44 protein-coding genes, 1 tRNA gene and 1 pseudogene (1 of these 46 cut by a window edge) are annotated in these 42,195 nt (G+C 64.0%); 23 read left to right on the top strand and 23 right to left on the bottom strand.

Going from position 1 to position 42,195, the window contains the following annotated elements; translation table 11 throughout:
- The first annotated feature begins 295 nt into the window (after positions 1 to 295).
- A complete protein-coding gene (locus tag OH705_RS11380; protein WP_267302223.1) occupies positions 296 to 1,039 on the top strand; it encodes an RHS repeat-associated core domain-containing protein in 744 nt (247 codons plus the stop codon).
- A gap of 106 nt (positions 1,040 to 1,145) precedes the next feature.
- Here the strand turns inward: OH705_RS11380 and nudC are convergent, their stop codons facing one another.
- Positions 1,146 to 1,976, bottom strand: coding sequence for an NAD(+) diphosphatase (gene nudC / locus OH705_RS11375; RefSeq protein WP_267302222.1), 831 nt, complete (start codon positions 1,974 to 1,976; stop codon positions 1,146 to 1,148).
- A gap of 35 nt (positions 1,977 to 2,011) precedes the next feature.
- A complete protein-coding gene (locus tag OH705_RS11370) occupies positions 2,012 to 2,824 on the bottom strand; it encodes a crotonase/enoyl-CoA hydratase family protein (RefSeq protein ID WP_023630716.1) in 813 nt (270 codons plus the stop codon).
- A 151-nt stretch (positions 2,825 to 2,975) separates the two neighbouring features.
- On the opposite strand from OH705_RS11370, the gene nhaB reads away from it, so the two are divergent.
- Entirely contained in the window at positions 2,976 to 4,478 is a 1,503-nt protein-coding gene (gene nhaB, locus OH705_RS11365) for a sodium/proton antiporter NhaB (RefSeq protein WP_023630717.1), read from the top strand.
- 52 nt (positions 4,479 to 4,530) lie between these two features.
- Here nhaB and OH705_RS11360 read toward each other — a convergent pair whose 3' ends face one another.
- Positions 4,531 to 4,905 carry a GFA family protein gene (locus OH705_RS11360; protein WP_094010433.1) on the bottom strand — a complete coding sequence of 125 codons (375 nt, stop codon included), beginning with the start codon at positions 4,903 to 4,905 and terminating at the stop codon, positions 4,531 to 4,533.
- Positions 4,906 to 5,023: 118 nt separating this feature from the next.
- On the opposite strand from OH705_RS11360, the gene OH705_RS11355 reads away from it, so the two are divergent.
- The 5 genes from OH705_RS11355 to OH705_RS11335 all read left to right on the top strand — a co-directional run bounded on the left by OH705_RS11355 (position 5,024) and on the right by OH705_RS11335 (position 8,094).
- Positions 5,024 to 5,638, top strand: a complete 615-nt coding sequence (locus OH705_RS11355; RefSeq protein ID WP_110604362.1) for a dihydrofolate reductase family protein — start codon at positions 5,024 to 5,026, stop codon at positions 5,636 to 5,638.
- 96 nt (positions 5,639 to 5,734) lie between these two features.
- Positions 5,735 to 6,208: a GNAT family N-acetyltransferase gene (locus OH705_RS11350; RefSeq protein ID WP_094010435.1), complete on the top strand. Its 474-nt coding sequence runs from the start codon at positions 5,735 to 5,737 to the stop codon at positions 6,206 to 6,208.
- A 34-nt stretch (positions 6,209 to 6,242) separates the two neighbouring features.
- On the top strand, positions 6,243 to 6,944 hold the full coding sequence (locus tag OH705_RS11345; protein WP_038705833.1) for a YoaK family protein: 702 nt from the start codon (positions 6,243 to 6,245) through the stop codon (positions 6,942 to 6,944).
- Between the two features lie 130 nt (positions 6,945 to 7,074).
- Complete coding sequence (locus OH705_RS11340; protein ID WP_094010436.1) at positions 7,075 to 7,317, top strand: hypothetical protein; 243 nt, start codon at positions 7,075 to 7,077, stop codon at positions 7,315 to 7,317.
- 156 nt (positions 7,318 to 7,473) lie between these two features.
- Positions 7,474 to 8,094, top strand: coding sequence for a TetR/AcrR family transcriptional regulator (locus OH705_RS11335; RefSeq protein ID WP_023631488.1), 621 nt, complete (start codon positions 7,474 to 7,476; stop codon positions 8,092 to 8,094).
- Positions 8,095 to 8,103: 9 nt separating this feature from the next.
- On the opposite strand, the gene OH705_RS11330 is transcribed toward OH705_RS11335, so the two are convergent.
- Positions 8,104 to 9,006: a LysR family transcriptional regulator gene (locus OH705_RS11330; protein ID WP_267302221.1), complete on the bottom strand. Its 903-nt coding sequence runs from the start codon at positions 9,004 to 9,006 to the stop codon at positions 8,104 to 8,106.
- 90 nt (positions 9,007 to 9,096) lie between these two features.
- On the opposite strand from OH705_RS11330, the gene OH705_RS11325 reads away from it, so the two are divergent.
- Together OH705_RS11325 and OH705_RS11320 are read left to right on the top strand one after the other, a co-directional pair.
- Positions 9,097 to 10,452 carry an MFS transporter gene (locus OH705_RS11325; protein ID WP_267302220.1) on the top strand — a complete coding sequence of 452 codons (1,356 nt, stop codon included), beginning with the start codon at positions 9,097 to 9,099 and terminating at the stop codon, positions 10,450 to 10,452.
- Positions 10,445 to 10,846: a DUF4440 domain-containing protein gene (locus OH705_RS11320; protein WP_023631690.1), complete on the top strand. Its 402-nt coding sequence runs from the start codon at positions 10,445 to 10,447 to the stop codon at positions 10,844 to 10,846. Before OH705_RS11325 ends, OH705_RS11320 begins: the two co-directional genes overlap by 8 nt.
- A 29-nt stretch (positions 10,847 to 10,875) precedes the next feature.
- Here the strand turns inward: OH705_RS11320 and surE are convergent, their stop codons facing one another.
- From surE to OH705_RS11275, 9 genes are all read right to left on the bottom strand, one after another.
- Positions 10,876 to 11,637: a 5'/3'-nucleotidase SurE gene (gene surE, locus OH705_RS11315; RefSeq protein WP_038705831.1), complete on the bottom strand. Its 762-nt coding sequence runs from the start codon at positions 11,635 to 11,637 to the stop codon at positions 10,876 to 10,878.
- 48 nt (positions 11,638 to 11,685) lie between these two features.
- The gene (locus OH705_RS11310; protein WP_023633001.1) at positions 11,686 to 13,203 is read right to left on the bottom strand and encodes an FAD/NAD(P)-binding protein; all 1,518 of its coding nucleotides are present in this window, start codon (positions 13,201 to 13,203) and stop codon (positions 11,686 to 11,688) included.
- 54 nt (positions 13,204 to 13,257) lie between these two features.
- Complete coding sequence (locus OH705_RS11305; RefSeq protein ID WP_267302219.1) at positions 13,258 to 14,445, bottom strand: pyridoxal phosphate-dependent aminotransferase; 1,188 nt, start codon at positions 14,443 to 14,445, stop codon at positions 13,258 to 13,260.
- 24 nt (positions 14,446 to 14,469) lie between these two features.
- The gene (locus tag OH705_RS11300) at positions 14,470 to 15,348 is read right to left on the bottom strand and encodes an acetaldehyde dehydrogenase (acetylating) (RefSeq protein ID WP_094010442.1); all 879 of its coding nucleotides are present in this window, start codon (positions 15,346 to 15,348) and stop codon (positions 14,470 to 14,472) included.
- Between the two features lie 15 nt (positions 15,349 to 15,363).
- A complete protein-coding gene (gene dmpG / locus OH705_RS11295) occupies positions 15,364 to 16,377 on the bottom strand; it encodes a 4-hydroxy-2-oxovalerate aldolase (protein ID WP_023630164.1) in 1,014 nt (337 codons plus the stop codon).
- Between the two features lie 27 nt (positions 16,378 to 16,404).
- On the bottom strand, positions 16,405 to 17,448 hold the full coding sequence (locus OH705_RS11290; RefSeq protein WP_023630163.1) for an AbrB family transcriptional regulator: 1,044 nt from the start codon (positions 17,446 to 17,448) through the stop codon (positions 16,405 to 16,407).
- A gap of 85 nt (positions 17,449 to 17,533) precedes the next feature.
- Positions 17,534 to 18,772, bottom strand: coding sequence for an ATP-grasp domain-containing protein (locus OH705_RS11285; RefSeq protein ID WP_267302218.1), 1,239 nt, complete (start codon positions 18,770 to 18,772; stop codon positions 17,534 to 17,536).
- A gap of 216 nt (positions 18,773 to 18,988) precedes the next feature.
- Positions 18,989 to 19,819, bottom strand: coding sequence for a hypothetical protein (locus OH705_RS11280; protein WP_371041626.1), 831 nt, complete (start codon positions 19,817 to 19,819; stop codon positions 18,989 to 18,991).
- 49 nt (positions 19,820 to 19,868) lie between these two features.
- On the bottom strand, positions 19,869 to 21,041 hold the full coding sequence (locus tag OH705_RS11275; RefSeq protein ID WP_267302217.1) for an MFS transporter: 1,173 nt from the start codon (positions 21,039 to 21,041) through the stop codon (positions 19,869 to 19,871).
- 94 nt (positions 21,042 to 21,135) lie between these two features.
- Between OH705_RS11275 and OH705_RS11270 the strand changes: the two genes are divergently transcribed.
- Positions 21,136 to 22,044: a LysR family transcriptional regulator gene (locus OH705_RS11270; protein WP_110604355.1), complete on the top strand. Its 909-nt coding sequence runs from the start codon at positions 21,136 to 21,138 to the stop codon at positions 22,042 to 22,044.
- Between the two features lie 48 nt (positions 22,045 to 22,092).
- On the opposite strand, the gene preA is transcribed toward OH705_RS11270, so the two are convergent.
- The 3 genes from preA to hydA form a co-directional block, all read right to left on the bottom strand.
- Positions 22,093 to 23,367, bottom strand: coding sequence for an NAD-dependent dihydropyrimidine dehydrogenase subunit PreA (gene preA / locus OH705_RS11265; protein WP_094010446.1), 1,275 nt, complete (start codon positions 23,365 to 23,367; stop codon positions 22,093 to 22,095).
- Positions 23,368 to 24,735 (bottom strand): NAD(P)-dependent oxidoreductase, encoded by a 1,368-nt coding sequence (locus OH705_RS11260; RefSeq protein WP_267302216.1) that lies wholly within the window; start codon positions 24,733 to 24,735, stop codon positions 23,368 to 23,370.
- Positions 24,736 to 24,898: 163 nt separating this feature from the next.
- Positions 24,899 to 26,338, bottom strand: a complete 1,440-nt coding sequence (gene hydA / locus OH705_RS11255) for a dihydropyrimidinase (protein ID WP_038705825.1) — start codon at positions 26,336 to 26,338, stop codon at positions 24,899 to 24,901.
- Between the two features lie 613 nt (positions 26,339 to 26,951).
- Between hydA and OH705_RS11250 the strand changes: the two genes are divergently transcribed.
- The 7 genes from OH705_RS11250 to csrA all read left to right on the top strand — a co-directional run bounded on the left by OH705_RS11250 (position 26,952) and on the right by csrA (position 34,041).
- Positions 26,952 to 28,442: an NCS1 family nucleobase:cation symporter-1 gene (locus OH705_RS11250; RefSeq protein WP_094010449.1), complete on the top strand. Its 1,491-nt coding sequence runs from the start codon at positions 26,952 to 26,954 to the stop codon at positions 28,440 to 28,442.
- Between the two features lie 67 nt (positions 28,443 to 28,509).
- Complete coding sequence (locus OH705_RS11245) at positions 28,510 to 29,796, top strand: Zn-dependent hydrolase (protein WP_267302215.1); 1,287 nt, start codon at positions 28,510 to 28,512, stop codon at positions 29,794 to 29,796.
- Positions 29,797 to 29,982: 186 nt separating this feature from the next.
- Entirely contained in the window at positions 29,983 to 30,741 is a 759-nt protein-coding gene (modA, locus tag OH705_RS11240; protein WP_023631638.1) for a molybdate ABC transporter substrate-binding protein, read from the top strand.
- Complete coding sequence (modB, locus tag OH705_RS11235; RefSeq protein ID WP_038705823.1) at positions 30,741 to 31,421, top strand: molybdate ABC transporter permease subunit; 681 nt, start codon at positions 30,741 to 30,743, stop codon at positions 31,419 to 31,421. The genes modA and modB overlap by 1 nt, the downstream gene beginning before the upstream one ends.
- A gap of 1 nt (position 31,422) precedes the next feature.
- Positions 31,423 to 32,514 (top strand): molybdenum ABC transporter ATP-binding protein, encoded by a 1,092-nt coding sequence (gene modC / locus OH705_RS11230; RefSeq protein WP_038705822.1) that lies wholly within the window; start codon positions 31,423 to 31,425, stop codon positions 32,512 to 32,514.
- Between the two features lie 58 nt (positions 32,515 to 32,572).
- Positions 32,573 to 33,595 (top strand): DNA topoisomerase IB, encoded by a 1,023-nt coding sequence (locus OH705_RS11225; RefSeq protein WP_038705821.1) that lies wholly within the window; start codon positions 32,573 to 32,575, stop codon positions 33,593 to 33,595.
- A 251-nt stretch (positions 33,596 to 33,846) separates the two neighbouring features.
- Positions 33,847 to 34,041: a carbon storage regulator CsrA gene (csrA, locus tag OH705_RS11220; RefSeq protein WP_023628788.1), complete on the top strand. Its 195-nt coding sequence runs from the start codon at positions 33,847 to 33,849 to the stop codon at positions 34,039 to 34,041.
- A 77-nt stretch (positions 34,042 to 34,118) separates the two neighbouring features.
- Here the strand turns inward: csrA and OH705_RS11215 are convergent, their stop codons facing one another.
- The 4 genes from OH705_RS11215 to OH705_RS11200 all read right to left on the bottom strand — a co-directional run bounded on the left by OH705_RS11215 (position 34,119) and on the right by OH705_RS11200 (position 37,460).
- On the bottom strand, positions 34,119 to 34,478 hold the full coding sequence (locus OH705_RS11215) for a response regulator (protein ID WP_267302214.1): 360 nt from the start codon (positions 34,476 to 34,478) through the stop codon (positions 34,119 to 34,121).
- Positions 34,479 to 34,482: 4 nt separating this feature from the next.
- A complete protein-coding gene (locus OH705_RS11210) occupies positions 34,483 to 35,928 on the bottom strand; it encodes an ATPase domain-containing protein (RefSeq protein ID WP_023628790.1) in 1,446 nt (481 codons plus the stop codon).
- A gap of 6 nt (positions 35,929 to 35,934) precedes the next feature.
- Positions 35,935 to 37,095: a two-component system sensor histidine kinase NtrB gene (locus tag OH705_RS11205; RefSeq protein WP_244891299.1), complete on the bottom strand. Its 1,161-nt coding sequence runs from the start codon at positions 37,093 to 37,095 to the stop codon at positions 35,935 to 35,937.
- An 80-nt stretch (positions 37,096 to 37,175) separates the two neighbouring features.
- Positions 37,176 to 37,460, bottom strand: a complete 285-nt coding sequence (locus tag OH705_RS11200) for a hypothetical protein (RefSeq protein WP_031314446.1) — start codon at positions 37,458 to 37,460, stop codon at positions 37,176 to 37,178.
- Between the two features lie 101 nt (positions 37,461 to 37,561).
- Here OH705_RS11200 and OH705_RS11195 point away from each other — a divergent pair, with 101 nt between their 5' ends.
- From OH705_RS11195 to OH705_RS11185, 3 genes are all read left to right on the top strand, one after another.
- Positions 37,562 to 37,774 carry a hypothetical protein gene (locus OH705_RS11195; protein ID WP_023628792.1) on the top strand — a complete coding sequence of 71 codons (213 nt, stop codon included), beginning with the start codon at positions 37,562 to 37,564 and terminating at the stop codon, positions 37,772 to 37,774.
- A 248-nt stretch (positions 37,775 to 38,022) separates the two neighbouring features.
- Positions 38,023 to 38,107 (top strand) — tRNA-Leu (locus OH705_RS11190).
- A gap of 105 nt (positions 38,108 to 38,212) precedes the next feature.
- The gene (locus tag OH705_RS11185; protein ID WP_023628793.1) at positions 38,213 to 38,626 is read left to right on the top strand and encodes a DoxX family protein; all 414 of its coding nucleotides are present in this window, start codon (positions 38,213 to 38,215) and stop codon (positions 38,624 to 38,626) included.
- A 15-nt stretch (positions 38,627 to 38,641) separates the two neighbouring features.
- On the opposite strand, the gene OH705_RS11180 is transcribed toward OH705_RS11185, so the two are convergent.
- The gene (locus OH705_RS11180; protein WP_267302234.1) at positions 38,642 to 38,830 is read right to left on the bottom strand and encodes a hypothetical protein; all 189 of its coding nucleotides are present in this window, start codon (positions 38,828 to 38,830) and stop codon (positions 38,642 to 38,644) included.
- Positions 38,831 to 39,072: 242 nt separating this feature from the next.
- On the opposite strand from OH705_RS11180, the gene OH705_RS11175 reads away from it, so the two are divergent.
- Positions 39,073 to 39,765, top strand: a complete 693-nt coding sequence (locus tag OH705_RS11175; protein WP_267302213.1) for a polysaccharide lyase family 7 protein — start codon at positions 39,073 to 39,075, stop codon at positions 39,763 to 39,765.
- Positions 39,766 to 39,863: 98 nt separating this feature from the next.
- Positions 39,864 to 40,295, top strand: coding sequence for a hypothetical protein (locus tag OH705_RS11170; protein ID WP_267302212.1), 432 nt, complete (start codon positions 39,864 to 39,866; stop codon positions 40,293 to 40,295).
- Positions 40,296 to 40,525: 230 nt separating this feature from the next.
- On the opposite strand, the pseudogene OH705_RS11165 reads toward OH705_RS11170, so the two are convergent.
- Positions 40,526 to 40,711 (bottom strand): annotated as a pseudogene (locus tag OH705_RS11165) (anti-virulence regulator CigR family protein); the annotation flags it as partial.
- Between the two features lie 244 nt (positions 40,712 to 40,955).
- Between OH705_RS11165 and OH705_RS11160 the strand changes: the two are divergent.
- The gene (locus OH705_RS11160) at positions 40,956 to 41,765 is read left to right on the top strand and encodes an META and DUF4377 domain-containing protein (RefSeq protein ID WP_023628799.1); all 810 of its coding nucleotides are present in this window, start codon (positions 40,956 to 40,958) and stop codon (positions 41,763 to 41,765) included.
- 66 nt (positions 41,766 to 41,831) lie between these two features.
- On the opposite strand, the gene OH705_RS11155 is transcribed toward OH705_RS11160, so the two are convergent.
- A protein-coding gene (locus tag OH705_RS11155; protein ID WP_023628800.1) for a nuclear transport factor 2 family protein crosses the window boundary here: on the bottom strand, positions 41,832 to 42,195 show its 3' portion. 29 nt of this gene lie beyond the right edge of the window; the window shows 364 of its 393 coding nt (coding positions 30-393); the start codon falls outside the window, past its right edge; the stop codon is at positions 41,832 to 41,834.

The following is a 42,195-nucleotide window of genomic DNA, read 5'->3' as shown; positions in this document are numbered from 1 at the left end:
AAAATCAAAAATCAAAAATCAAAAATCAAAAATCAAAAATCAAAAATCAAAAATCAAAAATCAAAAATCAAAAATCAGGCAGGTAAAACCGGTTAAGGCATCCCCAACTGCCGCGCCACATACAAATCAATCAGGTACCGAGCAATCGACCGCCCCGTCGGCAACGGCAGCACGGACTCGGACAAGCTCGAGTTCTCTGAGCCGACCATTAACCGTACCTGGTAAATTTGCTAGTAGCCCGTTTCCATAGAATGAGTGAATGTGCTGCTATTCACTCGCTACTCCGGAGAAGGCCATGCGTAGCAACAGGCAAAAGACCAAGATCGAAGCATGCCTCCTAGTTACCGATAACCATGGATCGGTTATTGGAACTCAGCCTCCCGTGACATCCTATCACTTGGTGTATACGATATACGGGTACAGCCCGGGAGGCCTTGGCCTCGACGTCATGCTTGGCTTCAACGGGCAAAGGAAGGCCCCAGTGACAGGGTGCTATCCCCTCGGCAATGGCTACCGCGACTATGACCCCTATCTGATGAGATTCCGCTCGCCGGACAACCTCAGTCCATTTACACAGGGTGGAATTAATGCTTATAGCTATTGCGCAGGCGAACCAGTCAATAGCACCGACCCTTCAGGACACATAAAGCTCTTTGACCACTTTAAGAATATAGACCCCGTCAAGAAATGGATCAGCCAATGGCGTGGTAAACTGGACACAAACGATACATCGATGCTCGTCGCCCCCCAAAAAACTTCAATCTCACAGGACCCATTGCTTATTGAGCGAAAAGAGACACTGGAGAGACTAAGGACTACAGAATTAAGAGCAAATAGTGATTCAGCGACCCGACTGACGACAACGCTGAATAAAATCAATCAAAAAATTGCAGATTCCGTTAGTGCTCAGCAACACAGTGCGAACACCGGAATTTTTCCTGCGCAGAATGTGTCTCCTCCAGCTTCACAAAGCCAAAAAACACTTTCCCTGGATCGCCCCTACCAAGTCAGGGAGACTGTCGACACTCAACCGAAATAAGGTACACTCCTGCATTAAACTTCGTCTATTCTTTAGCCCGAAGAGGCCCACATACAAAATAAAAATCGAACATCCATTTCCCCTGAGCCCTGCCCGAAGCGAATACCTACTTGGACAAAGCGGGCTCAGGCAGCCCTAGCCGTCGAGCGACATACAGGTCGATCAAATACCGCGCAATCGACCGCCCCGCCGGCAAAGGCGGCAACTCATGCACATTGAACCACTGCGCATCCTCGATCTCATCCGCCTGCATGACAATCTCCCCTCCCGCATACTCAGCATGAAACCCGAGCATCATCGAATGCGGAAACGGCCAGCACTGGCTGCCGACGTACTGGATGTTCTTCACCTCGACCGCCACCTCCTCACGCACCTCGCGCACCAGGCAATCCTCGGCCGACTCCCCCGGCTCGGCGAACCCGGCCAGGGTGCTGTAGACCCCGGTGACAAAGCGTGGCGAACGGGCCAAAAGCACCTCGTCGCCGCGAGTAATCAACACGATCATGCTCGGTGAAATCCGCGGATAGCTGCGCAAATCGCACGGCTGGCAGTACATCGCCCGCTCCCAGTGGATCTGCGTCATCGGCTGACCACAGCTGCCGCAGAACCGGTGCTCGCGAGCCCAGGTACCGATCTGCGCGGCGTAACCGAGCACCTTGTACGTATCGAAGTCGCCTTCAAGCATGAACCGCCGCAGCCCCTGCCAGCCGCAACCCGACACTTCGCTGGCACTGCGCAGCTCCAGCAGGAACACCGGCTCGCCGTCCAGGTGACCAATGCCATGCTCGCACAACACGTCCAGGTCCTGGCGCTTGAGCCAGTCACGGGGGAACAGCGCGCCGTTGGCGTCCATCAGGAACCCGTCCGGGCTGCGGGCGACGGCCAGCCCCCCGGTGGTCTGCGGGTCGAGTACTGCGGTTGTCCAGCGTGCTGACATGGTTCGGGTCCCTAAATGGCGCCCGCCACTGTCAGTCAGTCGGCGAACGTCGGTTGCTGTTTGCTCATGTGGGCGGCCATCGCCACGCGCAAGTCTTCGGACTGCAGCATGGCGGCGTTCCAGGTGGCGATGTACTCCAGGCCATCGTCGATGCGATGGTCGCGCATGTAGCTGATCATCTCTTTGGTGCCGGCCACGGCGATCGGTGATTTTGCGGCAATCTCGCGGGCAATGGCAAAGACCCCGTCGAGCAACGCCGCCTGGTCATCATAGACGCGGTTGACCAGGCCGATGCGCAGTGCTTCCTGGGCATCGACCATTCGGCCGGTGTAGGCCAGTTCGCGCATGATGCCGTCACCGATGATACGCGGCAAACGTTGCAGGGTGCCGACATCGGCGGCCATACCCATGTCGATCTCCTTGATCGAGAACTGCGCGTCGCTGGCGCAGTAGCGCATGTCGCAGGCCGAGACCAGGTCGATGGCGCCACCGATGCAGTAGCCCTGGATCGCCGCCAGCACCGGCTTGCGGCAGTTGTCCACGGCGTTAAACGAACCCTGCAGGCGCAAGATGGTGCGGCGCATCACCCGGGCGTTGCGGCCGACATCCTTGCCCAGCTGTTGAGCCAACGCGGCCAGCATCATCAGGTCGATGCCCGAGGAAAAATGCTTGCCGGCGCCGCTGAGTACCACCACCCGCACCGCGTCGGTGTCGTCGATCCACTGGAAGATCTGGACCAGCTCCTCCCAGAAGGCGGCGTTCATCGCGTTGATCTTTTCCGGGCGGTTGATCTGCACGTGGGCGATGTTGTCGGTCAGTTCGACCTTGAACGCGGTGTATTCGGTCACGGACGGCACTCCTGTGGGGAAAGGATTCACAACGGCGGATCTTAGCGCACCCGCAAGGCGGTGCATGTGCCAAAAGCCGGACTGGACAACTTGCACCCTGACGCACGATCCGGCACCGTGCGCCACTGCTGAATCAAAAGGATACAAATTCATGTCCCGTTCCCTGACCGGTGCCCTCGCCCACAGCTTCCTGGGCCAGTCGCCGCGTTGGTACAAGGCCGTCATCTGCCTGTTCCTGCTGCTCAATCCCTTGCTGCTGGCGACCCTCGGCCCGGTGGTCACCGGCTGGGTGCTGGTGATCCAGTTCATCTTCACCTTAGGGATGGCACTCAAGTGCTACCCGCTGATGCCCGGCGGCCTGCTGCTGGTCGAGGCGCTGCTGCTGCGCCTGACCACGCCCGAAGCCCTGTACGAGGAGTTGCAGCACAACTTCCCGGTGATCCTGCTGCTGATGTTCATGGTCGCCGGCATCCATTTCATGAAAGAGCTGCTGCTGTTCCTGTTTTCGCGGATCCTGCTCGGAGTGCGCTCCAAGGCGGTGCTAAGCCTGCTGTTCTGCGTGTTGTCGGCGTTTCTCTCGGCGTTCCTCGATGCCCTGACCGTGACCGCGGTGATCATCAGCGCCGCAGTCGGCTTCTATGCCGTCTACCACCGGGTCGCCTCGGGCGCCAATCCGCGCGAAGAGTCGGCGCTGGACAGCGACCATGAGGTCGAGCAGTTGCACCGCGAAGACCTCGAGCAGTTCCGCGCCTTCCTGCGCAGCCTGCTGATGCATGGCGCGGTGGGTACCGCGCTGGGTGGCGTCTGCACCTTGGTGGGCGAGCCGCAGAACCTGCTGATCGGCCATGAAATGGGTTGGCATTTCGCCGACTTCTTCCGCAAGGTCGCGCCGGTGTCGATGCCGGTTCTGGCGGCGGGCCTGGTGACCTGCGTACTGCTGGAGAAACTGCGGCTGTTCGGCTACGGCACGCTGATGCCCGAGCGCGTGCGCCAGGTGCTGGCCACCTACGCCGCCGAGGACGATGCCGCGCGCACCCAGGCACAACGGGTGGCACTGGTGGTCCAGGGTCTGGCCGCACTGATCCTGATTGTCTGCCTGGGGCTGCACATTGCCGAAGTGGGCCTGATCGGCCTGCTGGTCATCGTGTTGATCACCGCCTTCACCGGCATCACCGACGAACATCGCCTGGGCCGTGCGTTCCAGGACGCCATGCCGTTCACCTCGCTGCTGGTGGTGTTCTTCGCCGTGGTCGCGGTGATCCACCAGCAGCAACTGTTCAGCCCGCTGATCGCCTGGGTGCTGGCGCTGCCCAGCGAGCAGCAGCCGGGCATGCTGTACCTGGCCAATGGGCTGCTGTCGGCGATCAGCGACAACGTGTTCGTCGCCACCATCTACATCACCGAGGTCAAGCAGGCGTTCGTCAATGGCGCGATGAGCCGCGAGCACTTCGAGACCCTGGCGGTGGCGATCAACACCGGCACCAACCTGCCCAGCGTGGCCACGCCCAATGGCCAGGCGGCGTTCCTGTTCCTGCTGACCTCGGCGATTGCGCCGCTGATTCGCCTGTCGTACGGGCGCATGGTGTGGATGGCGCTGCCCTATACCGTGGTCATGGGCGGCCTGGGCTGGTGGGCGGTGACCTTCTGGCTGTGAAACACGTGGGAGCGGCGCTGCGCCGCTCCTCGCTGGCCGGGGCTGGGAACGGCTAACCCGCCCGGTCCCGATCGAACCGCTCGAGATCCGCAAAAGCCGGCAACCACGCTTCGCGCCTGATCACCCACAGTTCATAGGTCGGCGTGAAGCGATCCGGCGCGTCCAGTGCCCCAAGGTGCACCTCCACTTCATCACCGCTGCGCGCGAACACCGACGAGCCGCAATGCGGGCAGAAATACCTGTCGCCGTAGTTCGAGGCTTCCCCGCTGATACTCACGGTCTGCTCGGCGAACATCGCAGAAGCGCCGAACAACGCACCGTGATGCTTGCGGCAATCCAGGCAATGGCACAGCCCGACCCGTCGCGGCCGCCCCTGGGCTTCGATACGTAACTGGCCGCACAGGCAGCCGCCGGTAACCTTGTCCATCACTCACCTCCTCTGGTGGTCCCATGCAATGGTTGAACCTCCACTAACGTTCAAGGTTCCTGTCGATTCATGCCACCCCCGTTCGACTATCCAGCACACCCAAGAGGAGGTTCACCCCATGCGCAAGCTCATCGTCGCCGCCTTCGTCACCCTCGACGGCGTCATGCAGGCCCCCGGCGGGCCGGAGGAAGACACCAGCGGCGGCTTCACATTTGGTGGCTGGATCCCGCCCCTGGCCGACGAGGCCTTCGGCCAGGCCATGCAGACCTTGTTCAGCCAACCGTTCGAACTGCTGCTGGGAAGACGCACCTACGATATCTTCGCCGGGTTCTGGCCAAAGGTCGGGCCCGAGGCGCCGGACCGGCCCTTGGCCGACCTGTTCAATGGCGTGGCCAAGCATGTCGCCACGCACCATCCCGAATCCATCGACTGGCAAAACAGTTACCCGTTGGGCGCTGACGTGCCTGGAGCTGTCCGCGCTCTCAAACAACAGGACGGCCCGACGCTGCTGACCCAAGGCAGCGGCGAACTGGTACGCCAACTGCTAGCGGCGGGCCTGGTAGATGAGCTGCGGTTGCTGATCCACCCCTTGCTTCTTGGGCGTGGCAAGCGCCTGTTCGGTGACGATGCCCAGGCTGCGGCCTTCACATTGGTGGAGTCGAGCAGCACGCCCAAGGGTGTATTGCTCGCCCACTACGTGCGCAGCGGCGAGGTGCAAACGGGATCGTTCTGACCAGTCAGTCGAGCAGGCGGTTGATGGCGCTGGCGAGGCCTGCGTCCGTTTGCCCCGGCGCCTTGTTATCATCCAGGCTCAACCGGGAGGGAACCCATGCTCGACATACGCCGCGCCAGCCGTCACGACGCGCTGGACACGTACGCCATCCGCCGCCAGGCGATCCTGTGGCAGTGCACCGAAGCCTACGATGCCGCCCTGGCCCAGGCCTGGGCCGACGTACCTTTCACCGAAGGTTACGCGGCCCTGGTCGCCGAGCATTTCCACCTCGCCTGCATGGGCGACACGATCGTCGCCACCGGCATGCTCGACCTGGACAGCGGTGAACTGGGTGCCCTATTCGTGCTGCCGGCGTTCATGGGCCGTGGCATCGCCCGGGCGATGGTCGAACACCTCGAAGGCATCGCCAGGGCCGAAGGTCTGGAGGCGGTCAACCTGGACTCGACCCTGAACGCAGCGGCGTTCTATCGCCGCTGCGGCTACACCGGCGATGCGCTGTCGGTCTACCAATCCCCATTCGGCCTCGAACTGTCCTGCATCCCCATGCGCAAGGTGCTGGTCGGGGTATAAGATCAGGGCCCCCTGCGCCCCGGAGACTCGCCCCATGCTGCCCACCGCCACCTCCCAGCACAGTGCCCGTCGGGTCCGCTTGCAGGCCCTGCGCGGGCGGGTCGGCCTAGGGCTGGTGGCCGGATTGTCGGTGCTGGCCGGCATGACTGACGCCATCGGCCTGCTGGCGCTGGGCGACTTCGTGTCGTTCATGAGCGGCAACACCACGCGCCTGGCGGTGGCCATCAGCCAGGCGGACTTTTCGCTGATGCTGCGCCTGGCCCTGGCGATTCTCAGTTTCGTGCTGGGCAACACCCTGGGCGTATTGCTGGCCCGCCGCTTGCGCCGCCGCGCCGCGCCCTTGCTGCTGATCGTCGCCAGCCTGCTGGCGTTTGCCACGGCCTGGCCTGCCGCCACCACGTTCCCTGCACTAATCGCGGCCACCCTGGCCATGGGCATGCTCAATGCCGTGGTCGAACAGGTGAACGGCCTGCCAATCGGCCTGACCTACGTCACTGGCGCGCTGTCGCGTTTCGGCCGTGGCCTGGGGCGTTGGTTGCTGGGTGAGCGGCGCCACGGCTGGCGGGTACAGCTGGTGCCCTGGAGCGGCATGTTGCTAGGTGCCGCGCTCGGGGCTTGGCTGCAGCAACGGCTGGGCTTGCAGGCGCTGGCGGCCAGTTGCGCCCTGGCATGCGTGCTGGCGCTGGTGACGCTGTTCATTCCGCGAGCCTGGCAACTGGGCTACATGCCGCGCTGAGGGCCTAGAGCTTGCGCTGAACAGCAGGCGCGCAGCCGTCGATAGTCACTATCGAGCACAGCGATTTCCATCGTGCCACTGTGGCCAATAACCTGGGTTCATCGATCCGACAGCCCCCGGAACCATCCCGATGAACACCACCGCCCGCTTCCTCCTCGCCGCTCTGGCCATCGCTGTGCTGAGCGGTTGCGCCAGCCATCCTGAGCTACGCCCCTACAGCGCCGAGGAAGCCCGTCAACTGCAACTCGAAGCATTGCAACGCCAGGGCCTGAGCCAGGAAGAGTACGAACGCCGCAAACTTGCCGTGGTGCGCGCCGATCACCAGCAAGCCATGACCAACGCCGCCAGGGCCACGACCGCGATCAGCGGTTGACCTCGACGTGGTTCAGGAGCGTGAGCAGGTGCTCCTCGGCCGCCACCGGTTTTACTACGGGCACCTTGCTCCACGGCGTTTTACGGCAACCTTGACCTTATCGCGGCCCCGCCAAAGCTGTTAGCCTTGCCCTGTTCAGGTCACCACGGACAGCCCATGGCCAACCACAAGATCGAAATCCGCCGGCGCAATGTCGAAAAGATCCTGCAAGCCGCCGAGCAGGTGTTCGCCGACAAGGGCTACGCCGCCACCTCCATGGGCGATATCGCCGAACGGGCGCAACTGCCGCGCTCCAACCTGCACTACTACTTCAGCACCAAGGACGACCTCTACCGCGCCGTGCTGCAGGATCTGCTGGATGTCTGGAAGCAGGATGCCCTGTGCTTCGAGCACTTCGACGACCCGCGGGTGGTACTGACCAGCTACATCCGCGCCAAGATGGGCCACTCGCGCTCGCGGCCGCTGGGCTCGAAGATCTGGGCCGAGGAGATTCTCCACGGCGCCCCGCTGCTGAGCCCCAGCCTGGACGAGATCCTGGTGCCCTGGGCGCAGCTCAAGCAGGCGAAGATCCGCAGCTGGGTCGAGGACGGACGCATCCTGCCGGTGGAACCATCGGCGCTGCTGTACATGATCTGGGCGGCGACCCAGCACTACGCCGACTTCGGTTTCCAGGTGACCCTGCTCAATGACGGTGAGCCGCTGTCGGACATGGCGTTCGAGCAAGCTGTGCAGACGGTGACCGGCGTCATCCTGCGCGGCATCGGCCTGGAGCCCTGAGCGGCACCCTTAGCGCCCCAGGTGCTCGCACAGAAAATCGATGAACACCCGGGTCTTGCGCGGCACATGGTTGCTGTTCGGGTACACCACGCTGATCGGCTGCCTCGGCAGACTGTAGTCCGGCAGTACCCGCCGCAGGGTGCCGTCGGCCAGGTCCTGCTCGACCAGCCAGGCCGGCAGCACGGCCACGCCCAGGCCGGCGCAAGCCATCGCCCGGATGGCGTGGGACGCATTGGACTGGTAGGCCACCCGGCCGACAACGCTTGCACTCCCCGCCTGTGCGCTGTGCAAGGTCCAGGCGGTCGGGCTCTGCAGGTTGCTGTTGGCAATCCAGGGTGTATCCGCCAGTTCCTCGGACCGTTCGATGGCATGGCGGGCGAGAAAGGCCGGGGCAGCCACCAGCACAATGTCGTATTCGGCCAGCTGGCGACTGCGCAGGTTCGAATCCGGCAGCGCGCCAAGGCGCACCACCAGGTCGAGCCGTTCGGCAATCAGGTCGCTCAGCGACGAGTCGGTATCGTAGCTGAGTGACAACGCCGGATAGCGCGCGGCGAACAGCGGGATCAGCGGCAGGATGAAGCGCTCACCGTACTCCCCGGTGGTGCTGATGCGCAGCTTGCCCGATAGGCCGTTGTGCCGGTGCAGCACACTGGCGAAGGCGCCCTCGACATCGCTGACGATCACCTTGAAATCTTCATAGAAACTTTGGCCGGTTTCGGTCGGGGCGATAGCACGGGTGCTGCGCGCCAGCAGCGTCACCCCCAGAGCCTGCTCCAGCGCCTTGACGTGCTGGCTGGCCATGGCTTTGCTGATGCCGAGAAAGTCCGCCGCCTTGGTGAAGGAGCCGAAATCGACCACCGCCAGAAACGTCTGCACCCGGTTGAGCTGGGTGTGGAGGGCCGTGCGCGGCATTGTTCACTTCCATCAAACAGAGTTTCAAGGGTAGCGACATCGACAGGGACAGTCCACGACACCTACTCTGCGCGTCGAAAAGGAGTGGCAATGACGTACCGGTATCGCGTGGCAACGATCTTCCTGATGGGGTTCTTCATCGACTGCATCAACCTGTTCATGCCGACCGTGGCGTTGCCACGGATCGCCGCCGAGTTCGCCATTGGCAACGCCAGCAGCGCATGGGTTGGCAATGCCTACATGCTCGGGCTGACCCTGGCCGTGCCGGTGAGCACCTGGCTGGCCAATCGCTGGGGCGCGCGGCGGCTGTTGAGCGCCGCCATGCTGGCGTTCAGCGTGGCGGTGTGGGGCTGCGGCGAAGCGCAGAGCTTTGCTGCATTGATTGCCTGGCGCCTGGTCCAGGGCATGGCCGGTGGCTTGCTGATCCCCGTGGGACAGGCGCTGACCTTCGAGCTCTTCCAGGGCCCGGAGCGCGCCCGCGTGTCCACCCTGGTGATGGCCGTTGCGCTGCTGGCGCCGGCGCTGTCACCCACCCTTGGCGGATTGATCGTCGACCATGGCCGCTGGCCGTGGGTCTTCCACAGCAACATTCCGCTGGCCCTGCTGACGGCGGCGCTGGCCTGGGCCTGGCTTGACCAGGCGCCGGGACCGACAGCGCCACGCCCGGACTTCAAGGGATTGCTGCTGGTCAGCGCCGCCCTGGCCTGCCTGCTGCTGGGCCTATCGCTGTATGGTGCCGGCCATGGCGCCCTGCTGGCCACCGCCTGCCTGCTGGCGGGTGTATCCTGCGCCCTGCTGTATCGCACCCACTACCAACGCGCGGCGACAGGCATCGTCGAACTCAAACTGCTAGCCAGCCCGCGCCTGCGGGTCTCGATGCAGGTGTACCATGCGATCCCCGGGGTCTTCACCGGGGTCAACCTGTTGAACATCTTCTATCTGCAGGATGTGCTGCAGCTGAGCGCCCAGGCCACCGGCCTGTTCATGCTGCTCTACGCCGCCGGGGCGTTCGCCGCCATGTTGCTGGCCGGCCGCCTGTACAACCGCGTCGGTGCCGCCCGCCTGTTGCTGCTCGGCATGCTCATGCACAGCCTGGGTATCTGCCTGCTGGTCATGGTCGAGACGCCGGCGGACAACGCCCTACTGATGGCGGCCTACGGCCTCATGGGCATCGGCGGCGGCATCGGTGCCAACACCGCCCAGACCACCGCGCTGCTCGACTTCAGCGGCGAGCGGATGCAGCAGGCCAGCGTGCTGTGGAACCTCAATCGACAGATGGCCTTCAGCGTCGGCGCCGCCCTGCTGCTGATGATCTTCAACCTGTTGCTGGTGGGCCTGAGCACGCCGCACGCCTATCACCTGACCTTCACCCTGGCCGCGCTGCTGGGGCTGGCGCCACTGATGACACTGCACACACTACCCCCGGAGAACCCTCGCCATGCCTGACCACGCGATTGCCCGCGCCGAGCGCAGCATTCATCACGTCCATGAGCTGATCCACAGAATCTTCACTCGCCCAGCGGCCGAGACACAGGCCGTGCTCGGCGGACTGATGGCGGTATTCGCCGATGATTTCAGCATGGTCGGCACGGCGGGCACGGTGGTGACCCGCGCCCAGGTGGAGCAACTGTTCAAGGGCGCGGCCGGCGCACGACCGGGCCTGGAGATCGAGATCAGCGAGGTGCGGGTGGTCTGGCAAGCTGGGGTGAACGTGGCGGTGCGCTACAAGGAAATCCACCGATTGCAGGGGATGGTTCAGGCTCGCTACTCACTGGCACTGTTGGAGTGCAGCAATCGCGGCGTGGTGTGGCGCTGCTTGCATGAAACCGCGACTGCCTAGGCGTTTGCGCGCCTGCGCCCCCTCGTCAATCATCCAGACAAGGACTGCTCCACAGCGCCATGCGTGCGCTCGAACTGCAACGGCGTCACCGTGACATGGCCACGCGCCAGTTCCGCCATTTCGCTGCCGGATTCATCCTCGGTGCGGTGATTGTTGAGCTGCAGCCAGTGGTACTCGAAGTGCCGCGGGTCGACCTCGGTACGCACCGATATGCTGTTCAACGGTCCGCACCCCTGGCGCGTCACCCTCAACGGCCGGACGGCCTCCAGGGCACAGTCAGGGAAGTTGACGTTGAGACAGGCATCGGCCGGCCATGGCATGTCCAGCACACCGAGAATCACCTCGGGCGCCAGGTTCAGGCCGATGTTCCAAGGCACCGCTTCGCGGTCGCTGTAGGCCTGGCTCAGGGCGATCGAGCGCACGCCCAGCAGCAACCCGGTCATCGCCGCGCCGACCGTTCCGGAGAACACGGTTTCAGTGCCCAGGTTCGCCCCACGGTTGATTCCGGACAACACCAGGTCGGGCCTGGCGCCCTTGAGCAGGTGCCCCAGCGCCAGCGCCACGCAGTCGCCCGGCGTGCCGGTGACGGCGAAGCGCCGCTCGCCATGACTGCTCACTCGCAGCGGCGCGTGCAGGCTCAGCGAGTGGGAGGTGCCGCTCTGGTCGCGGTGGGGAGCCACCACCCACACCTCCCTGGCCAGCCGTGCCGCCACCTGTTCCAGCACGGCCAGGCCGGGCGCGTCGATGCCATCGTCGTTGGTCAGCAGAATGCGTTCGAATCGGTAGGTCATGGTTAATCCTGTGAAGTTGCCGGTCAAAGTTGCCCCGGCAACGATAGCTCAGACATGCTCCTCCACCCGTCCGACCGCGCGCACGCCCTGCTTCCACTCGAGCCCATCGGCACAGCTGGCGGCGTGGCGGCCATTGATCTCCAGCGCGGAGGTGAAGAAGAACTGGCCCACTGTCAGTTCGCCCACCGCATGGATCTGCCGGGAGCTGCCGGTACGGCCCTGCACGCGATAGCTCGTCGGGTCGATGCAGATCCCCCCCTGTGGATGGCGGGTGACCGTGCCATTTTCCAGCAAGGCAGCCAGCAACGGCGAGTCCAGCAGGTCGACGTCGCGCGGGGAACCGATTGCATGAATCAGCCGGTCATAGACATGGCGCCAGCCGCTGCCCTGCAGGACCAGCCCGTCGCCGCCCGGCTGCGGCGCGGCGAACGGACCGGTGACGAACTCCAGCTGGCCACTGCGCAGATAGCTGAGGATCTTGCGCGCATTCTGCGCCGGGATGGAAACCCGATAGGCCATGAAGAAGCTGAAGTACTCGCGCAGGAAGCGCGCCTGCGCGGCATCATCCAGTGCCTGCCAGATGTCCTCGACGAATTCGTTGGTGGCATAGAGGATTGCCTGCCAGATACGCGGTGAGCGGGCGTTTTCGAGTTCCCCTTCGATGAAAGAGGCGATGTCGGCCGGCGGCGCGGGCATGGGGATGACCGCGCTGGCCTTGCCCGGGTCCTGGAAAGCCAGCTCCTTGCGGAACAGGCCGACCAGGTCGCTGATCTGCAAACGGCCGTTCTGTGCCACCAGCGCATGGACGCCTTCACGGGTCAGGTAGCGCAGCGTGACCGGCTCCTGGGTGCCCCGCACCACGGGAAAGTAACCACTGCGCGAATGCATGCGGATGGGGCCTCTATGCCCCCGTTCGATCAACGCGATGACGGTGTCGATGGCGCTCAGTCGCGCGCCGACCACCGCCACCCGCTCGTGGGGCGCCACCACGCGCAGCAGACGGGAAACTGGATACGGCGTGTCCAGCACCCGTGGATCACCGGACAATTCTGGCTTTTTGCCCAGCGGGCCACAGCACAGCACGACCTTGCCGGTCGGCAAGCTGAGGCCGCAACGGGTGCGCAGGGTTTCCACGCCATCGATCAGGTCGATCGCGCAGACCTCTGCCTGCAACTGCACCAGCTGGCAGCCCAGGGTCGCGCCACGCAATACGATCTGCTTGAGCTGATGCTGCAGATAGATACCGAACAGCGCCCGAGGCGCGAACCCGTCCGCCTCGGGGCGGAAATCGGGGTACGCGCGGCGCCAGGCCTGCGGGCTCTGCTGCAACCACTGCAGGAAATGCCCTGGCAGATGCGGGTATGGCGTGATGAGACCGGTCCTGGTGTTGAGCAGGTTGCTCTCCAGGTCGGCCTCGTAAGCCGCGCCGCGCCCGAAGTCATCCCGTTTCTCGAACAGGTGGATGACGCCGGCCGGCGCGCTGCCGGCAGCAACTCGATCCAGATGGCGCTGCAGGAAGGCGATGGCCGTCGCACCGCAGCCGACGATTGCAAAGGCGTTTTTCATCAACTTGCGTCCCTCTCCAGTATTGCTTCCCTGTCCACGGATTGCGTTCCAGCCTCAGGCGAACTCGCCCAGGAAAGTCTTGATGCGCTCGGCACCGGCCAGGACTTTTCCGACGTCGCCGGAATACGACAGCCGGGCATGCCCCGCCGCGCCGAAGAAACTGCCAGGGATCAGGGCAACGCCGAACTCCTTGAGCAGCACGTCGCAGAACGACTCGTCATCACCGATCACCTGGCCGCGGAACGACCGGCCCAGCGCCTGGCCGATGTCGAGAAACAGGTAGAACGCTCCGGCAGGCTCGCAGAAGCGCAGCAACGGCGCACCGCGCAACACTTCGAGCAAGGCCTCACGCTGCCCGGCCAGACGCCGCCGGGCGGCAATGGAGAAAGCCTGGTCCCCCTCCAGTGCCGCTGTCGCCGCCGCAGCAGCGGGGGCCGGCAGGTTGGAGATCGAGTTGGAATTCAGCGTGGTGACCGCATCGGCGATGCGTCGATCCGCCGCCAGCAAGCCGACCCGCCACCCCGGCATGCCGTAGAGCTTGGAAACACTGTCGATCTTGATGATGCGCCCGGCAAGATCCGGCGCCACCGTCAGCAGGTCGGGACAGCTGTCCATGTCATAGACGAAGCGCTGGTAGACGTCATCGCAAATGATCCAGACGTCATGTTTGCGCAGGACTTGTGCCAGCCCCTGGAGCTCCTCGGCCGAATACACAGCGCCCGTAGGGTTCCCGGGGGAATTGAGCAGCACCACCCGCACCTGTTCGTCGAGGGCCTGTTCCAGCGCCTGGGGGGACATCTTGTAGCCGCTGTGCGCGGTGCAGCGCACATCGACGACATCCGCCCCGACCAGTTCGGCGATATCGAAATAGGTTGGCCAGCACGGGGTCGAGACCAGCAGTTTGTCCCCCGGTCGGATGATCGCCCGCAGCACGCTGAACAACAGGTGCTTGGCGCCGAGGCCCGCGACCAGGTTGCGCTCGTCGAAATGCGTATGGCCAAGGCGACGCAGGTAGCCAAGGTAAGCCTTGAGCAACGCCGGGTCGCCACGACTGGCGCCATAGCCACCGGTGTCCTCGTGGGCCGCCCGCACCGCCGCCTCGACGATATGGGGCGCCGGCAAAAAGCCAGGTACGCCGACCCCAAGGTCGATGACCGGTTGTGGCGCTTCACTGACCTTCTGCGCCACCCCGAGGATCGGACAGAATCGAGCGAATTCCAGATCTGGTGAAAGCGAAGGCATGCAGGATTCTCCAGAAATTCCGTTTCAAGCGGCGCGCACGGCAGAGCGACCACGCGCCATGAGCGCAGCCATGTGGGTGGCCGTCGCGGTGATGATGTCGAGATTGCCGGCACTCGGATCAAGGTAGTCCCCCGCCCCCTCGACCCGCACCATGGTGAACAGGCGGCCTTCGCTGTAGTGCAGGTCGACGATCACCTCGTAGCCCGGAACGGCCTCGCGCACCAGCGCCACGGCCCGCTCCACCTCGCGTCGGGTGGCGGCCAGGTCGACTTGGGCGATCAGTGCCGAGACCGCCGTCTGCATGTAGACATTGGGCTTGGCCGGGTTGATGTTAAGGATCGCCTTGACCTGAGTGCAGCCGGTGAAGCGACGCAGCGCCTGCTCGGTGGTGGTGATGTAGTTGCTCAGGTTGCGGCGGGTGGCGGGGCCTGCGCTTTCGGCGCTGATCGACGACACCACCTCGATGTAGCGCACCCCCGGGTTGGCCCGGGCGATGGCGGCTGCCAGCGGGATCGAGGCCTGGCCACCACAGGTGATCATGTTGACGTTGCTCGCTCCGGTCAGCTCCAGGCCGTTGAGCGAAGGCACGCACAGTTGACCCAGGGCTGCCGGGGTGAGGTTGATGATCACCTTGCCGGCCTCGATCAGGCGCGGCGCATGGCGCTCATGGTCGGCGGCCGAGGTGGCGTCGAACACCAGGTCGAACTCGCCGATTCGGGCGAACAGACCTTCGATACCGTCGGCGGTGATGGCGACCCCGCGCTCACGAGCGAAGGCAAGGCCCGCTGAGTGTGGGGAGCGTCCGGCGACCAGCGTGCAGTCCAGGTCCGGATGGGCCAGGACCTTGCACAGGATGTCGCAGCCAATGTTGCCGCTGCCGATGATGGCGGTTTTCAGGGACATGAACGCACTCCAGAGTCAGGCAACGGAAGGTTGCGAAAGGCGGCTGGCCACCGAGATGATCAGGTCTTCCTGGCCAGCCACCGCATTGCACTGGGCCAGGGCTTCGTAGATTCGCCGTGGTTCGACGCCGAACTCGCTGGCGGCGCGCGCGACATGTTTTTCGAAACCACTGCACACGCCGTACAGGCCACTGATCAGGTTGGCGGTCTTGACGACCGTGGGCGTGCTGACCGGGGCGATGCTCTCCAACTGCTCGATGGCGCGGCACAGGGCGAAAATGTCCACGCCGGTGGCGAAGCGGTAACGCTCAAGCACCGCGCACAGGGTCTCCAGCTGGGTGTTGCCGGCACCGGCACCGAAGCCGCGCATGCAGCCGTCGACGATCGTCGCCCCGGCCTGGACCGCGGCCAGCGAGTTGGCGATGGCCAGGCCCAGGTTGTTGTGGCCATGGAAGCCCACCGGAATCGACAGTTCGCTGCTGAGCAAGGCAATCCGCTCACGGGTGCTGTCCGGATCGAGGTGGCCAGCCGAATCCATCAGCACGATGGCGTTGGCACCATAGCCCTGTTGTTTCGTCGCCTCCTCGAGCAACCGCTCGGGGCTGGCCATGTGGCACATCATCAGTACGCCATGCACATACGCGCCGTTGGCGCGCGCATGCTCGATATAGCTTTCGGTCACGCTCGCCTCGGTGCAATGGGAGGCGATGCGCAACACCTCGACACCGATCCGCAGCGCGGTATCGATATCGTCCAGCCTGGCGAAGCCTGGAATCATGTGGATGCCCAGGCGCGTGCGACTGAGGTTGGCGCGCGCGGTCTCGAGCATCTCGGTGTCGGCGTGGCGGGCCAGCCCCAACTGCAGGGACGATGCTCCCAGGCCATTGCCGTGGCCGACCTCGACCACGCTCAGGCCGCAGCCGTCGACTGCACGGCAATAGGCGGCGATATCTTCCAGGCTCAACGAATGGGAGACGGCATGGTTGCCGTCGCGCAGGGTCGGATCATGAATGGCGATTGCAGCGGTCATCGAGATCAGGTCCTTGTGATCGAAGGTTCAGTTGCGCGGTGCATCGGTAACCGGTTCGGGCTGGAGCAACCGCTTGGGCAGGAACGCCGGAGAGATATGAATGATCGACATGCGCACCACGTGGTTGAGCATGACGAAGGCAGGATCGAGCTTGAGCAACAGGGCGGCCGCGGTCATCACCTCGACACCGCCCGGCACCCAGGACATGAACAGCGCCAGGAAAGGTTTGCCGGTGAGCTGGGCGGCGAGCGCGGCCACCAGCAAGGTGGTGCAAAACGTCAGCGTGGTCACCACCAGGCCAGCACGCACGTATCGCAGTACGTCTCCCAAGGTGATGTCGCGCAGGCGGATACCGATCAAGCCACCCAGCAGGATCAACGCCACCATCGCCACCGGGTCGGGCACGTGCAGGTTGACCGACGGCATGCCGATGTTGACGGCGGCCGCACAGACCAGGCCGGTAAGCATGTACGGCGCGGGCACATCGAAGCGCTCCAGCAGATAGCCGGCGGCGACCGCGACCAGCGCCACCGGGACGATCCGCAGGTAGTCGCCCAGGGTGCCGGTGGCCGGCACCGCACTGTCGCCATGCCCGCCTGCGATCAGCGTCACCACCAGCAACAGCGCCAACAATCGGACGATATGCACGAAGGCGATTCGGCCAGAGGCCGGCCCCTCCTCCCCCGACACCGTCATCACCGCCGCCATGGCGCCGGGAATGGCACTGAGCAGGCTTTCGATATGGCCCCACTTCTCCATGCGGCGCAGCCAGTTGTAGCCCACCAGGATCTGTGTGGTCATGCACACCAGCAGCCCGAGCAGAATGCTGAAGTCAGTGAGCTCGTGCATCATCGAGGCGGTGACCGTGGAGCCGACACTGATCCCCAACAGCAACTGCACGGTGGCCACGAACGGGAATGGCATGCGCATGCGCACGCCCCACTTGCTCAGCGCCGTGACCGCGCAGATGGCGCCGATCAGTTCACCGAGCGGCAGTCCGCTGAGAAATCCCAGCCAGGCCCCCAGGGCCGCGACCGGAATGGGGATGAGGCTCTCGATCAAAGGTTTCATGGCATCGTCACCTGTCTGCAGGCATGACCGTCCCGACTGGCGGCACGGTCAGCAAAAGTGATTGAGGAACAGGACAGTCAGGCGGCTAGACGGCGGCCGCTTCGTTGCCCGCCCAGTCGCAGCTTTCGTGGAACCAGCGCTCGACTTCGCCAAGCCGCAGTTGCAGCTCACGCTCGTTGCGCCCGGCGACGATGGCATTGAGGATTTCCGAGTTGGTGAACTCCATCGACCGGTAGGCGGTCATCCTGCTCGCCGATATGCGGTACTCCAGCACGCCGTCGAGCGGGCAGTCGCTCGGCACCTCGCGCAACAGGCCGACTCGCGGTGGAATGCTGATGTGCCCGACCATCTGCCGCGGTTCGATCATGGACGCCGGACGATACGCGGGATCGCGCAGCGCGCGCAGGAAGGTCATGCGCGGGTCCAGGCCCCAGGCATGGCTGATCTCCTGGTTGAAGAACACCCCGCCCAGCCTCGAGGCGATTTCGCACAGGACAATCTCGCCCGTGTCGATGACGAACAGCTCAAGGTGGAACAGCAGGGTCGGCTCGGAAGGCAGCACATCCTCGACCAGCGCACGGGCATAGCGCACCAGCTTGTCGCGCATCGGATTGCTGGCATCGAGCATGTGCAGGTCGTGGGCCTTGCCGCCGAGGAAGTCCAGCGCCGAGGTCATCACCCGCACAGGCGACACAAGGATCGGCTTGCCGTCGATGTAAAGGCCGTTGACGATGTAGTGGCTGCCCCGCACATAGCGCTCGATCATCAGGTTGTGGAAGGTGGTGGCGCCACGCGCAGCCAGCCACTGGCGAAGCTGCGACATGTCCCTGAGTACTTCCACGCCGTTCGAGCCACGACCATCGCGCGGTTTGACCACCACCGGGAAGCCGTGCTGCTCACTGAACTGGATCGCTGCGGTGGCATGGGTCAGCGGCGCCATGTCGGCGACGGCGAAACCACGGTCGCGGGCCCTCTGCTTCATGAAGAACTTGTCGCGATAGAACATAGCGCGCCCCTCGGCGCCCTGGCTGACACCCAGCCGGTCGTTGATGCGCGCCACCCGCAGCACATCGATCTCGGCCAGTGCCACGCACAACGGATCGCGCATCTCGCGGGCCATGTCATGGACATCCACCTCGACCAGCGCGTTGTCGTTGAAATAGTCGAACAACCGGTACACCACTTGATCGCCAAGATGCGCGGTGATTTCCTGGGCGCGGGAGTTGCAGCTCAGCAGCATGCCTCCCGGCCCTAGGGCGTCGGCCCAGCTTTGCGCGCTGTGCTGGAGAATGATCTTGGGTGGGCAGAAGACGATCAGCTGCATGAGGCGTTCCTTGCGTGCTTGCATAAGTCAGAAAGTGACCAGGCACCAGGGCCAGGCTCACCACTGATTCTGCTGAGGAGTCGGCGGCCGATGCCAATACCGATTCAGTCGTTATTGATACTCCCCACCTAGCCCATGCAGGTGGTTTGCAAGGCGTGCGAAAGCGCTGCCATGTCGGGGAACATGGCAGGCGTCTTTCAGGCGGGACTCAGCCGGTCAGATCAGGCAGGCGGCGCAGTCGCGCATCACCTCGGCCTTGCGCTGCAGGTATTGGGCAAAGACTTCACGGGCCGTAGCCCTGTCCACGGCGATACCCATGGCCTTGACGAATGCCTCGACCGCCTCGACCGCGTGGGCGAAATGATTGCTCTCGGTACCCCCGGTGTGCACGGTGACCCACGCCACGGTCTTGCGCACCTGCTCGGGCGGGATCCCCATGTCGCGCTCGAACCAGCGGGTGTACAACGGATGGATGTACTCCACCTCACCGTGGGTGTAGACCTCATGCACCAGCGTGGTCAGCAGGCCCTGGAGCAGGTCACGGTCACGCAGACGGCGGGTATCGGTCCAGTCCTTGAACGCCTGCGCCGACGGCAGGCAGTTTTCCTTGAGCAGCCACTGGTCGTCGCCACACAGTGGCGTGGCCATGTTGTAGAACAGGTCGGCATGCAAGATGTTGCCCAGCGCCCCCAGGTCCTCGTCGGTGATTCGCTGCAGGCTGCCGCACACCTGGTAGATCTGCTGCGCGGCGGCGCTGCCCTGCTCGGAACGCGCCAGCAGGGTCAAGCGATTGGCCAGGCCGGAGACGCTGGCGGCCGAGTTGTTGGTCTTCGACCAGCTGGCGAAGAACTTGCGTAACGCCGCAGCGCCATGGCGGCGCGAAGTCAGCACCTGGAACGCCTCCTCGATGTCGACCAGCGCGGCCTCCTGGTTGCGGAACTCATCCCATAGCGCCTGTTTCAGCACGCCGGCAGGCATCTCCTGCAACACCGGTTCAATCACACTCAGCAACTGGCTGTGCACGGTCGGCAAGTTACTCACGGTCATCTCACTCTTTTCCTTGTTTGATGATGATGTAGCGCGTTGAGGAAACGATTCATTGCAATGGCTGGACCGCCGGCCCGCGGACCGGCGCCACCCGCCAGCTGCCCCGCGCGATCAGCAGCGGCAGCAGCTGGAACACCACGATCAGGGCGACGCAGCCGCCCCAGCCCCAGCGTTCCCACAGCCCGCCGGGCACGAAGGCGCCGAAGCTGCCACCCAGGTAGTAGCAGCTCAGGTACAGACCGACCGCGGCGGATTTCTGCCGTGGTGCCTGGGCGGTGATGAAGGCATTGGCAGCGGCCTGGGCGAGAAACACGCCGGTGGAGCTGAGCGCCAGGCCCAGCACGATCAACCATAGCGACGGGGAAAGGGTCAGGGCCGAGCCGGCGATGCCCAGGTATCCGGCCACCCGCACCAGGTCGGCATGGGGTCGCGCCTTGCTCAGGCGTCCGGCCAGCGGCACCACCACAAGCGCCAGCAGGAACACTGCGTAGATGGCACCCAGCGCTGCAGTGCCCAGGGCGAACGGGGCCTCGCTCAGGTGCAGGCCCACATAGGTGAAAGTCGCGACCTGGGCGAACAAGACACAGAACCCCACGGCATAGGCCCCCAGCAGCGGCCTGCTGGCAAGCTCGCCAAGCGCCAGCGGCTCACGCCGGGCCGCTGGCGGATTGCGCGGCAACAACAGCACGATGCCCAGCGCAACCGTCAGGCTGAGCCCTGCCTGGACCGTCAATCCCACACGCCAGTCGGCAAGCTCGGTGACCAGGCCGGTGAGGAAACGCCCGCAGAAACCGCCGAAGATCGTGCCGGCAACATAGACGCTGGTCATTTCGGTCACGGCACCGCCCTGCCAGCGCGCGCCGATGTAGGCCACGCTGGTGGCGAACACCATCGGGATGAACAACCCCTGCACCGAACGCCACAGCAGGAATTCACCAAAGCTGCCCGCCCACGCCGCCAACAACGCCGGCAGCGCCAGCAACAGCGCCGCCCCGGCGATGACCCGATGCTGTTCACCCCGAGCCGTCAGCCAGCCGACAAAAGGCGCGGTCAAGGCCACGACCAGGATCGTCACGGTGATGCTCCAGCTGGCCTGTCGCAGCGTGACCGCAAAGGCACGGGTCAATTCAGTAAGCAGGCCTTGGGTGGAATACAGGTTTAGAAATGCGGCACATCCGCCAAGAAATAGGGCAATCCGGGGGAAGTCGGCGGAAAAACGCATGCAAACACTCGTAAAAAATTTTTACATGTTTATAAGGTAGGACGAATTTTGGATCCAATACCTATTGCCGACCGATTGATACTCAAGGAAGAACATCATGGATTTGCGCCGACTGCGCTGTTTCCTGGTTGTGAGCGAGGAATTGCATTTCGGCCGTGCGGCTGCGCGCCTGCACATGGCCCAGCCGCCGCTGACGCGACAGATATCGGCACTGGAGACTGAGCTTGGGTTTCGCCTGTTCGACCGCAGCACCCGCAATGTCAGCCTGACCACCGCGGGCCGTCACCTGCTGCCCTACGCTCGCGGCGTGCTCGAGCAGGTCGACCTGACCACAGTGATCACCAGCAAGCTGGCGGCGGGCTCGGCCGGCCAACTGACGGTGGGCTACGCCAGTTCGATCGCCCTCTCGGACACCTTCAGCCATACCATCCAGGCGTTCTGCTCGAAGTACCCGGATGTGCAGTTGAATGTGGAGGAAGGTGCTTCCAGCACCCAGTGGACGCAACTGATCGAAGGCCGCCTGGATATCGGTATGAGCCGCATGCACCCGCCGGGCGACAACCCTCAGGTCCAGGCCATCTGCCTGGACAACGAGCCGCTGGTCGCGGCCGTTCCCAGCGACAGCCCCCTCGCCGGGCAGTTGCAGGTCAACCTGGCCGAGCTCGGCGAACTGCCGCTGATCACCTTCCCCGCGGATTACGGCTCGGGCTTGAACGAAATCATCCTCGGCCTGTACCGCCGCCACGGGCTGACGCCACGGCCGGCTCCGAGCGGCCGGCAGATCACCTCGATCATCGCCCTGGTCGCTGCGGGCCGCGGCGTCGCGGTGGTACCGCAGTGCACCCGGTCCTTGGTCAGGCGTGGCGTGTCCTACCTGCCGTTGGCCGAGCCCGGCGCCTGCGCGCCGCTGCTGGTACTGACGCGCAGGCACGAGCGCAGTCCGCTGGTGCGGGCGTTCGTCGAGGTGATCGAGCAGACCTTGCGCAGTGGTCAGAGTGGTTAGACCAAATCTCCCACGAGAGACCTGCGTGAGGTCGGCGTCCCAGCGACCTCAACCCGCCTCGCGATAGGGGTTGCGCGGATCCTGCGTCCAGTTCATGTACGGCTTGCCGGTGTCCTGCGCCTGCATGTCGATGCAACCTTGCACCGGGCAGGTGATCTGGCACAGGTTGCAGCCCACGCACTCGGCCTCGATCACACTGTAGGCGTGGGTGCCGTCGGCCTTCAGGGTGCTGGCGATGGCCTGGTGCGAGGTGTCCTCGCAGGCGATGTGGCAGCGCCCGCAGCCAATGCAGGCGTCCTGGTCGATATGCGCCACCGACTTGTAGTTGATATCCAGGTACTTCCAGTCGGTGGTATGCCCCACGGCCTGGCCACGAAACGCCTCGAGGCTCCGGTGGCCATGCTGGTCCATCCAGCGCGCCAGGCCGTCCTGCATGTCTTCGACGATGCGAAAGCCATGCAGCATCGCTGCGGTGCAGACCTGCACCGCGCCGCTGCCCAGGGCAATGAACTCGGCGGCGTCACGCCAGGTGCCGATACCGCCGATGCCGCAGATCGGCAGTCCGCGGGTCTCAGGGTCGCGGGCAATCTCGGCGACCATGTTCAGGGCGATCGGCTTGACCGCCGAGCCGCAGTAGCCGCCGTGGGTGCTCTGGTCGCCGACGATGGGGTGGGCAACCATGCGGTCCAGGTCGACACTGGTGATCGAGTTGATGGTGTTGATCAACGACACCGCGTCCGCCCCGCCCCGGTGGGCAGCGCGCGCCGACTGGCGGATGTCGGTGATATTGGGGGTGAGCTTGACGATCACCGGCAGCGTGCAATGGGTCTTGCACCAGCGGGTGACCATTTCCACATACTCGGGCACCTGGCCGACGGCGGCGCCCATGCCGCGCTCGGGCATGCCGTGGGGGCAGCCGAAGTTAAGTTCGATGCCGTCGGCGCCGGTGGCTTCCACCAGCGGCAGGATGAACTTCCAGGATTCTTCGACGCACGGCACCATCAGCGACACGATCAGCGCACGATCGGGCCAGTCCTTCTTCACCTGGGTGATCTCGCGCAGGTTGATCTCCAGCGAACGGTCGGTGATCAGCTCGATGTTATTGATGCCCTGCACCTGGCGGTTGGCGCCGTAGTGCGCCGAGTAGCGCGACGACACGTTGACCGCCGCCGGGTCCTCGCCCAGGGTCTTCCATACCACACCACCCCAGCCGGCCTCGAAGGCGCGGACCACGTTGTAGGCCTTGTCAGTGGGTGGTGCGGAGGCCAACCAGAATGGATTGGGTGCCTTGATGCCGGCGAATACGATGGACAGGTCGGCCATTTACGCAGCCTCCACATTGAGCATGAGTTGGGCATGGATGGCTTCGGCGGCCAGCTTGCCATGTTGCACCGCCTGGACGGTGAGGTCCTGGCCCAGGGCGGTGCAGTCGCCGCCGGCGTAGATGCCGGGGATGGAGGTGCGCATGTGCGCGTCCACCTGGATGCGCTCGCCGTCGCGGGCCAGTTGCGCCGCCAGCGGATCGCCGAGGCCTTGCTCATCGAAGCGCTGGCCGATGGCCTTGAAGATCGCGTCGGCAGCCAGCTCGAAGGTTTCGCCGGTATCGCCCAGGCGTCCGTCGATCAATTGCGTGCGCGCAAAGCGCATGCCGCGCACGCGCCCGGCATCATCCAGCAGCACGGCATCGGGCCGGGCCCAGGTGTGCAGGCGTACCTGGTTGTGCTTGGCAATTTCCTGCTCATGGCCGGTGGCGCCCATGTCGGCTTCGCCGCGGCGATACACCAGGTTGACGTCGCGGGCGCCCAGGCGGCTCATCTGCACGGCCATGTCGATGGCGGTGTTGCCAGCGCCGAGCACCAGGCAGCGGTCGGCCAGCGGCAGCTGGGCGAGGTCGTCAGCCTGGCGCAATTCACGGATATAGTCGGTGGCGGCAAGCAGGCCCGGCGCGTCTTCGTCCGCCAGGCCCAGCTGGCGCACGGCCCCCAGGCCCAGGCCGAGGAACACCGCGTCGTACTGGCCATGCAGCTCGGCCAACGACAGGTTGCCGCCCAGGCGCTGGCCATGGCGGATCTCGATTCCGCCAATGCCCAGCAGGAACTCCACTTCACGCTGGGCGTAGTCGTCCACCAGCTTGTAGCGGGCGATACCGTATTCGTTGAGACCGCCGGCCTTTTCCCGCGCCTCGAAGATCATCACGTCGTGGCCGTGCATCGCCAGCCGGTGCGCGCAGGACAACCCGGCGGGGCCGGCGCCGACCACGGCGATGCGCTTGCCGCTGGCCGGCGAACGCTGGAACGGATGCTCGGTGAAGTCGGCATGATCCAGGGCGTAGCGCTGCAATTGGCCGATCAGCACCGGAGCGCACTCCTGGGCGTTGTTGCGCACGCAGGCTTGCTGGCAAAGGATCTCGGTGGGGCAAACCCGGGCACAGCTGCCGCCGAGGATGTTGGCCGAGAGAATGCGCTCGGCGGCGCCTTGCAGGTTCTCGTCGCTGATACGGTGGATGAACGAAGGGATGTCGATCTCGCTGGGGCACGCATTGACGCACGGCGCGTCGTAGCAGTACAGGCAGCGTGCACTCTCGACTGCGGCCTGACGGGCGGTGAGTGGGGGCGCGAGGTCGCTGAAGGCCTCGGCCAGCTGGTCGGCGCCGGCGCGGGGGCGCGGCAAGTGGTTCAGGGCATCGATCACGGTTGTAGCCTCTCTCGTTTTTATTGGAGGCGGCGGTGGTCAGGCGCCGGTCCGTTCTGGGGGGATGGCAGTCAACAGGAACATGTGTGTGGTTATCAGGGGGCGCCTTGCGCCCGTATCGCCGGCTTGCCGGCGATAGAGCTGCGCAGCAGCCCCAACTGCTTCAGCGCTGAACCGGCGTCGGTTTCTGCCGTTCGGCACGCCGCTCCAGCACCTCGTACACCGACGGATAGGCTGGGCGCTCCACGTAACGCCCCGCGCCCGGCTCGGCGCGCAGGTCGCCATCGGCCCAGAGCACCTTGCCCTGGCTGATGGTGTGGCTGGGGATGCCGCGCACCGTGCGGCCTTCGAAGATGTTGAAATCGACCCGCTGGTGGTGAGTCTGGGCGCTGATGGTACGGCTGCCCTGCGGATCCCACAGCACCAGATCGGCGTCGGCGCCGACACGGATCGCGCCCTTGCGCGGGAACAGATTGAAGATCTTCGCGGTGTTGGTGGAAGTCAGCGCGACGAATTCGTGCATCGACAGGCGCCCGCTGTTCACCCCGGCGTCCCACAGCACCGCCATGCGGTCCTCGATGCCGGCGGTGCCGTTGGGGATCCGGCTGAAGTCATTGCGGCCCATGGCCTTCTGCTCGGCGCAGAAGCAGCAGTGATCGGTGGCCGTGGTGTGCAGGTTGCCCGACTGCAGGCCACCCCACAGCGCGTCCTGGTGCTCGCGCGGGCGGAATGGCGGGCTCATCACATAGCCGGCGGCGGTGGCCCAGTCCGGATCACGGTAAACGCTGTCGTCGAGTAGCAGATGCCCCGGCAGCACCTCGCCGTACACCGGCTGGCCCTTGGCCCGGGCATAGGTGATCTCATCCAGCGCCTCGCGGCTGGAGACATGCACCAGATACAGCGGCGTGCCCAGGGTTTCGGCGATACGGATGGCGCGGCTGGCGGCCTCCCCTTCGACCTGGGACGGACGCGACAGCGGGTGTGCCTCGGGGCCGGTCAGGCCCTGGGCGAGCAATTTTTGCTGCAGGTGATAGACCAGCTCGCCGTTTTCGGCGTGCACCGTGGGCACCGCGCCCAGTTGCAGGCAGCGTTCGAAGCTGGCCACCAGGGTGTCGTCGGCGGCCATGATCGCGTTCTTGTAGGCCATGAAGTGCTTGAAGCTGTTCACCCCATGCTGGGCGACCAGCTCGCCCATCTCCTCGGCGACCTGTTCGCTCCACCAGGTGATGGCGACGTGGAAGCCGTAGTCGCTGGCGCTCTTTTGCGCCCAGCCGCGCCAGGTGTGGAAGGCCTCGAGCAGCGACTGCTGCGGGTTGGGGATGACGAAGTCGATGATCGAGGTGGTGCCGCCGGCCAGGCCAGCGGCAGTGCCGCTGAAGAAGTCCTCGCTGGCCACCGTGCCCATGAACGGCAGCTGCATGTGGGTGTGCGGGTCGATGCCGCCAGGCATCAGGTACTGGCCACTGCCGTCGAGGATCTCGCAGTCGGTGGGGGCTTCGAGGTCTTTGCCGATGGCACGGATCAAGCCATCGGCACACAGGACATCGGCGGGGTAGCTCTCTTCATGGGTAACCACAGTGGCGCCACGGATCAACAGGGACATGCCGTCTTCCTCGCAGGCTGACCGGTCTTCTGGCCGGTTCTTGGAATTGTGTTGGCCGGGCGCTGGAGGTGAGTTCATCAATCCTGTCAGGCCTGACAAGAATCGAGGCTAGTATCTGATCGGATATTGATCAAGAAAAAATATATGCAACCATTAAAAACACTAAATAACTGATTTTTAATGGTTTATTTAACAAATCACCAAAAAGTTACACCCCCTCACCATTTTGACGCACTTGACAGGAAGCCAAATTGGTCAAGATTTTCTACGCAAAATCAGGTGTTTGTTTCCTGGCTGGATGGCGCAGGCCGCGCCGGTGGTTTTCCAGGTTGCACCCGTTTGAATCACGCGGGTGATGGACCGGCCAGACAGACGGCATGCGCGGGCGCTCCCGCTTCGCCTGCCGTGTTTATGAATACCTTTGCAGGTCAGTGAGTTACCTCCGGTCGGCGGCGGCCCGCCGGGAAGGCGCGGGCTTTCCCGGCACGTTTGTTGAAAACGCAGGCCATAACCGCCTGGCCGGGCCGGAGGTGCAGTACTGGTGGTGTGTGTACTCCGGCCATCGCGTCAGCCCGATGAGCGACAACTACAAGAAAAAGACCTGGAGAACCCCATGCAACAGAGCAGATCACATGTGGTCGAGCAGCATGGCCTGTACGAGCTCGACGCCGGCAGCGACGTCCTCGACAGCCCCCGCTACAACCACGACATCGCCCCGACCAAGGTGCACCAGCGCACCTGGAACAAGTGGCACATCACCGCGTTGTGGGTGGGCATGTCCATCTGCGTGCCCACCTACACCCTCGGTGGCGTGCTCACCGCCTACTTCGGCCTGAGTGTCGGCGAGGCGCTGCTGGCGATCCTGCTGGCCAACCTCATCGTGCTCATCCCGCTGACCCTCAACGCCTTCCCCGGCACCAAGTACGGCATCCCGTTCCCGGTGCTGCTACGCGCCTCGTTCGGCGTTTTCGGCTCCAACGTGCCATGCCTGATCCGCGCCGTGGTGGCCTGCGGCTGGTTCGGCATCCAGACGATGTTCGGCGGGCTGGCCATCCACCTGTTCCTCGGTTCGCTGTTCCCCGAGTGGAAAGCACTGGGCGGCACTGGCGAGGTGATCGGTTTCATGCTGTTCTGGTCGCTGAACCTGTGGGTGGTGCTGCGCGGCGCCGAGTCGATCAAGTGGCTGGAGACGCTCTCTGCCCCCCTGCTGGTGGCGGTCGGTGTCGGCCTGTTGTTCTGGGCGCTGCCGCACATGTCGATGAGCGAGCTGCTCGCGCAGCCGCCCAAACGCCCCGAGGGCGCCAGCGTGGTCAGCTACTTCTGCGCCGGGCTCACCGCCATGGTCGGTTTCTGGGCCACGCTGTCGCTGAACATCCCCGATTTCAGCCGCTACGCGAAAAGCCAGAAGGACCAGATTCTCGGGCAGATCTTCGGCCTGCCGCTGACCATGTTCCTGTTCGCCGCCCTGGGCGTGATCATGACCGCCGCCTCCGCCTCGCTGGTGGGCCAGACGGTGTCCGACCCGGTGAGCCTGATCGGCCATATCCAGAGCCCCGGCTGGGTGGCCCTGGCCATGGCGCTGATCATCATCGCGACGCTGTCGACCAACACCGCGGCCAACATCGTCTCGCCCACCAACGACTTCCAGAACATCGCCCCGCGCCTGATCGGGCGCAGCCGCGCGGTCTGGCTGACCGGTTTCATCGGCCTGGCGCTGATGGGCCACGAGCTGCTCAAGAAGCTCGGCTGGATCGTCTCCGACCTGAGCCTGGAGAGCGTGTACTCCAACTGGCTGCTGGGCTATTCCAGCCTGCTCGGGCCGATCGCCGGGATCATGGTGGTGGACTACTTCCTGGTCCGCCGCCAGCAGCTGGACCTCGCCGGGCTGTACCGCGACGACGTGTATCCGGCGTGGAACTGGGCCGGGTTCATCGCCTTCGGCGTACCGGTGGCGCTGACCGTGATGGCCATCGGCAACAGCAGTTTCAGCTGGTTCTACGACTACGGCTGGTTCACCGGCTCGCTGCTCGGCGGCGGGCTCTACTACGCCCTCGGCGGCATCGCGGTGCGCGGCCCGGCGCGGCTGGCCAAGCCGCTGCCCTGATGCGCCGCATTGCGGGGCAAGCCCGCTCCCACGTGATGGTAAAAATAACAGCCTGAGGAGACACCCCATGACCACCCCCGCCAAGGAAATCGTGCAATCCAGCCAACGCCACATCGACAGTAACCGCCTGTGGCAATCGCTGATGGAGCTGGCCCGCCTCGGCGCCACGCCCAAGGGCGGCGTATGCCGCCTGGCGCTGACCGATCTTGATCGCCAGGCCCGCGACTTGTTCGTGCAGTGGTGCGAAGCAGCCGGTTGCACGGTGAGCATCGACGCGGTCGGCAACATCTTCGCCCGCCGCCCCGGGCGCAACGCCAAGCTGCCGCCAGTGATGACCGGCAGCCATATCGACACCCAGCCCACCGGCGGCAAGTTCGACGGCTGCTTCGGCGTGATGGCCGGGCTGGAGGTGATCCGCACCCTCAATGATCTCGGCGTGGAAACCGAAGCGCCGCTGGAGGTGGTGGTGTGGACCAACGAGGAAGGCTCGCGCTTCGCCCCGTGCATGATGGGTTCGGGGGTGTTCGCCAACAAGTTCACCCTCGAGCAGACCCTGGCCAAGCGCGACGCCCAGGGCGTGAGCGTCGGCGAGGCATTGAACGCCATCGGCTACGCCGGCAGCCGCGCCGTGTCCGGCCACCCGGTCGGCGCCTACTTCGAGGCGCATATCGAACAGGGCCCGATCCTCGAAGACCAGCACAAGACCATCGGCGTGGTGCTCGGCGCCCTCGGCCAGAAGTGGTTCGACCTGACCCTGCGCGGCGTCGAGGCCCACGCCGGCCCCACCCCGATGCACCTACGCAAGGACGCCCTGGTCGGTGCCGCCGCCGTGGTCGAGGCGGTCAACAGCAGCGCCCTCGCCCACCAGCCCCATGCCTGCGGCACCGTCGGTTGCCTGCAGGCCTACCCCGGCTCGCGCAACGTGATCCCCGGCGAAGTGCGCATGACCCTGGACTTCCGTCACCTGGAAGGCCAGCGACTGGAGTCGATGATCGCCGAGGTGCGCCAGGTGATCGAGGCCACCACGGCCAAGCATGGGCTGGAATACGACCTGGTGCCCACCGCCGACTTCCCGGCCCTGTACTTCGACAAAGGCTGCGTCGAGGCGGTGCGTGATTCGGCGCGCAACCTGGGCTTGGCGCACATGGACATAGTCAGCGGCGCCGGGCACGACGCAATCTTCCTCGCGGAACTGGGCCCGGCCGGGATGATCTTCGTGCCGTGCGAGGGCGGGATCAGTCACAACGAAATCGAGAACGCCGCCCCCGAGGACCTCGCGGCCGGCTGCGCGGTGCTGCTGCGGGCGATGCTGGCGGCTTCGGAGGCGATTGCCGGCGGGCGGTTGGCAGCGTAGCGACGATCGCGGAACTGCGCGCGGCCGCTAGCGTTCAGCATCATCTGCGTGGGAGCGGCCGTGCGCCGCTGCCACGCAGCGCCACGACAAGGCTTGCCCCACGGTGAATCATGCCAGCCCCTTCCCGAAAGACGGCTTATCGCTATATATTTCGCAACATAACGATAATCCCCAGGAGCCGTCTTCATGCGTATTCGCTTGTCCCATATGGCCGCCAGCGCCCTTGCCAGCCTGATCTGCCTCAACAGCGCCTGGGCCGATGAAGTCCAGGTCGCCGTCGCGGCCAACTTCACAGCGCCCATCCAGGCCATCGCCAAGGATTTCGAGAAGGACACCGGCCACAAGCTGGTCGCTGCCTACGGCGCCACCGGCCAGTTCTACGCACAGATCAAGAACGGCGCGCCATTCGAGGTATTCCTCGCCGCCGACGACAGCACCCCGGCCAAGCTGGAACAGGAAAAGGAAATCGTTGCAGGCTCGCGCTTCACCTATGCCATCGGCACCCTGGCGCTGTGGTCGGCCAAGCCAGGCTATGTCGACGCCAAGGGTGACGTGCTGAAGAAGAACGAGTACAAGCACCTGTCCATCGCCAACCCCAAGGCCGCGCCCTATGGCCTGGCAGCCACCCAGGTGCTGGACAAGCTGAAGCTGACCGAAGCGACCAAGGCCAAGATCGTCGAGGGCCAGAACATCACCCAGGCCTTCCAGTTCGTCTCCACCGGCAATGCCGAGCTGGGCTTCGTCGCGCTGTCGCAGATCTACAAGGACGGCAAGGTCAGCGAAGGCTCGGCCTGGATCGTGCCCGCCGAGCTGCATGACCCGATCCGCCAGGATGCGGTGATCCTCAACAAAGGCAAGGACAACCCGGCCGCCAAGGCCCTGGTCGATTACCTCAAGGGCCCGAAGGCCGCCGCGGTGATCAAGTCCTATGGCTATGAGCTCTGATGCCCCTCGACGCCAGTGACCTGGGTGCCATCTGGCTGACCATCAAGCTGGCCAGCCTCACCACCGCCATCCTCCTGGTGCTGGGCACGCCCATCGCCTGGTGGCTGGCGCGTACCCGCTCATGGCTGCGCGGGCCGATCGGCGCGGTGGTGGCCCTGCCCCTGGTGCTGCCGCCGACGGTAATCGGCTTCTACCTGCTGCTGGCCCTCGGCCCCCATGGCTGGATCGGCCAGGCCACCCAGGCCCTCGGCCTGGGCAGCGTGGTGTTCAGCTTCAGCGGGCTGGTGATCGGCTCGGTGGTGTATTCGATGCCCTTCGTGGTGCAGCCACTGCAGAACGCCTTCGGCGCCATCGGCCAGCGCCCCCTGGAAGTGGCCGCGACGCTGCGCGCCAGCCCGTGGGACACCTTCGTCAACGTGGTGCTGCCCCTGGCTCGCCCCGGCTTCATTACCGCCAGCATCCTCGGTTTCGCCCATACCGTCGGCGAGTTCGGCGTGGTGCTGATGATCGGTGGCAACATTCCCGACAAGACCCGCGTGGTCTCGGTGCAGATCTTCGATCACGTCGAGGCCATGGAATACAGCCAGGCCCACTGGCTGGCCGGGGCCATGCTGGTGTTCTCGTTCCTGGTGCTGCTGATGCTCTATGCCGGCCGCCGTGGCAAACCAGGCTGGAGCTGAAATGAGCGCATCGATAAAGGCACGCCTGAAGCTCGCGCGTGACGATTTCACCCTCGACGTCGACCTGAAGCTGCCCGGTCGCGGCATCAGTGCCTTGTTCGGTCACTCCGGCTCAGGCAAGACCTCGTGCCTGCGCTGCCTGGCCGGCCTGGAACGGGCCGCCAGCGCGTACATCGAAATCAATGGCGAGGTCTGGGAGGACAGCAGCCGCGGGCGCTTCATCCCACCACACCAACGCCCGGTCGGCTATGTGTTCCAGGAGGCCAGCCTGTTCCCGCACCTGTCGGTGCAAGGCAACCTGGAGTTTGGCTGGCGCCGGATTGCTCCCCAGGCCCGTAAAATCAGCCAGGAACAGGCATGCCAGTTGCTGGGTATCAGCCACCTGCTGGCGCGCAAGCCGGCCACGCTGTCCGGCGGCGAGGCACAACGGGTCGGCATCGCCCGAGCCTTGCTCAGCAGCCCGCGACTGTTGCTGATGGACGAGCCTCTGGCGGCCCTCGACAGCGCGCGCAAGCGCGAAATCCTTCCGTATCTGGAGCGCCTGCACAACGAGCTGGATATCCCGCTGATCTATGTCAGCCATGCCCAGGACGAAGTCGCGCGCCTGGCCGACCACCTGGTCCTGCTCGAGCAGGGCAAGGCGCTGGCCAGCGGGCCAATCGGCGAGACTTTGGCCCGCCTGGACCTGCCGTTGGCCCAGGGCGAGGATGCCGGAGTGGTGCTCGAAGGTGTGGTGGTGGGCCACGACCCGCACTACGGGCTTTTTGACCTGCGCCTGCCAGGCGCGGACGGGCAACTGTTGCGGATCGCCCACCCCGCCTTGCAGGTGGGGAGCACCCTGCGCCTGCAGGTCCAGGCCCGGGATGTCAGCCTGGCATTGGCTGCGCAGGGGGCCTCGAGCATTCTCAACCGCCTGCCGGTCCGGGTACGCGAATGCCACCCGGCGGAAAACCCGGCCCATGTGCTGATCAGCCTGGATGCCTCTGGCACTGCGCTGCTGGCGCGCATCACGCGCTATTCGGCGGACCAGCTCGATGTACGCCCAGGCCAGTTGCTGTGTGCGCAGATAAAGTCGGTGGCGCTGTTGGGCTGAGCAATGTCGCGGCCAATGCTGTCCATTGCAGCAAGAGTGTTCTCGATGGACTGCGCCGATGCCCGATTGCCCGTTGCCTGCCGCCCTGCATTATGTCGATGACAGCCAACCCGGCCTGACCCGCCGACGCTGGCGCGACCGCTTTCACTATTTCGACGCCGGGAACCAGCGGGTGCGCGATGAAGAAACCCTGGCGCGCATCGCCGCCCTGGTGATCCCTCCGGCCTACACCGACGTGTGGATCTGCGCCGACCCCCAAGGACATCTGCAGGCCACCGGCCGCGATGCCCGAGGGCGCAAGCAGTACCGCTACCACGCGCAATGGCGCGAAGTGCGCGATCAGCATAAATATGCACGCATGCTGGCTTTTGCCGAGGTACTGCCGAAGCTGCGCAAGCAACTGGACGCCCACCTGGCTTGCCCCGGCCTGGGGCGAGAGAAGGTCATGGCGCTGGTGATCAGCCTGCTCGACACCACGCTGATCCGCATTGGCAACCGCCAGTACCTGCGGCAGAACCGCTCCTACGGGCTGACTACCCTCGACACCCGCCATGTGCAGGTCAAGGGCAGCCGTATCCGCTTCCAGTTCCGCGGCAAGCGCGGCGTCGAGCACAACGTCACCCTCACCGACCGGCGCCTGGCCGGCCTGGTCAAGCGCTGCATGGAGTTGCCCGGCCAGGCCTTGTTTCAGTACCTGGACGAACAGGGGCAGCGCCATGGCATCGGGTCCACCGAGGTGAACCAGTTCCTCCAGCAGTTGACCGGTGCCGATTTCACGGCCAAGGACTACCGCACCTGGGCCGGCAGCAGCCTGGCGCTGAACCTGCTCCAGCCGCTAGCCTGGGAACCCGATAGCGAGGCTCGCCGCCAAGTCGCCGCCATCGTCCGCCAAGTGTCCACGCGCCTGGGCAACACGCCAGCGGTCTGCCGACGCTGCTACATCCATCCCGCAGTCCTCGAGCATTTCCACCTTGGGCGCCTGTCTGCCTTGCCCCGCGCACGCCCACGCAAGGGGCTGGAAATCGAAGAAGTGGCATTACTGCGTTTCCTGCAGATGCTCGAGCGCCAAGACGAACATTGACGGTCACTATTTACTTCATCGAATAGAGAAATTTCCCATATGGCACCAAGCACCCTATCCTTGCCATCGAGCACCTTGCCGCGGGGTTGTGCCGCAGCCCCACTGGCGCCTGCAACTAAAGATCGACGACAGAATTTGTCTGGCGGGGAATTACTATCCGCCGAAAGCGTCTTTAATGAGAAGGAAGAGGGACAGGCTCCCACCGCAGAGCACCTGGCTCGGCGGTTTTCTACATCACCAAGGAGAACTACATGCTGATACTCACCCGCAAGGTTGGCGAAAGCATCGTCATCGACGATGACATCAAAGTCACCATTCTGGGCGTCAAGGGGATGCAAGTGAGGATCGGTATCGATGCACCGAAAGATGTCCAGGTGCACCGTGAAGAGATCTACAAGCGTATCCAGGCCGGTAGCCCCGCGCCCGAAAAAAGCAACGACGAGTAACCCGCAAGCCAACCGCATCATGCCGCACGGATGCGCCTGATCGATTGCCCGCCCATGCGGGGAGCCTCTCCTGAATCTCAGGTGCCCAGCAATTCGCGCACCGTGGCGATCATCCGGTCCATGTCGAATGGCTTGTCGAACACGGCCGCGAACTTCCCGGGGCAGGCCCGGCCCTGGCTGGCTTGAGCGCCGCTCATGAGAATGACCGGCATGTCCGCCAGTTTCAGCTCTTCACGTATGGCCTGCAGCAGTTCTTCGCCATTGAGCACCGGCATCATGTAGTCGGTGATTACCAGGTCCACGCGCTTTTCCTTCAAGGCCTCCAGGGCCTTGCGCCCGTTGCTCGCCTTTTCAACCAGATAACCCTCATCCTCCAGGGCAAAACCGAGGATGTCGGCAATCAGGTACTCGTCATCGACGACCAGGATAGTGTTCACCCCATCACCGATCTCCCGGCGGTGTCGCCGAACCACTGAGCACGCCACTGGCACCATCGAACGCTCGCGCGAGGCTGATGCCATTCGGTCCAAGACTCAACGCCTGCAGGGCAGGGTCGTGATCGCTGTCACGCACCTTGATGACCGACAGGGCCCGGTGCAGTTGCGCGTCAAGCTCGGCGAAGCGCATCAGGATCAGGTTGTCGACGATGCTCGACAGGTCGGGGGCCGGCGCGGTGATCTCCGAACCGAAGATGTCACGCATCTCCCAGGTCAGCAGCACTGTCACACCACGGGCACGCAATTCGCCGGTCAGCGCGCGGAAAAAGCCATTCAGACGGGCGGGCTCAAGGGCCAGTCGGCCGAACGCTCCCAAGCTGTCGACCACCACACGCCTGGCCCCGAGCGCCTCGACCTGCGCCAACAGCTGGGCGCCGAGTTGGTCCAGCAGGCCTTCGGTGGTCGATTGCCAGCTCAGTTGCACGCTGCCTTCACGCTCGAGTGCCGGCAGGTCGAAACCCAGCGCGCAAGCCTTCAAGCGCAACCGCGCCGGCGTCTCGTAGAAACCGAAGTGCAGCCCCGGCGCAGCCTTGGTCGAAGCGGCCAGGAACGCGATGCCCAGCGCTGTCTTGCCTACGCCTGATGGCCCCATCAGCAGGGTCACCGACGCCTCGGCCAGCCCGCCACCGAGCATGGCATCGAGGTCGGCAACACCCGTGGCGACCCGGCTCAGGGTTTGCGCCCCTGCCTGGCTGGGGCGACTGTACAGCGACTCCAGGCGCGGGTAGACCTGCAACCCCGCCTCCGTGATCAGGCATTCGTGGCGCCCGGACAACGCGCCACTGCCACGCGTCTTGCGCAACTGGACATGGCGCACCGCCGTGCTGCCGACCAGGTGCTCGCCAAGTTCGATAACGCCATCGACCATGGTGTGCTCGGGGCTACCCTCGTCCAGCCGCGCACTGGTCAGCAGCAGCAACGTGCAGCCGGCAAACGCCGCATGCCCCTGCAGTTCGGAGACGAATTTTTTGGTGTCGAGGCTGGTTTCCGCCCTGGAGCGGGCGTTGAGCAGCCCGTCGACGATCAGCAGGGTGGCCTGCTGCCGGGCAATTTCCTGGCGCAACAGCCTGACCACCGCGTCCAGGCCGTCCTGCTCGAGGGTGTCGAATGCGCTGACGAACTGGATGGTGTCGCCTACAAGCGCCGCGTCGAAGAAGCTCAGGGTCGACAGATACTGGAATAACCGTTCATGGGATTCGCTGAGCAACGTCGCCACCAGGACCCGACCACCCTCACGCACATGGTTGCACGCCAGCTGGTTGGCCAGGATGGTCTTGCCCGAGCCGGGATGCCCCTGAACGATATAAGAGGCGCCGACCACCAGCCCACCCTTGAGCAGCGCATCGAGCCCCTCGATGCCCGTGGCCAGTCGCTTCAGTTGCTCTACCATGGCTGTCTATCCGTCGGTCGAAAGCGAATCGGGGCCCGTCCTGGCTGGCAGGTACAAGCTCATGCAGGTGCCCTCGCCAAGCCGGCTGGACACCTCGATCATGCCATTGCTCTGCCGGGCGAAGCCATAGGCCTGACTCAGGCCAAGGCCAGTGCCCTTGCCGAAGGCCTTGGTGGTGAAGAATGGCTCGAAGATCCGAGGCAGCACCTGCGGGTCGATGCCCTGGCCGTCATCACGCACATCGAAGCGCACGAACTGCCCGTACAACCCATCCACCTCCCCGGACAACTGCACACTTTCGACCACCAGACGGATCTGCCCGGTGGCGGCAATGGCGTCGCGGGCGTTGAACACCAGGTTCAGCAAGACCATCTGCAACTGCCCGGCGTCCACCTCGATCAGCGGCAAGTCAGGCTGTAACTGGGGTAGCAGTTCGATCTCCCGGGGCAATGCGTGCTCCGCCAGCCCACAAATGATATCGATCGCCTCGGCCGGCACGATGCGCGTGATGCTGAGTTGCCGATGCCGGGCAAAGCTGAGCAGTTGCTGAGTCAACTGGGTGCCGCGCTGGCCGGCATCGAGGATATGCTCGAGCAAGCGCCTCACGCGTGCCGGATCCTGGCTGCTGCTGGCAAGCCGCGCAGAGCTGAGGATGATGGTCAGCAGGTTGTTGAAGTCATGGGCCAGGCCCCCGGTGAGTTGCCCCAGGGCCTCGAGCTTTTGCGCCTGGAACAGTTGCGCACGCATGCCATCGAGCTGCAGGGCCGACTCGCGGCGATCAGTGATGTCGCGGGTGACCTTGGCCAGGCCGATGACCTCGCCTTGTGCGTCGCGAATCACATCCAACGCCGCCAGCGCCCAGAACTGCGTGCCGTCCTTGCGCACGCGCCAGCCTTCGTCCTGCGCCTTGCCTTCTTCGAGTGCCTGGCGCAGCAAGCGTTGCGGGCGGCCGTCGGCACAATCCTGGGCGGTGAAGAACAGCGAGAAATGCTGGCCGATGATCTCATCGGCATCGTAGCCCTTGATCCGCTGCGCGCCAGCGTTCCAGGACACCACATGGCCGGTTGGGTCGAGCATATAGATGGCGTAGTCCACCACCGCCTGGACCAACTGCTCGTAGCGTGCCTCTGACATCACCGAATGGGTGGGGCGGTCTGTCGAAACCATGCGAGCTCCACAAGCACCGCGAAAGGACATATTGAGCGTAGTCAAAAGTCCAGCCTGTACTGCCCCTTATACGACGATCGTCAGCGCTCGCGTTCCACCACGGTCGGCACCAGCTTGCGCGGCATCGCCACCTTGAGCAGCCACCCCCCCACCAACAGGATCAGCGCTGCGCCTGCAAAGGCGAGCAAGCGCCTGGGCTGGGCAGCCTCCTGGTCGAAGCCGAGCATCAGCAGGTAACCACCCAGGCTGATGAAGCCCGCATACAGGAACGCCGCCAGCAGGCAGACCAGCAGGAACAGCAGGCGCCAGAACAACTTCGGGCGGATACGCCGCGTTGCGTCCGGGCCAGGGGAAAGCGATGACATGGCAACAGGCCTGGTTGGATCCAATGCGCGACAGTGGCGCAATGGCAGCATCCTGTCAATTGAACTATAGTGCCCGCGCCCCGGATCCCACAGGAACCATCATGACCTTTAACCTTCGCATGCAAGGGCTGCAGGACGACCTGATGCGCAGCGCCAGCGAACTCGATGAACTGAGCCAGGCGCTGGACGGCCATGTCCGTTACCTGCGTCATTCGATTCATCAAGCCGATGCGCACGCCATGGGTGGGCATGTAGATGACCTGCGCCATAGCGCCTGTGAGATGCGAGATATCGCGCGTGCTATCGAACCCTGAACCTCAGGGTCTGTACGAAATGTGTCTGCGCGAAGGCCAGACAAGGCGAAACGGGGGGAGGAACGGCCGGGGTCGCGCCCGACTGTACTGGAGTACATGAGCATTCCGAGCCCCGTTTCAACGCAGTATGGGCGAGTGCAGATACATTTCGTACAGAGCCTAGGCTGGTTGACGCTTCTATAACAATAGGTTATAAAGCGCGCCTGATTGTCTGGGCCAGGCTGCCCTGCGGCGCGCCAGCCAATCGTGCGAGTGTGGTGGAATTGGTATACACAGCAGACTTAAAATCTGTCGGCGTGAGCCTTGCGGGTTCGAGTCCCGCCACTCGCACCATCTTCTGTCGATGAAGGCGCCCTTGCGGCGCCTTTTTCGTACACGCCGGAAATCCGCCGCGCAGCTGCTAGAGTGGAACCTGTCCCTGTTCACTGGAGCGCCGCCATGCGCTATAGCCTGCTCGACGGTCAACGCGACTTCATTCTGCTGCTCGCCCGCATCCTGCTGATGATCCTGTTCGTGCTCTCCGGCTGGAGCAAGCTGACCGGGTTCGAAGGCACGGTGGGCTACATGACCTCACTGGGTGCCCCCGCGCCGATGCTGGCTGCGGCGATCGCCGTGATCATGGAGCTGCTGGTCGGCATCCTGTTGATCCTGGGGTTCTACACCCGTCCCCTGGCCTTGCTGTTCGCCCTCTTCGTGCTCGGCACCGCACTGATCGGTCATCCGTTCTGGAACATGGTCGAACCTGAGCGCAGCGCCAACATGACCCAGTTCCTGAAGAACCTCAGCATCATTGGCGGTTTGCTGCTGCTGGCCGTCAGCGGTCCCGGACGGTTCTCCCTCGACCGCCGCTGAGGACTCGCGTCGACATCAGTCGTCGCAGTCGTCATGCCAGGCCGGGTAATCCTCTTCCTCATCGAAGTCGTCGAGTGACTCTTCGTCCTCCTCGACTTCATCAAGAGCCCCGTAGGCATCCGCCTCGGGGTCGTAGCCCTCGTGGAATTCTGGGTCGAGCAGATGGTCGTGCTCAGGTTCGTGCAGATCGTCTTCGTCGTGCATCACAAGCTCCAGTAACAACGGCAGGCCTGTATAGGCGTATCGGCTCACCGGGTCAATCCTCATGGCACTTAACCCCGGCTTAACCGACCAGGCGCACAGTGCAGGCTCTCCCTTCAAAAACGTTCTTTGCCCGCCGCCCTGGCGGGCATTTTTTTGCCTGGGCCTCCCTCGCCCGATGAACCGAGTGCCCTTTCAGAGCTCGCATGCGGTACAGGATCTATATCATCAAGGAGGTTTTCAGCATGACCGTGAACATCGACAACCTGATCATCACTACCCCAGTGGCGAAGTCATCCAGCAACCCAGTGGCGCTGGAATTGACCGGCGCCCAGGCACTCGCCAGCCTGCCCCAGGTGATCAGCCGCCTGGCCGATGGCGCCGTGCGCATGAACGCACCGACCAAAGGGGCGGCGAGCAAGAGCACCCATCGCACCCGCTGCGAGTGGAAGGAAGCGGTCTACTGGACGCTGGCCAGCGCCGGCCGGCATGTCAATCACCAACGCATGGTGCTGGAGCGGGTCAACTCGGCACAGAAGGTGGTGATCGCGCAAATGCATGTAAAAGATGACGACAGCCCGGCGATCAAGGTGTTCTGGAACAAAGGGAAGATCACCCTCGGTTTTCGCCAGGACTTCAACCAGGTGACACCGACCAGCAGCACCGTCCTGGCCGATGTGCCGTTGGGCATGCCTTTCGACATCACCATCGAGGTCACTGCGACAGGCGCCGCTACGGTGTCGGCCGCCTGCACCGGCTGCACCGGCAGCAGCGGGATGCTGAAAATGGCCGCGAGCTGGAGTGGGCGAACATTCAACTTCCATGGCGGCGTCTATAACCAGGTGGATTTCAGTGACAGCACGCCCCCAACGGACGCTTCGACCTGTGTGATCAGCCAGCTCGATTTATTTCACCACCAGGTCGATACATTCATCTGAATGCAATAAATCAAGGCATAGCGCCATCATCTCAGGTCGGATTCCGCCGCCTTGCCTTGGACTGCGAGGTAAATCACTGAAACGCCTAGGAATCCGCAATGCAATTTGCTCGTCATCTGATCGCCGCCAGCCTCATCGCCCTGACCACCGGGTGCGCCAGCGGCCTGAACTCCGTGCAGGAACAGGAGCTCGGCTACTACCGTGCGCAGAATCTCGAAGTGAGGGAGAAAAGCCCAGGTGCCGCAGCAGCCCTGGGCCTGCTGCCCGGTGGTGGTTCATTCTACGGCCGTGCCTATGGCTATGGCGTCGCCAACCTGCTGCTGTGGCCTGTCTCGATCTTCTGGGACCCAGTCAGTGGCTACAACGCGGCCGAATCGATCAACTACCAGGCCATCCGTGCCCATGTTTCACGCATGAAGAAAAGCCAGATGGATGCGCTCGACACCAGGTTGATCTCTGAAGAAATCGATCCCAAGCATTACGCCTTGGAAAGACGCAAGATTGATGAAAAATTCAGTAACGGTTACTAAGCCCCTCCAACCTGTGGCCTTCACGAAATTCTGACAATCGAGAAGGCAGACTGGCTTGGCTTCGATACGTTCTGTTCAACCCGCCGGTCTGGCGGGTTTTCTTTTTTCTGGGCCTTCATCAGCGCCCTGTTCGTTCGTTGACAACATTTTCACTTCCGCTGTGCCAAGGTGGAGCCTCATCCGTGAAACATCCTTGGCCCGCACTCCCCAGCGGGCCTTTCTTTGCCCGCTCAGTCGAAGGCACCCTTGAGCAGTTCGTGAATCTCGCCTGGGGCAACGGTTACCAGGATCAGGTCCACACCCGCCTGCATCCACTCGTAGCCGTCAGAGTGCGGCAGCTGGTCCAGAAGCCGAGCATCGAGCGTCTTGGCAATACCCGGAGGAAGCGGCTTGCCACGGGCCAGATTCTGCTGGATTTCGGTTATCCGCATTGGTGCGCGAAGCCATGACCATGGCGCAAGATCTCGTAACATTTATTATTCGCCCGGTTTATGAACCCAGGTCGGGTCAATGCTGTCCGATTGCCATCGGTTACCGCCGAGGTCGTGAGCGCCATTAATGGTAGTGGCCTGAATCGACCTCGAACCCCGGTTCAACTGGCGCGCGCCTCCCTCTTTCGAGGACGGCGCCCTCATTTTTTCAAGGCTGAAAGAGCGCATCATGAAACATAACATCCTCCTCGTCGCCGTCTGTGCCGCCCTGCTCCAGGCATGTGCCCCGGCTTCCACCTCCCATGAAGGGACGCCTTCCATGCCGGCCACCACCTCGTCTGCCGCAACCCAGCCTGAGCTCTCGGCCTACTACTGGAACCTGGCATCGGCCAGCGATGCAGCCGGCAAGCCTATCGCAGCCCTGGCCACAAGCAACGAGCGCAAGTTGCGCCTGAATTTCGGTGACCAGCGCCTGAACATCAGCGGTGGCTGCAACAACCAGTTCGGTGGCTACAGCTACCAGAACGGTGTCCTGAAGGTGCAGCAACTGGCTTCGACCATGATGGCCTGCGACAAGCGCCTGATGGACCTGGATGCCGAGATCGGACGCCAGTTGAAAGGTGATCTGCGTGCAGCCTTCAGCGGCGAAACTCATGCACCTGTGCTGCAATTGACCACCCAGGACGGCTCGGTGCTGAAGTTCCAAGGCGAACCCACTCCGGAGACCCGCTATGGCAGCAAAGGTGAGACCAAGTTCCTGGAAGTTGCCGCCAAGACCGTCAAGTGCAGCCATCCGCTGATCCCCAACTATCAGTGCCTGCAAGTGCGCGAGCGCCGTTATGACGACGCTGGCCTGCAACTGCCGACCCAGGACAACTGGCACCCGCTGTACCAGTCCATCGAGGGCTACGAGCACCGTGATGGCGTGCGTACCGTGGTGCGTGTGAAGCAATACGAATGGAAGAACCCGCCGGCCGACGCTTCGTCGCAGGTCTATGTGCTGGACCTGGTGGTCGAGCAGGACGCTTCGGGCAAATAATTGTCTGTCAGCGCAGGCCGCCCTGCAGCGGCCTGCGCCTGGAGCCGACGGCGACCGTGAAACGGCTCAGGTAAGCGCCGCGTTGACCTGCGCACTGTCCACGTATTGCTCCATGCTGACGATCTTGCCGTTGTTCAGCCGGTACAGATGGGCAAAGCTAGCAGTCATCGCCTTCCCGGTCTTGCGATAGGTGCCCGAGTAGACGCCAAAGGCGGCGACGCGGTCGTCCTCGGCCAGATAGGTATGCACCTTGGCCTGGTAGCCATCCCATTCGGTGGCCAGACGATGAAACACACCCTCCATGATCGCCTGGGGGCCGACATAGGTACCGGCATAAGGGAAGCCAGCCGCCTCGGTCCAGGTCACGTCCGCAGCCAGTGCTGCCAGAAGATTACGGCCATTCTGTTCGGCTGAGCCTTCGTACGAGGCT

This window comes from Pseudomonas sp. BJa3, assembly GCF_026343815.1.
Taxonomy (GTDB): domain Bacteria; phylum Pseudomonadota; class Gammaproteobacteria; order Pseudomonadales; family Pseudomonadaceae; genus Aquipseudomonas; species Aquipseudomonas soli.
The sequence above is the reverse complement of the archived record's forward strand: the minus strand, read 5'-3'. Positions and strand labels throughout refer to the sequence as shown.

What these genes read in the sequence shown, in the direction of transcription:
- OH705_RS11380 (WP_267302223.1), top strand. Translation starts at nt 296, where the DNA reads ATGCGTAGCAACAGGCAAAAGACCAAGATCGAAGCATGCCTCCTAGTT.
- nudC (WP_267302222.1), bottom strand. Translation starts at nt 1,976, where the DNA reads ATGTCAGCACGCTGGACAACCGCAGTACTCGACCCGCAGACCACCGGG.
- nhaB (WP_023630717.1), top strand. Translation starts at nt 2,976, where the DNA reads ATGTCCCGTTCCCTGACCGGTGCCCTCGCCCACAGCTTCCTGGGCCAG.
- OH705_RS11360 (WP_094010433.1), bottom strand. Translation starts at nt 4,905, where the DNA reads ATGGACAAGGTTACCGGCGGCTGCCTGTGCGGCCAGTTACGTATCGAA.
- OH705_RS11355 (WP_110604362.1), top strand. Translation starts at nt 5,024, where the DNA reads ATGCGCAAGCTCATCGTCGCCGCCTTCGTCACCCTCGACGGCGTCATG.
- OH705_RS11350 (WP_094010435.1), top strand. Translation starts at nt 5,735, where the DNA reads ATGCTCGACATACGCCGCGCCAGCCGTCACGACGCGCTGGACACGTAC.
- OH705_RS11345 (WP_038705833.1), top strand. Translation starts at nt 6,243, where the DNA reads ATGCTGCCCACCGCCACCTCCCAGCACAGTGCCCGTCGGGTCCGCTTG.
- OH705_RS11340 (WP_094010436.1), top strand. Translation starts at nt 7,075, where the DNA reads ATGAACACCACCGCCCGCTTCCTCCTCGCCGCTCTGGCCATCGCTGTG.
- OH705_RS11335 (WP_023631488.1), top strand. Translation starts at nt 7,474, where the DNA reads ATGGCCAACCACAAGATCGAAATCCGCCGGCGCAATGTCGAAAAGATC.
- OH705_RS11330 (WP_267302221.1), bottom strand. Translation starts at nt 9,006, where the DNA reads ATGCCGCGCACGGCCCTCCACACCCAGCTCAACCGGGTGCAGACGTTT.
- OH705_RS11325 (WP_267302220.1), top strand. Translation starts at nt 9,097, where the DNA reads ATGACGTACCGGTATCGCGTGGCAACGATCTTCCTGATGGGGTTCTTC.
- OH705_RS11320 (WP_023631690.1), top strand. Translation starts at nt 10,445, where the DNA reads ATGCCTGACCACGCGATTGCCCGCGCCGAGCGCAGCATTCATCACGTC.
- surE (WP_038705831.1), bottom strand. Translation starts at nt 11,637, where the DNA reads ATGACCTACCGATTCGAACGCATTCTGCTGACCAACGACGATGGCATC.
- OH705_RS11310 (WP_023633001.1), bottom strand. Translation starts at nt 13,203, where the DNA reads ATGAAAAACGCCTTTGCAATCGTCGGCTGCGGTGCGACGGCCATCGCC.
- OH705_RS11305 (WP_267302219.1), bottom strand. Translation starts at nt 14,445, where the DNA reads ATGCCTTCGCTTTCACCAGATCTGGAATTCGCTCGATTCTGTCCGATC.
- OH705_RS11300 (WP_094010442.1), bottom strand. Translation starts at nt 15,348, where the DNA reads ATGTCCCTGAAAACCGCCATCATCGGCAGCGGCAACATTGGCTGCGAC.
- dmpG (WP_023630164.1), bottom strand. Translation starts at nt 16,377, where the DNA reads ATGACCGCTGCAATCGCCATTCATGATCCGACCCTGCGCGACGGCAAC.
- OH705_RS11290 (WP_023630163.1), bottom strand. Translation starts at nt 17,448, where the DNA reads ATGAAACCTTTGATCGAGAGCCTCATCCCCATTCCGGTCGCGGCCCTG.
- OH705_RS11285 (WP_267302218.1), bottom strand. Translation starts at nt 18,772, where the DNA reads ATGCAGCTGATCGTCTTCTGCCCACCCAAGATCATTCTCCAGCACAGC.
- OH705_RS11280 (WP_371041626.1), bottom strand. Translation starts at nt 19,819, where the DNA reads ATGACCGTGAGTAACTTGCCGACCGTGCACAGCCAGTTGCTGAGTGTG.
- OH705_RS11275 (WP_267302217.1), bottom strand. Translation starts at nt 21,041, where the DNA reads ATGCGTTTTTCCGCCGACTTCCCCCGGATTGCCCTATTTCTTGGCGGA.
- preA (WP_094010446.1), bottom strand. Translation starts at nt 23,367, where the DNA reads ATGGCCGACCTGTCCATCGTATTCGCCGGCATCAAGGCACCCAATCCA.
- hydA (WP_038705825.1), bottom strand. Translation starts at nt 26,338, where the DNA reads ATGTCCCTGTTGATCCGTGGCGCCACTGTGGTTACCCATGAAGAGAGC.
- OH705_RS11250 (WP_094010449.1), top strand. Translation starts at nt 26,952, where the DNA reads ATGCAACAGAGCAGATCACATGTGGTCGAGCAGCATGGCCTGTACGAG.
- OH705_RS11245 (WP_267302215.1), top strand. Translation starts at nt 28,510, where the DNA reads ATGACCACCCCCGCCAAGGAAATCGTGCAATCCAGCCAACGCCACATC.
- modA (WP_023631638.1), top strand. Translation starts at nt 29,983, where the DNA reads ATGCGTATTCGCTTGTCCCATATGGCCGCCAGCGCCCTTGCCAGCCTG.
- modB (WP_038705823.1), top strand. Translation starts at nt 30,741, where the DNA reads ATGCCCCTCGACGCCAGTGACCTGGGTGCCATCTGGCTGACCATCAAG.
- modC (WP_038705822.1), top strand. Translation starts at nt 31,423, where the DNA reads ATGAGCGCATCGATAAAGGCACGCCTGAAGCTCGCGCGTGACGATTTC.
- OH705_RS11225 (WP_038705821.1), top strand. Translation starts at nt 32,573, where the DNA reads ATGCCCGATTGCCCGTTGCCTGCCGCCCTGCATTATGTCGATGACAGC.
- csrA (WP_023628788.1), top strand. Translation starts at nt 33,847, where the DNA reads ATGCTGATACTCACCCGCAAGGTTGGCGAAAGCATCGTCATCGACGAT.
- OH705_RS11210 (WP_023628790.1), bottom strand. Translation starts at nt 35,928, where the DNA reads ATGGTAGAGCAACTGAAGCGACTGGCCACGGGCATCGAGGGGCTCGAT.
- OH705_RS11205 (WP_244891299.1), bottom strand. Translation starts at nt 37,095, where the DNA reads ATGGTTTCGACAGACCGCCCCACCCATTCGGTGATGTCAGAGGCACGC.
- OH705_RS11200 (WP_031314446.1), bottom strand. Translation starts at nt 37,460, where the DNA reads ATGTCATCGCTTTCCCCTGGCCCGGACGCAACGCGGCGTATCCGCCCG.
- OH705_RS11195 (WP_023628792.1), top strand. Translation starts at nt 37,562, where the DNA reads ATGACCTTTAACCTTCGCATGCAAGGGCTGCAGGACGACCTGATGCGC.
- OH705_RS11185 (WP_023628793.1), top strand. Translation starts at nt 38,213, where the DNA reads ATGCGCTATAGCCTGCTCGACGGTCAACGCGACTTCATTCTGCTGCTC.
- OH705_RS11180 (WP_267302234.1), bottom strand. Translation starts at nt 38,830, where the DNA reads ATGCACGACGAAGACGATCTGCACGAACCTGAGCACGACCATCTGCTC.
- OH705_RS11175 (WP_267302213.1), top strand. Translation starts at nt 39,073, where the DNA reads ATGACCGTGAACATCGACAACCTGATCATCACTACCCCAGTGGCGAAG.
- OH705_RS11170 (WP_267302212.1), top strand. Translation starts at nt 39,864, where the DNA reads ATGCAATTTGCTCGTCATCTGATCGCCGCCAGCCTCATCGCCCTGACC.
- OH705_RS11160 (WP_023628799.1), top strand. Translation starts at nt 40,956, where the DNA reads ATGAAACATAACATCCTCCTCGTCGCCGTCTGTGCCGCCCTGCTCCAG.